Source organism: Mesorhizobium sp. P2_A12 (assembly GCF_056405075.1).
In genome coordinates, this window is sequence record NZ_JBFUCU010000026.1 from 1 (window position 1) to 55,868 (window position 55,868).

Genomic DNA, 55,868 nt, shown 5'->3' on the forward strand with positions numbered 1-55,868 from the left:
CCCGGCGCCTTGACGGCGGCGATCTTCAGGCCGCCACGCAGCTTGTTGACGACCAGCGTGGCCAGAGCCTCGCCTTCGACGTCTTCCGAGATGATGAGCAGCGGCTTCGAGGTCTGCACGACGGCTTCGAGAACCGGCAGCATGGCCTGAAGGTTGGAGAGCTTCTTCTCGTGCAGGAGGATGTAGACGTCCTCGAGCTCGGCAACCATCTTGTCGGCGTTGGTGACGAAGTAGGGGCTGAGGTAGCCGCGGTCGAACTGCATGCCTTCGACGACTTCGAGTTCGGTCTCGGCGGTCTTGGCTTCCTCGACCGTGATGACGCCCTCGTTGCCGACCTTCTGCATCGCTTCCGCGATCATCTTGCCGACCGACTCGTCGCCATTGGCCGAGATCGTGCCAACCTGAGCAACTTCCTCGGAGGTCTTGATCTTCTTGGCAGCCTTGCCGAGCGCCGCGACGACTTCGGTCACGGCCAGATCGATGCCGCGCTTCAGGTCCATCGGGTTCATGCCGGCGGCAACCGACTTGTGGCCTTCCTGGACGATCGACTGCGCCAGAACGGTCGCGGTCGTGGTGCCGTCGCCGGCAATGTCGTTGGTCTTCGAAGCAACTTCGCGGACCATCTGCGCGCCCATGTTTTCGAACTTGTCCTCGAGCTCGATTTCCTTTGCGACGGTGACGCCGTCCTTGGTGATGCGCGGGGCGCCGAACGACTTGTCGATGACGACGTTGCGGCCCTTGGGGCCGAGCGTGACCTTCACCGCGTCGGCGAGGATGTTGACGCCGCGCAGCATGCGCTCGCGGGCATCACGGGAGAATTTTACGTCTTTGGCAGCCATTTTTAACTCCTGGCAAGGGCTTGGATTGAGCCCTGGAATTCAGTTGACGGAAAGTGCTGATATCAGCCGATGATGCCCATGATGTCGGATTCCTTCATGATCAGAAGGTCTTCGCCATTGAGCTTGACTTCGGTGCCCGACCACTTGCCGAACAGGATGCGGTCGCCGGCCTTGACATCCAGCGGGACGAGCTTGCCGGCTTCGTCACGAGCGCCGGAGCCGACAGCGATGATCTCGCCTTCCTGCGGCTTTTCCTTTGCCGTATCGGGGATGATGATCCCGCCGGCGGTCTTGGATTCGGATTCGACCCGGCGAACGACCACGCGGTCATGAAGCGGGCGGAACTTCGACTTTGCCATTTTTTCTTCCTCGATGAGAACGGTGAGAACAGTTCCTCCATCCGGCGGCGCCGGACATACGGTTAGCACTCACCAATGGCGAGTGCTAACGTGGCGCTGAGATAGGCCGCCGGCCTGCCAGAGTCAAGGCGCTCGGAACTGCCCATGCGCGTGAAATTTTGTTTTCCGCAACCGCTCGTTTCCGGAATGTGCCGGTTGCCGTGGGCCAACGTGGAATTTGCCTATCGCGTCCGTGGGGACCGTCGCGCGGTCTCTTAGTCAACGCCCTAAGCGGGACCCAATTTCTTGTGTCTCAAGGTCAAACAGCAAACCATTCGCGCCAATACCGACGAGGACGATGCTCGGGTTTGCGGTCCTGCCTATGAACCGTCGGCGATTATGATTACGGCGAGTTGGGAGGCGCGCCCGTCGTCCTACTTGGCGAGACGAGCATGAAGCGCAGCTTTATCAATCTTGTCCTCCAAGCTCGAAATCAATGTGTATGAATCTGCATTTATCGTGTTTATCAAGGGGATCGATTTGTCGCGATAGAGAGCGTTGGCTTCGTCGATCTTGCCGTCCTCAAGCAGGTCATGCACGTCAATTGCCACGGCGCATAAAGTCTCGGCATTTTGGTAGATATCTGAAAACCGTTTCAGTTCGTCCTCAGACAGGCTTTTGTTTCGCTTTACTGCCGTCATTGCATGGACAATGTCTAGCTTTCGGTTCCCCACCATTTCATGTAGTTTAAGGTTTTCTATCCGCTTCGTCCCCAACGATGCTGCGGTGGCTGGGTCATAGCGCGACCAGCCGCCATAGGCTGCGAGCAGCGCAAGAGTCTCCAGATACATGACCCCCTCGCCGGCCCTTTCCAGTTTGTATGTTTCACTGATCACTTTCTGCTGCTGAGCAATGACCTGGATCGTGTCGTCGGACGTCGTGGTTTGTGAACTGACTGGGCGGGCAAATGTGAGAGCCAGCAGTAGGAGTGCGAGCGTTCGTGCAGTCCGCAGAGCGAATTGAGAGTATAAGCGCATTTGCCACCTCCCAACGTTCAAACCATCATCCGTCAGCATAATGCAATGACGGGTCATGAATAATAACCCTCCGATGTGGAGGAAAAGACAATATCAGATTTTCTGCTTGTTGTACGGCCCGCGAGCGGCCTGACCCACTACCATCACGTCACCAACCTTGCTGCCGCAGATTTGGACTAGATGCTCATTCCGCCCGACACCTCGATGCGCTGGGCGTTGAGTCCCGCCGCGTTCGACTAGAGAAAGAGCCGCAGTTGGGTGTGGATGATCGACCGGTAATCCTCGATGGTCTGGCGACTTTCCGCTTTGCCCTCGGCAAGCGCCAGGCGCACCACACCACCGGCTAGCTGGAAGATCAGCAGAACGATGCGTTCGAACTGCTCCCGCTTCTGGGGTTCGAGCAGGCCGATCACATGGTCGCAGAACATCTTGGCTTGATGCCGGGTTTCGGCGATGTCGAGATTCTTGAGCGCCTTGTCGGCCTGGATGGCGTTCTGCAGATCCTGGATGGCCGGATCGCCTGCGACACGGCTGTGATAGTCGTCAAGCAGCCGGTCGGCGGCCACGATCACGTCCTTGGCTTCGCGGATGTCGCCGATGATCGCTGTCAGCCGCGTGCGGCTGACCTCGGAAAACCGCTCGTAGAGCATCGCCAGGATCGCCGACTTGTTGGGGAAGTAATGATAGACGGTGGCGATCGGTCCGCCCGCCAGCATGCCGACTTCCTTCATGGTGACGGCGTCGATGCCCTTTTCGCCGATCAGCCGCATGGTCGTCGACAGGATCGCGTCGATGCGCTCTCGGCTACGCTCCTGCTTGGGTTTGCGCCTGGGCTCGGTGGCTGTTCGCGTCGCTTCCATCACGCACTGGTCTTTCGCACGAGTTTCCAAATTCTGATTGACAAAAAATATGATCAAGTATCAGTTTCTGAAATGCTGACAGATTGTCAGTTTTTTTGCCGCACGGCAAGGACGTTGGGAGGCGCCTTTGACTTCGACAGATACCGGGCACACGGGAAGCGGCGACTGGCTGGTCGGCAATCCGACCGGCAGGCAGCTTGCCTCGGCCTTGTGGATCGGTTCGGTCGGCCTGCTCATCCTCGGACTGCAACCGGTGCTGCTCGGCGCCCTTTTCACCGAGGGCCATGTCAGCGGCGATGAGCTGGCGCTGGTCGCCACCGCCGAGATGATCGCCATTGCCATCGGCTCAGCAATCGTGGCGATGCTGCTTTCGGCCCACAACATGCGCTGGAAAAGTGCGGCCCTTCTGCTCCTGCTGGCGATGGCGAATGTTTGGACGGCCTATGCCGCCGGCGCCAACATGCTGATTGCGGCTCGCGCCCTGGCAGGCCTGGCCGAAGGCGGCCTTGTGGCGGTCGCCACCGAACTCATTGCCCGCTCGCGGCGGGCCGAGCGCATCGGCGGTTATTTCGTCACCATGCAGACGCTGGCGCAATGCGCGCTTGCCCTGCTGTTGGCGCTCTATGTCATCCCGGCAGCCGGGTCGGCGGGCGGCTTCATCGTTCTCGCCGTCGTCTGCGTTGCCTCGGTGGCGATCGCCTTCACCGTTCCCAGTGACTATGCCGATCTGCCCAAGGAAGAGAACCTGGCCAATGTGCTGACGGTCCCTTCGATGACTGCGCTGCTGTCGGTCTTCTGCTACTTCATGTTCTTCGGCGCGGTGTGGGCCTTTCTGGAGCCGCTTGGCGCACAATACGGCATCGATGGCCGCACCGTCGGCCTGATCGTCTCGGCCAGCCTCGCGGTTCAGGTCCTGGGTGCGATGACAGCGACCGTGTTCGAGGCGCGCATCGATTACCGCCTTGCCATCGCCGCGATCGGCGCCGTCGCGTTTGTCAGTTCCCTGGTCCTCGCCAGCGGACCTGACCTCATCACATTCTGGGTTGCCGCCTTGGTCATGGGCTTCATCCTCTTGTTTATCGTGCCCTACCAGATACGGCTGGCGATTACCGCCGATGAGACGCGCACCGCCGTGCTGCTGGTGCCGGCGGCGCAGCTTTTTGGCCTGGCGATCGGGCCGGTCGCGGCGTCGCTGCTCATCGACGGCAAGGATTTTCGCCCCGTGCCGGAATTCGCCGCCACCAGCGCCATTGCCAGCGCGGCGCTGCTTGGCCTGTTCATCCTTGTGTCCCGGCGTCGCCGCGCCGTTGCCTGAGGAGGCAACATGTCGAACACTTGGAGCAACTGGTCCGGCTACATCAGCGCTGAACCGCAGCTGATTGCCACCCCAACTGACGCCGGCGAACTCGGTGATCTCGTTCGCACCGCACCCGGTCCGGTCCGCGTCGTCGGAGCCGGCCATTCCTTTACGCCGCTGGTGAAATCCGAGGGCACGATCCTGTCCTTGGAGAGACTGGAAGGGCTGGTCTCGCACGACGTCGAAAAACATCAGGCAAGCGTGCGGGCAGGGACCCGGCTCGGCCCGCTCATGCACATCCTGCAAGGCATCGGCCAGGGCCTGCCAAATATGGGCGACATCGACCGCCAGGCGATCGGTGGCGCGCTCGGCACCGCCACGCATGGCTCTGGACCGACGCTCGGTGCCTACCACACGCAGCTTGAAACGGTGCAGATCGTCGACGGGCTTGGCAAACTCCGCGACTTCAAGCGGGCAGGGGATCAGGAGATGATCCATGCGGTCGGCGTCGCACTTGGCGCCTTCGGCGTGATGACCGAGGTGACGCTGAACAACATCGCGACCTATCGGCTGCGCCGCCGCAAATGGGTGCTGCCGATCGCCGACATGCTGCGCGATTTCGAAACGATGATGGCCGCGCACCGTTCGGCCGAATTCTACTACATTCCGTTTTCCGGCTATGCGCAGTTCATCGCCAGCGACTTCAGCACCGCGGCGACCACCACGCGCCCGACCGAGGATGACGAGGGCGGGTTGAGGACGCTGCGCCGGCTGCGCACCGGGCTCGCCTGGCTGCCGTCGCTCCGCCGCCGGCTGATCCGCGGCGCCGTCGCAAAAGTGCCCGCCGAGGACTATGTGCAGGACTGGCTCAACGTCTATGCCAGCGACCGGCAGACCAAGTTCAACGAGATGGAATATCATCTGCCGTTCGAGGAGGGGCCGAAGGCGCTGGCCGAGATCATCGAACTGACGGAACAGCGCTTTCCCGAGGTCTATTTCCCGATGGAGGTGCGCTCCGTCGCACCGGACCAGTTCTGGCTTTCGCCATTCCACAACAGGCTGACTTGCTCGATCGCCATCCACCATGACGCGGCAAGCGATCCGTTGCCGTTCATGCGAGCGGCCGAGCCGATCTTCCGCAAATATGGCGGTAGGCCGCATTGGGGCAAGATGCACAGCCTGAAGGCGGCGGACCTGAAAAAGCTCTATCCGCGCTGGGACGAGGCGATGGCGGTGCGCCGCGACATTGATCCGGAAAACCGCTTCGTCTCGCCATACATGGCCGGCCTGTTCGGCATCGAGCGATGAGCGCCTATTTCGCCACTCTTTCGGATGCATTGAGCCAAGCCGGCGTCTTCCAGCCCTGCCTGCTGCTTGATCGCGATCGGCTGGACCGCAACATTGCCCTGGTGAAAGAGAGGCTTGACGCCGGCCTTGCCGTGCGGCTGGTCGACAAGTCGCTCGCTTGCCTGCCGCTGCTGTCGCACATCGGCAAGGCTCTAGGCACCAATCGCTTCATGACTTTCCATCCGCCAATCACGCAAGCCGTGCTGAAAGCATATCCCGCCGCCGACATACTGTACGGCAAGCCGATGCCGGTCCACGCGGCAAGGGCGGCACTGGTGAAAGGGGACACCGACTGGTCGCGCGTCTGCTGGCTGATCGATACGCAGGAGCGGTTGGCGGAATATGGCGCGCTCGCGGACGAACTCGGCGCCGAGCTTCGCATCGCCTTCGAGATCGATGTCGGGCTGCATCGCGGCGGGTTTGCCAGCCCGGCGGCCTTGTCAAAGGCATTGGGTATCTTGCCGAGCCACAAATGGCTGCGTTGCGAAGGCGTCATGGCCTACGAAGCGCATGCGCCGCTCATCCCCGGCCTGTTCGGCGGGCCGGCCAAGGCGTTGGCGAAAGCTTCGGAACGGGCCACCGCCTTCGTCGCGTGCCTCGGCGCCGACCAGCGCCGTATCCTGAACATCGGCGGCAGCAAGACCGCGCTGCTACACCATCGCAGCGCCGCCAACGAGGTGTCGATGGGCTCGGCCTTTGTGCTGCCGAGCGATTTCGATACGCCCGGCCTCGAAGGCTTCCAGCCGGCGGCCTTCGTCGCGACGCCGATCCTGAAAGCGGTAGAGCCGAAGCTGCCCGGCCCGCCGGCCGTCACCCGCCTGCTGCAGGCGCTCGGCCGCTTTCCACGCAAGGGCTGCTATCTCTATGGCGGCAAGTGGATGGCCGAGCCGGTCTTCCCCGAAGGGATGAAGACGAACGGCCTGCTCGGCCTCTCCTCGAACCAGCAATTCATGGGCCTGCCGGCTGATGCGACCGCGAAGCCCGGCGACTACGCGTTCCTGCGCCCGACGCAGAGCGAGGCCGTGCTGCAACAGTTCGGATCGATCGCGGTGTTCTCTGGTGGCAGGATCGCCGAGCGATGGCCCGCTCTGCCGATGGGATGAACGACTACGCCTTGACCGGTATCCAGATCTCCAGCCCGCCATTGCCGCTGCGCGGATCGAATTCGGGGCTGTAGCGCTCGAATTCGGGAGCATCCGCGATCTCGTGGCCGGAGGTCGGCAGCCACTTGTTCCAGATCGTGTTGACGGTCCGGCGGATGGTCGAGATGTGCTCGCGATGGGCAAAGACGGCATATTTCTGCGCCGGTACGCGTACCCGGCTGAGCTCCTTCGGCAGGTCGGAAAAATCCGACACTTCGACGCCGGCGATGTAGTCGAAATTGCCGGCATCGTCGCCGTTGACGCAGACGCCATAGGCGACGTTGCCGGTCTCGCCCGGAATGTTGCCGATATAGGGACCGAAGCGCTGCCACTGCATGGGAATGGCGGCGCTAGATTCGCAGCTGTAGCGTTTGCCGAGGCCGGCGATCAAGAACGGCCGGCTGGTTTCGAAGCGCGGCGGTTCGAGGTTGGCAAGGAAGGACTGGTCCATCAGGATCGGCTCCACGAGATCGAGGTTGTCGAGCGTGCCTTGCGCGCGCACCAGTTCCGGCGTGGTGCCGAACTGGTCACGGAAGGCGCGGGTGAACGCCTCATGCGAGTTGTAGCCGGCGTCGAGCGCGAGCGAGAGGATGTCGGGCGCCCCGCCGGCCAGCTTGCGCGCCGCTTCGGTCAGCCGGCGTGCGCGCATGTAGCCCATCACCGAGCGGCCGGTGGCGGCCCCGAAAGCCCGCGTCACATGAAAGCGCGACACGCCACTGCTTTGGGCGATATCGTCGAGCGAGACCGCTTCGGGCAGATGGCTCTCGACGAACCACAGCGCTTTTTCCGTCGGATTCATCGAGTTCCTTCCCGCGTTGGCCAAACCATCTTGCTGTCTCTCCAAGCGGCCAGTTTGATTGAAATTGCGCACTGGGCAATAATGCACCAAATCCCGTGCCGCGTTGATGTGGGTTCGACGCGGCGTGATGCGCAGTGTCCGGGGAGGGGTCCCAATGACGACGGCGACTGCCGATCAGCTTTTCCGGTTTGGAGGATTCACGCTCGACCTCGCCAAGGGAACGTTGCGTGGCGTCAACGAGCCGCTGTTCCTGCGCCCGAAGGCCTACGCGCTGCTTTCGCACCTTGCCCGCAACATGGGCCGGGTCGTTCCGAAATCGGAACTGATGGATGTCGTATGGCCGGGTGTCTACGTCACCGAGGATTCGCTGACCCAGTCGATCCGCGAAATCCGCAAGGTGCTCGGCGATGACATGGTGCGCACAGTATCCAAGCGCGGCTATATGCTCGCCGCCGAAGCCGAGACTGCGCCGGAGATCGGGGCGCAACCGGTCGTGGCCGTGATACGCTTTCGCAACGACAGCGGTGATCCGGCCGACGAGGCGGTGGTCGACGGCTTTGCCGAGGATATCATCAACGGCCTGGCGCGCTTTGGGACGGTCACGGTGCTCGCCCGCAATTCGAGTTTTTCGTTCGCCTCTTTCGGACGCGACGAGTGGTCTCAAATCCGCGCCCGCATCGGCGCAGACTATCTTGTCGAAGGATCGCTGCGCCGGCAAGGCGAGCAAGTCATAACGGCCGTGAACCTGATCGACATCGCGACCGCAAGCCAACTCTGGGGCGACCGCTACCAGTCGCAGGGCACAGGCCTGTTTGCGATCGAGCATGAGGTTGTCGAGCAGATCGTCGGCAGGCTGGTCACGCGGGTCACCAATGCAGGGCTGCAACAGGCATCGCGCAAGCCGGTCACCAGCTTGGCGGCTTATGAACTGGCGTTGCGTGGCTTTGCGCTGTTGCGCGATCCAGCCCAGACCGACCAGAAAGGTGCGGAGGCAATGTTCGAGGCGGCAATCGCCAAGGATCCGAACTATGGACTGGCCTACACCTATCTCGCTCTGACCAAGGCGCTGGATGGAGAATTCGGGCGCGCCAGTGACGCAGTGCTGGAAAATGCGCGCGATCTCGCCGACAAGGGCCTGGCATTGTCGCCGGACCAGCCGACCGGCCATCGTGTGCAGTCATTGATCAGGCTGTATATGCGCGACCATGAAGCGGCCGAGCATCACATGCGTATCGCGCTGCAGCTCAATCCCTACGATGCCGACTGCATCGAGCAGATGGGCATGCTGCTCACCATGCGCGGCCGGCCGCTGGATGCGCTGACGTGGCTGGCGCGCGGCATCCGCATCGATCCCTTGCACCCGCACTGGTACCAGTTTGACCGGTCTCTGGCGCTCTACATGATGGGGGAATACCGACAGGCGGCGGAAGCGCTGGAGCTAGCCACGCGTCCGGCACCCTGGATACGCACCAGGCTGGCAGCTTGCTATGCCCAGATAGGCGACATGGAACGGGCGCGGCGGCAGATCGCCCTCATCGAGCAGGGCGATCCGTTTTCGCCGATCGACTATGCTCTGCGCGGCGTGCCATTCGAGAACAAGGTCGACGCCGAGCATCTCGCAGAAGGCGTCAGGCTCGCCCTCGGCGAGACCACGTCCGAGGTCGGTCAATCGACGACCACCACGATATAGCGGCCCTGATAGGCACGCTAGTATGTGCCACCGCAACGCCAGACATCGAAGCCGTTGACCTTGGTGCGCACGCAGCCTGTCGGCAGTGTGGCGACCCAAGCCGTGGTGTGTTTCAGCACGCGCCATGCTGTGGTCCGCCGCGCAACGCCTGCGGCACTGCGGGGCGTCCAGGGCTGACCGATACGCGCTTCGGCCTGGCTGACGAGCGACAGCGCCGGCACGGTGCTGCCTATGATCTCTACGGCGAGGCCAATTGCCACAGCCGTGGCGATCAGGCGGATTTTCTTCCCGGATTTGATAGGCATTTTCTCTCTCCTGATTTGGTCATGATGAAACGTCTTTTCAGTACGCGCGAATGCGCACGCCGTTGGGTTGGCGCATTCAAGCCAGGCTGTGCATGGTGCCCGAGATGCGATAGGGCGCGCGCTCGGCGACCCGAGGCCTGATGGCGAGGCCTGCGATGTACCGCTGGAAGGAGGCTGCCTCCTGGACCGGCGAGGCCAGCGCGACATGGCCGTCCGGCCTCACCAGGTAGGCGCCGTCGCGCTGCAGACCAGCGGCCTTGGCCATGTCCGACCAGGCGAAGGCATGGATTGGGATGCCGGCGGGCGCAAGCATCGCCCGGAACTCGGCATTGAGTTCGCCATAGACATGCACCTGCCAATCCAGCGATCGCAGCGGCTCGAAATTGTCGTCCCTGGCGCCGGCGACATATGGCAGGCGGTCGCCACCCTCGATCCTACCGGCCTTGCCGCTGCTGATCGGACTTTCGCGGTAGCGGATGCGGGTCTGTGAAATCAGCCCGAAAAACGCGCGCGATCCCGCCGTCGTCCCGAGCGCTATGCGCAGGATCTTCGGCATCAGGTAGCGGCGGAACAGCCCGACCAGCCGCGAGCGGCTGGTGGCGACCCGAAACGCCTGGTCGGTGCTGTCGATCAGCTTGCGGGCGAAGGCGATGCGCTCCGGCTCGTAGCTGTCGAGCAGGCGCTGGTCGGCGCGCCCCTGAACCACGGCGGCCAGTTTCCAGGCGAGGTTAACCGCATCGCCCATGCCGGTATTCATGCCCTGGCCGCCGGCCGGGCTGTGGATGTGGCCGGCATCGCCGGCGAGGAACACCCGGCCGATGCGGAAATTCTCGGCGACTCGATGATGCACGCGGTAGGTCGAGAACCAGTTGACCTGATGAACCTTGACGCCGGTTTCACGCTCGACATCGGCGCGGATCGTCTCGAAGGTGATCGACTCGTCGGCCTCATGCGCTTTCGGCACGATGCCGATCAGGCGCAGGGAGCCCGATTGCCGGACCGGCATGACGATGGCGAAGCCATAGGCGCTGATGACAGTGTCCATGCCATTGCGTGTGACGTCGCCGCGACCGTCGACGTCGGCGACGTAGAAGGACTGTTCGTAGGTGCCGCCGGGAAAGCCGATGTTCAGCCCGTGGCGCACGGCGCTGCGAGCGCCGTCGCAACCGGCCAGGTAGGCGGCACTGACCGTTTCCGTGCGGCCGTCCCTATTCAAGGTAACGACGACAGCATCGCCCTTGTCCTCGAAGGCGACCAGCTCCGTGTCGCGCTCGACCTCGATGCCGGCACGTTCCAGGTGCGTGATCAGCACGCGCTCGTGGATGTCCTGCGGCAACGCGAAAGCGAACGGGTAGGGGCTGATGCCGCGGCCGAAGTCGGCCAGCGGCAGCCTGGCCGCAATGCCGGCCGGCGTGTGCACGGTGAGCTGTTCGATCCGCACGCCGGCGGCGAGCACGTCTTCGACGATGCCGATCTGGCGATGGAACTCTAGCGTACGTGCCTGGACGGCCAGCGCACGCGAGGTTTCGCCCGGAGCGGACGCCTTGTCGAAGATGCGGACCGGCACGCCGAGCCGCGTCAACCAGAGCGCGAGCGTCAGCCCGGTCGGCCCGGCGCCGGCAATGAGGACCTTGGTCTTTGACATGCTCATTTTTCTTCTCCTTGAACAGTGCGGATTTTTTCGCCAGCCGCATGGTCTTGCGATTTCGGGGCCGAAAAATCCCGATTCGTTTCTGAAAATTTTCCGATGTTTGGTTGAGTTGGTCGTCTGCTTGTGCAGGCATCGCCACCGCCTCGAGCTATCGGCGCGGCAAGGACCGCGGCACGGCGGGCCGGGAATGTTGCCTTGAGTGGACAAGCCTCGGCAGAGCGTCGCTTGACAGCGCCAAGGAATACCCCGGTCAGTTTCATCGAATGCGCATCGAGCAAAATCGAAACGAAGGTGATCGGCCGATCCTGCAAGACGCCCGTCTTTCGGGGGCGACGAGAATTGGCCGGAAAAGGCTATCGAAGCGATTGCGCAAACGTTTCGATGGTCCTATGGTTTCCCAAAATCCGCCAAGAACAATGAGAGCGGACTGGAACGCATCATCAGGGAGGAGCGCTTGCCAGCACTCCGTTTGAGTCATCATGCCGACAATGGCTGAGGTCGCGCGCCGCGCCGGCGTGTCGGTTTCGACCGTTTCGCATGTTATCAACCGCACCCGCTTTGTCTCGCCGCAGAAGGCGCAGCTGATCAATGATGCGATCGCCGCCATGGGTTATCAGCCCAACGAGCTAGCACGGTCGTTGAAAGTGGCCTCGACCAACAGTGTGGGCCTGGCGATCTCGGCGATTTCAAACCCCTATTTCACCGACATTATCTGCGCGGTGGAGGCCGAATGCGCACGCCTTGGCCTCATGGTCTTCCTCTCTGACACGCAGGAGGATCCCGACCGCGAGCTTTCGGTGGTGCGCGCCTTCCACCAGCGGCGGGTCGACGGCGTCATCCTGGCGCCGTCGGGCGCGCCGCAGCGGGCCATCGACTATCTGGCGGAGAAGAAGCTGCCCTGCGTGCTCATCGACCGCTTCGCCGACGACCGCTTCGACCAGATCGGCGTCGAGAACCAGTCGTCGATGCGCGCGCTGATCGATCACGTCGCCTCCTTCGGCCACAAACGCATCGGCTACATCGCCGGCCAGCCGGACCTGGCGACGACGCGCGAACGCATCGACGCTTTTCGCGGGTCGCTGGCGGCCAATGGACTTGAGTGCCTGCCGCACTATGTCTCGCCGGAGAACGTCGACACGGCGAGCGCAACGGCATCGACCCACGCCATCCTGTCATTGCCTTCGCCGCCTACGGCATTGGTCACCGGCAACAACATGACGACGATCGGAGCGGTGCGGGCGATCCGCGAGCGAGGCCTCTCGATACCGGCGGACCTTTCGCTCGCCGGATTCGACGATTTCGAATGGGCAGACTGCTTCGAGCCGCGCCTGACGCTTGTCGCGCAACCATGTACCGAGATCGGACGACAGGCGGCTGCCTTGCTCTGCGCCCGCATCGCATCCACCGATTTGGAGCCGCAGGCGGTGCGGCTGCAGGCCACGCTGCAGGTCCGTCAATCCTGCGCGAGGCCGGCATGAGTGCGCCGCTGCTGTCGGTCACCGGCGCGGTCAAGCGCTTTGGCGGCGTCCAGGCGCTGCGTGGCGTCGACTTCGACCTCAAGCCCGGCGAGATCCACGCGCTGCTCGGTGAAAACGGCGCTGGCAAGTCGACCCTCATGAACCTGTTGTCGGGTGTCTATGCGCCGGACGAGGGCACCATCCAGATCGACGGCAAGCCAGTGCGCTTCCACAACCCGCGTGAAGCGCAGGCGGCTGGCATCGCCACCATTTTCCAGGAACTCGACCTGGTGCCAACGCTCGACGTGGCGGCCAACCTCTTCCTCGGCCGCGAACTGATGCGGCCGGGCGGCTTCCTCGACGTGCCGGCGATGCGCAGCGAGGCCCGCAAGCGGCTCGAAGCCATAGAGCTTGCCATCGATCCCGCCAGCATGGTGGCGAACCTGTCGATCGGCCAGCGCCAGGTGGTGGCGATCGTCAAGGCACTGTCCTACGCCTCGCGCGTGCTGATCATGGACGAGCCGACGGCAGCACTGACGGTGAGCGAGGTCGAAAGGCTGTTCGACATCATGCGCAAGCTCGCCGCCAGCGGCGTCGGCATCGTCTATATCTCACATCGCCTGGAAGAGGTGCCGCAGATCGCCGACCGGGTTACGGTGATGCGCGACGGTCGCGTCGCCGGCGTCACCGAGCCGCACGCGCCGCAGGCCGAACTGGTGCGCCTTCTGGTCGGGCGGCCGCTGGATGAGCTTTATCCCGAACGCGCCACGGAGGCTGGCAAGACATTGCTCAGCCTGCGTAATGCGAGCTTCAGGCTCGCCCATGAAAGCGCTGGATGGCAGCCGCCGACAGGCATCTCACTCGACGTCAAGGCAGGTGAGATCGTCGGGCTGGCCGGCATCATGGGGGCAGGGCGTACCGAACTCTTGAGCGCGCTCTACGGCACCGGCCTTGCCGGCCGCTGGGAGGGTGATGTCGCGGTCGACGGCCGCCCGGTAAAGCTCGATTCCATCAAAGCCGCACGCGACGCCGGCATCGCCTTCGTCACCGACGATCGGCGCGGCAGCGGCCTGATGCTGAGGATGGCGGTGGGCCTCAACCTGGTCATGTCGGTGATCCGGCGCATCTCACCCTTCGGGCTGATGTCGGCGCGCCGGCAGGCGGACGCGGTGAAGCAGTCCTTCGGCCAGTTCGATATCAGGCCGAAGAATCCCGACATCGCCGTAGGCGCGCTTTCGGGCGGCAATCAGCAGAAGGTGGTGCTCGCCAAGGAGATCCTCGGCAATCCCCGGCTGCTGCTGCTCGACGAACCGACGCGCGGCGTCGATGTCGGCGCCAAGGGTGAGATCTACACGCGGCTGCGGCAACTGGCTGCACAGGGCCTCGGCATCCTGGTCGCTTCCAGCGAGATGCCGGAGCTGATCGGCCTGTGCGACCGTATCGTGGTGCTGCGCCAAGGGCGCAACGTGGCGGAATTCATCGGCGGCGTCGACGAGCACACGGTGCTTGACGCGGCAAATGGCAGGGAGGCCTGATGTCTGAGCAGAAGATTTCGGCGGCAAGCGGCCCGGTGGCCGCAGCACCGGTGCATCGCGATCCGCTAGCCTTGGTGGTGCGCTTCCAGAGCCTGATCGGCCTCGTCGTCGTGGCGATCGGCGGCGTCATCTTCTCGCCGCGCCGGCATGGCGAAATCCTGTTCCTCAACCCCGACAACATCGCCAACATCGTTCGCGCCGTGTCCGAGACCGGCATCATCGCCATCGGCATGACATTCGTCATCATCACTGCCGGCATCGACCTTTCTGTCGGCGCGGTGCTCGGGCTCTCCAGCGTCGTCACCGCATCGATGATGATTTCGGGCGGCTTCGGGCTCATCCCCACCATCCTGGCGGTGCTCGTCATGGGCATCGTCTTCGGCGTCATCCAGGGCACCATCTCCAGCCGCTTCCGGCTCGAGCCGTTCATCGTGACGCTCGCCGGCCTGCAGGCGGCGCGCGGACTGGCGCTGGTCGTGTCGGGCAATCAGTACATCAACATTTCCTATGGCGACGGGCCGGGGCTGGCGCCACCGGTGTTCGCGGTGCTGGGTGAGCGGCTGTTCGACAACACCGTGCCTGTGGCGACGATCGTGTTCATCGTCTTTGCCGCGATCGCCACCATCGTGCTCAACACCACACGTTTCGGCCGCTATGTCTTTGCCGTCGGCGGCAACGATCGCGCGGCGCGTATTTCCGGCGTGCCGGTGTCGATGGTCAAGATATCGGTCTACGCCATCACCGGCTTTGCCGCCGCACTTGCCGGCATCGTGCATGCTGGCCAGTTCAATTTTGGCAGTGCCAATGACGGCATGGGCTACGAGCTTACCGCGATTGCCGCCGTGGTCATCGGCGGCACCAGCCTGTTCGGCGGCGCCGGCTCGATGGTCGGCACCGTCGCCGGCACCATTATGCTCGGCGCGCTCGCCAACATCCTTCAGCTCAACAACATCACCCCCGCCATGCAGCTGCTCGCGACCGCCGCGATCATCGTGCTGGCGGCAGTGCTTCAATCCCTCGTTCGTCGCCGCGAGGGTTTGGGTCGTTAGGAGGTTGGCGGCAGGAAGTCGAAGTCAACCAAGGTCTGGCCCCGGCCCGACGAGGAGGAGAGTGAGTATGAAAACCACAAGACAAAGGCGTGCCCTCAAGACCGTGCTTCTGGCAGGCGCTGGCCTGTGCATCGCAGGAGCCGCCCAGGCTGCCGATCCGATGGTCAAGGCCTGCGCCAAGGACGGCCAGTTCATCATCGGCTTTTCGCAAGCCAACAATGCCGAACCCTATCGTCAGCACGTCAATGACGAGCTGACCGCGGCGGCCAAGGAAGTTCCGGGCTTCACGCTGCAGATCGCCGACGGCGCTGGCAACGTCAACACGCAGACCTCGCAGGTCGACAATTTCATCACCCAGAAAGTCGATCTTCTGCTGATCTCGCCCTTCGAGGCGGCACCGCTGACGCCGGCGGTCAAACGCGCCATGGATGCCGGCATCCCGGTCATCGAACTCGATCGCAAGACGGTCGGCGATCCCGGCAAGGACTACACCGCTTTCATCGGCGGCGACAATTACAAGATCGCGCTCGAGGCGGGTAAGTATACTGCCAAGACCTTGCTGCCCGATGGTGGCGAAGCAGCCGTGCTCGAAGGACTGCCAAGCTCTACGCCCGCGGTCGAACGGCTGAACGGTTTCAAGGATGGCGTCAAGGAGAATGCCAAGATCCAGGTCGTCGCCGAGCAGGCCGCCGACTGGGTGCCGGACAAAGCCCAGACCGCCTTCTCGGCCATGCTGCAGGCGCACCCCGACATCAAGGTGCTTTATGCCTCGAACGACATGATGGCGGCCGGCGCGCTGCTCGCTGCCAAGGGTGCTGGCAAGGACGTCAAGATCATCGGCACCGACGGCTTGCCGGGACCTGCCGGCGGCATCGAGGCGGTGGCGAAAGGCGACTGGGCCGCGACCTTCACCTATCCGACCGGTGCCAAGGAAGCGATCGAGATGTCGAAGAAGATCCTGCTCGACTGCGCCTCGTCAGTGGATTCGACCGTCACCGTCGACACGACCGCGATCACGCCCGAGAACGCCAAGCAGCTCGCCGGCAAGTAGGCTCTTCTTGTAGATTGTCCGAACCAGGGCGGGGTCCAGACCCCGCCCTGCGCGCGTTCGCAACCCTCACCGGCAAGTCGACCGGCTCTGATCGCCGTGGGTAAGAGTTCGCTGGATCACACGGGGCGCGTGACGTCACGGACGAAGATAGCGATATCGCTACGACGACTATCCGGAGGAAGGGTGTGTCACCCCTTCTGCCTCGTCAGCCGTTCCAGCGCATCCACAATCAAATCGCAGAATTTTTGATGGTCGAGCTTCATCGCAACGGTGTGGCGGAAGTCGACCTGCTCGCTCGCCGTGCCGCCGAAATGGTGCATACCACCCATCTTCTCGAAATTGCAGACCGTCATGCCCTTGGTCCACCGGCCGGCAAGCTCGACGCGGATGTCGGCCTTCTCGGTGGTGAAGACGGTCGGGTCGATCATCGCCGCGACGCAGCATGCGTCATGGACGGCGGGATACTCGATCTGCAGGAGGCCGCCATGCGTGGTCGCGATGAACTCCCAGATATCGAGGATGAACTTGGCCATCGGGCCGCCGACGGTGCGCACCCGGTCCTGAAGCTCTTTGGTGGCGAGCGCCTGATGCGTCAGGTCGAGACCCACCATGGTGACGTCCCAGTTGGCCCGGAACACCACATCGGCGGCTTCCGGGTCGGCATAGACGTTGAACTCAGCCGCGGGGGTGATGTTGCCCCTGGCATAGCTTCCCCCCATCGCGACGACGCGCTTCACCCGTTCGACGATGCGGGGGTCCTTGCGGACGGCAAGTGCAATGTTGGTGTAGGGACCGACCGGCACCAGGGTGATCGTCTTCGGCTCATGCGCCATGACCGTGTCGATGATGAAGTCGACGGCATGGCGCTTGTCGAGCTCGAACGAGGCTGGCGGCAGCACAGGGCCATCGAGCCCGGTTTCGCCGTGGATCTCGATGGCCAGCACCTGATCGATGAGGAGCGGGCCGGGAGAGCCCTTCGCCACCGGCACCTTGATGCCATAGGCGGTGCATACCGAAAGGGCATTGCGTGTGGTGTTTTCGACATTGTGGTTGCCCGACACGGTGGTGATGCCGAGGAGATTGATCTGTGGATTGCCTGCTGCCAGCAGGATGGCGATAGCGTCATCATGCCCCGGGTCGCAGTCCAGTATGATCTTTTCCATGTGGCACCTCTTTTGCCGGCCGAGCCTGTCGGGACAAGAGACTGCCGCACCTACGCCGTCAAGCATCTGGCGCTCAGCCGACCCAGCGTAGAGTTTCCAAACAGGCGCTCACACCGTCCAGAAATAGCGCACGATGTGAAAGAAGATCGGGGCAGCGAAGACCAGGCTGTCGGTCCGGTCCATCATGCCGCCATGGCCTTCGATCAGATGGCCCCAATCCTTGACGCCCTGGTCGCGCTTGATGGCCGAGGCGACCAGTCCACCCAGAAAACCCATCGAGCAGGCGACGAAGGCCACGGCTGCCGCCTGCAGCGGCGAGAAGGGCGTCACGAACGACAGCAGCGCGCCGAGCAGGCTCGCCGACACCAGTCCGCCGATCAGGCCTTCCCAGGTTTTCGACGGCGAGACGTTCGGCGAAAAACGGTGTTTTCCGAACAGCTTGCCGAAGATGTATTGCAGCACGTCGCTGCCTTGCACGACGATGATCAGGAAGGCGATCAGCAACAGGTTGCGGCCTTCGAAGCCTGGCACATTGAGGGTCAGCAGCGCCGGGACATGGCTGACGCAATAGACCGAGATCATCACCGCCCATTGCTGGGCGGCGATCCGCTCGAGAAACCGTTCGGTGTCGCCATGCAGCGCGGTGATGGCCGGCATCAGCAGGAAGCAATAGACCGGAATGAAGATGACGAAGAGCCCGTACCAGGCGGTCCACACCAGCCAGTATTGAAACGGTATGATGATGCCGAACATGCCGAGCAGCACCCAATGATCGCTGCGGCTTGTATGCGTCAACGTCACGAATTCGCGCAGCGCCGCAAACGAAATCAGCGCGAACAGGATGGTCATACCGTCGCGGCCGAAGAAGAAGGCGACCGTTATCAACACCACCATCACCCACCAGGCGTTGATGCGCTGGGTGAGGTTGACCAGCGTTGAACTGAGCGGCTTCGGCGCCCGCGCCGAAAGTATGGCGGCGACGATGCTGGCGGTGGTCAGCACCGCCAGCAGGCCGATGATCAGAATGGAGATTTCGTGGCGCATCAATCGTCTCGCTCGGGGCGCGGGTTGAGCGCCAGAAGCGTGGCGTGGGCGCGCTCGAGAAAGGCGCGGCGTTCTTCGCCTGGAGCCACAGCCACCGGCGCGCCGAAGACGACGCGGCACAGCAGCGGCACCGGCAGGAACTGGCCCTTGGGCAGCACGCGCGACATGTTCTCGATCCAGCAGGGGATCAGCTCGACCTCCGGCCGTGCCATCGAAAGATTGTAGAGCCCCGAGCGGAATGCCAGCAGCGGCTCTTCGGTCATGTTGCGCGTGCCCTCGGGAAACAGGATCAGCGAATGGCCCTGGTCGAGAACGGACAACATGATTTCGATTGGGTTTTCTTCAGGTCTCGTCCATTGCCGGTTGATGAGCACCGACGACAGCATGTCCTCGGCAATGAAGCGGCGCAGCCGCGACTTTCCCCAGTACTCGCCGGCGGCAACGGCGTGGGTGACCGCGCGCTCCTTCTCGCTCAGGCAGGCCGACAGCAGGATGAAGTCGCCGTGGCTGGTGTGATTGGCGAAATAGATGCGCTGCCGGTCGGACGGCAGGCTGCCGTTCCAGATCGGACGCACCCCGGTCACCACCCAGGCCAGCGCAGACAGGCCAACGGAGGTTACCGTCTGCAGCAAGGTGAAGGTCTTGAGCGAAAGCTTGCTCATCGCGGCGCCCAGAACCCCGCGGCCAGAAGCGCTGCGGCAAACAGGGCGAGCGCGGCGCGCTGCTTGAACAGCAGGCGGCGGGTGCCGGCCATGCGGTCATCGAGCGAACGTGTCGTGGACGGGGAGGGTTTCAGGCGCATGCGCGCCAGTATGTCATCCACCGCGGCACCACCGGAAGCCTCGTCATCGTGGCTGGCCATCAGCCGGAACAACAGCGCGTCGAACACCAGAAGCGCTGACAGCGCTAGCACGGCGACCGCGCTCGCGGCTGTGACAGACAGCGCGATGGCCGCGGGCAAGGTCTCGAAGGCGCCGCGTGCCGAAGCAGCCAAAGGCGCAAGGATATTTGCGGCCACCACAGTCGCAGCCGGCCATGCGGCTTGCTTTATCAGCATGCGGGCGAAGCGATCGGCGCGTTCCTGGTCGGCATTGCTCGTCATGCCGCCCGTTCCTTGGCCTCGGCAAGATGAACCGGCCGGCCGGTCGCCATCAGCATCTCGCGGGCAAGCCTCGGCGTCCTGGCCCTGCCGGTTGCCAACAGCCATTGGGCGACAACGCCGGCGCTGCGCTGGAAGCCGAGCGCGCAGCAGACCAGCACGGTGCCGTCGCGGCGCGCGTTCTCCAGCGCGCTGGCTGCCTGCTCAAGCATCGTCACGGGCGGCGGCAAGAGGTCTATCATCGGAAAGCTGATCCAGCGGCAATCTGCGGCCGCCGGCTTTTCAAGTTCGGCGGCGAGGTCGATCACGGTGCCGAAGCCGTTGGCTTCGCTTGCCGAGGGAAAGCGACCGAGAAAGACGCCGTCACTGACGGCCACGAACGGCGGGAGCTTACGCGTCCAAATCGCGGCATTCACCCCAGCGCCCAGCCGGTAGGGCCAAAGCAGGACGCGGCTTGCCAGGGACACATGACCTTCCGCGGTCTTCTGGAACACCTTTGCGCCGGCCCCGCCATAGGCGAAGGCGACGATGGCCAGTGCCAGTGCCGGCCAAAGCAAGATGAGTGCTGTAGCGAAAAAGAAGGCGCCGAGCGCGGCACCGGCCAGCGCAAGGATGGCGCCCAGCGTATAGAACAGCGCCAGCCGGCGCGCTTTGGCATCGCTGGTCAGCCGGGCGCCTGAAAACGGCAGCTCGCCAGTGCGCGGAAACAGCCACAGGGCGAAGAACCCGAGCAGCGCGCCGGTCGGGATGTCGATGAAATGATGTTGCCAGGTTGTCAGCACCGAAGCGCCGATCAGGACGCACCAGCCATGCCACAGCGGCAGGAGGAGGCCGCTGAGCCGGTGGCGCCAGTGGTCCCAGATGATCACCAGCAGGGCGATATGCAGCGAGGGCGCCTGGTTGAACGGCTTGTCGAAACCGCCAAGCACGGCGAACAGGAAACCCGGCAGGCCGCTCGTTGCAGGCCGCACGAACGTCAGTGTCAGCGGGAACAGGATGAAACAGGCAACGGCGACGATCTGCGCGGTGAGATAACGCCCGGCCAGGCGGTCGACCCCTTGCCTGCTGTCGTTGAGCAGCAGCGACAGGCCGTAGAACAGGTTGATCGACCAGTAGGGCACGATGGTCCAGGCGAGGAAGGGGATGCTGTGTTCCCAGGCGAACACGATGCTGCCGACGTCGTCGCGCCGCGACGCCAGCCAGTTGGCGAAGCCGTAGCTGAGGTAGAAGAACGGCGCCAGGAAGGCCAGCCAAAGCGCTGCCCTGACGACCACCCGGCCATAAGGTTCTGCGCGCACCGTGGATGCAAGCGATGATACCATCCTGTTCAGCGGCGCCGTGCGACCGAGACGGTGAAGATGCCCCATTGGTCGATGCGCTGCTCGAGCTTTTCGAAACCGGCGGCTTCGACGAGCTGGTCCATTTCGCCTTGCGTGCGCCGGCGCATCACCCAGGCCTGGCCGCCGCGATGCGAGGTCAGGCTGCGGGCGATCATCTCAAGCTGCGGATGCCAGGGCTGGTTGGTGTAGAGCAACAGGCTGCCCGGCTGCATGGCGTGAGCAAGCCCACCGAGCGAGCGGGCGATCATGGCGTTGTCCGAGAACAGTTCGTAGAGGCCGGAAACGATGGCTAGGTCGGGCGCCGGATCGATCGAGGCGAGCATGTCGGCATCGAAAGCGTCCGCGCGCTGGAACGACACGCTCGCCGGCAATTGCTGCTCGGCGATCAGCTTGCGGCCAAGCTGGACATTGAGGTCGGAGTAATCCTGCAGGCGCACGCTCGCCGGCTGGTCGGGGCTCTTCACGATGGCATCGAGAACATAGCGGCCGTGGCCGGCGGCGATGTCGAGAATGTGCGCTGGCCGCCCAGTGGCCTTGAGCGTCGCCAGGCAAGAGGAGATCAGCTCTTCGAGATGCAGCTTGCGCTGGCGGATGCCGCGCCAGCCAATGGCTTCCAGGAAGATGCGGTCGACGACACGGCCAAGCGGTGTGAGACCCCGCGCGTCGTTCTCGTAGACGTAATCCAGCGTCGAGCCGGAATCGAAGCCCGTGGTGACGCCTGCCTTCATGCCCGACGAGACCCAGGCGCCCATGCGGATGGAGGCACGGCTGAATGCCCAATAAAGGCCCTTCGGCGACAAGAGGTCGAGCGGTGACGCAAGCCTGTCGGCCTCATCGCGCGTGTACCCGGCGATATCAGCCTGCTTCAGGTCGACAGGCGCATCCGGCGAGGCGAACTGCTTTTCCAGGAACGGCCGGATCAGGTCGAGGGCCTGCGCCCGGTCGCGTTCGCCCAGCGTGTCGTGGAAGAATCCCGGCAACACATGGCGTTCCTTTGTGCGGCTGCCGAGATTGACGAAAAACGCGTGCTGCGGGCCGTGGCGCACCACCCAGTCGCTGCCGGAAAGCAGAAGCTGCGTCGGCACGGTGATGGCGCGGGCGTCCGCAACGATGCGTGCCGCGTGCTGGTAGAGTTCGACCAGGATGTTGGAGGCGATCGGCCGCGTGATCAGCGGATCGCTCTCGAAGGAGGCGATGCGCACGGGATCATGGGTCAGGAACTTCGCCTTGACGTAGGAATTGACGAAGAAGCGGCCCTTGATGTTCTGCCAGAACGCGATGCCTTCCTTGGCGAAGGGCACGTACAGCTTGACCGAAAAGGCTGGTGAAGCCAGCACCATGGCACGCAGCTTCGGTGCATAGTCGTGCACCCAGGCCGCAGTGAGCACGGCGCCGAAGGATTGCGCGATCAGTGCAATATCCTGCGTGGCGAAGCCATCCCGGGCGGCGATCTCGCGCATGAAACAGTCGATGTCGCGCACCAGCGCCGAGAAGGAAGGGGCATAGCCGCGCTCGCCGGACGAGCGGCCATTGCCGCGGGCATCCCAGGCATAGAAGGCGTGGTCCGGCATCTGCAATTCGTCGACGAGATGGGCCATGCGACCGCCATGCTCGTGGCCGCGGTGGAAGAGCACCACCGCGCCCTTGGCATTGGCGGAAGCTGCCGGCCAGAAGCGGTAGAAGATCTCCGTCCCGTCATGGCTGCGGAAGACACGCTCTTGCGCTTGCCGCTCAAGGCTTTCCGCGGCGATCGGTTCGTGCATCATGGTCTCTCCCTCGGGCGGCATGGCGAAGCCTCGATGCTTAGCTGGCGCTGCCAATAAGGCCAGCGCGTATCCGGTTTATGGCGGTCAACAGTGAAAGCGTTGCCATGGCCGGAAACACAAGCTGCGCGATGGAAGCCGGCCAGAGCCCGGCGGCGCACAGCAGGGCGACCACGCCAAGCGCCAACGCCCTGTCGCTCTTGCCGAACGGCCCGGCATAATTTCGCCCGATCCCGGCAGCGATGCCGAGCACGCCGGCGAATTCGGTCAGCACAGCGGTGAGGGCGAAGGCGACGACGCCCCATGGGCTGAACTGTGGAAAGGCGGCGAACGGCAGGATCAGCGCAAGGTCCGAAACGACGTCGCAAAACTCGTTCAGATACATGCCGAGCGTCGAGGCCTGTCCGTGTTCCCGCGCCAGCATGCCATCCACGGCATTCAGCGCCATGCGCACGAACATCACCACGGGAACGAGCAGCAGCGAGCGCCATTCATGCAAAATCGCGATGGCCGTCCCTGCTGCGATCGACATCAGGGCAGCCAGGATGGTTATGCTGTTTGCGGTGACCCCGATTGCCGCCAGCCGATTGACCAGCGGCCGCAGCCTTCCCTGGAAAGCTGGCTTGAGAGCGTAGAGCGTCGGCATTTTTGGTTGATCCCCCGATCCTGACCAGCGGCTGTACATCAATCTGTCGAACTCGACCAGCGGCACGAAGCGGCGCCTCTCTAGTGCGCACATCCTGATGTGGTAGATGCGGTCTTGCCGACTGCCATGGCCACCGACCCGACGTTCACCACCCGCTAACCATGATTGCGAAGCACGGCTGTCATGCACATTTGCCGGTTTCTGGTGCAACCCGGCATCTTGAATAATAAGCACGCTTATTATATATGCCGCTCATGGTTTCCGATGGCATAGACAGATTGGGCTTCTTGATCCACGACGTGCAGCGCCTGATGCGCAAGCGCTTCGAGGCAAGGGCCAGTGGCTTGGGGCTTTCCTCGGCGCAATGGCGGCTTCTGGTCCGCGTTGCCAAGGAAGATGGTGTCGCGCAGGCGCGGTTGGCCGAACTTCTCGAGATCGAGCCGATCAGCGTTTCGCGTCTGGTCGACCGCATGGAGGAGGGTGGCTGGATCGAGCGTCGTCCCGACGCAGCCGATCGCCGCGTCCGCATGATCTTCCTGACGCCCAAGGCGAGCGATGCCTACGCCGTGATCAAGAGCATTGCGGGAGAGGTCTATGAGGAATCGCTGGTCGGCGTGAAACCGGAAGCCCGTCGCGTCCTCATCGAGGGGCTTGAGGCGATGGTCCGCAACCTGACTGACGACGAGACGCCATCCGTTGAAAAAGTGAAGAGTACAGAAGGCGCAGCAGCATGAACGCGGTAGCCAAGATAGACGAGAAGGTGACCGAGCTGGAAATGGAAGCGCCGGCGCAGCCGGCAGCGGCCCCAGTGGCGGTTGCTCCTCCGATGCAGCCGGCCCCGACGCCGGTGAAGAAAAAGCGCCGGTTGGGCCGCTCCCTGCTGATGGCTGCGCTGCCTGCCGCGCTGGCTATCGGCGGCGGTTACGTCTGGATCACTGGCGGCCGCTACCAGGAGACGGAGAACGCCAATCTGCAGCAGGCGAAGGTGTCGATCGCTTCCGACACGGCCGGCCGCATCGTTCAGGTTGACATTTTCGACAACCAGCTGGTCAAGCAGGGCGATGTGCTGTTTGCCATCGACCCGGAGCCCTACCGGATCGCACTGGCCCAGGCCGACGCGGCGGTGGCGGGCGCGCGTCTCAATGTCGAGCAGCTGCGCGCGGCCTATGGCCAATCGATGGCACAGCAAAGGTCCGATGCCAGTGAGGTCGCCTTCGCCCAGTCGCAGTTCGACCGTGCCGCCGACCTTGCCCAGAAGGGCATCAACGCCAAGTCGTCGCTCGACCAGGCCAAGAACGATCTCGACAAGGCAAAGCAGCAGCTTGCCGTTGCCGAGCAAGGCATCATCAGCGCCAAGGCAGGCCTTGGCGGAAATCCCGACATCGAGACCGACAAGCATCCGACCGTGATGGCCGCGCTCGCCGCGCGCGACAAGGCCGCCTACGACCTGGCGCAGACCACGGTCAAGGCGCCGGCCGATGGCGTCGTTAGCCAGGCCTCCTCGTTCAAGGTCGGTCAGTATGTCGGCTCCGGCACACCGCTGTTTTCGCTGGTCGAGACCGGCGACACCTGGGTCGACGCCAATTTCAAGGAAACCCAGCTGACCCACATGAAGCCCGGCCAGAAGGCCGAGATCGTGGTCGACACCTATCCGGGTAAAACCTTCGAGGCGACGGTCAAGGCGATCGGCGCCGGCACGGGAGCCGAATTCTCCCTGCTGCCAGCGCAGAATGCCACAGGCAACTGGGTCAAGGTCACGCAGCGCATTCCGGTGCGCCTGGAACTGACCGATGCCGACGCCAAGATGGCGTTGCGCACCGGCATGAGCGCGACCGTTACCGTCGACACCGGCGTTGCCCGCGGGTTTCCCTCCATATTTGGCCACGCTACGGCGGGCTAAGCGGCGGAGTAAAATCGGCGCAAGCCCGTGGGGAACCAAGCGGGTGCAAGCCAATAGCGGGATTGGTCTGATGGGAGGAGTGGGAAGAATCAGCGTTTGGTTAGAGCCGCGTCGCGGATCGACCAGAATCTGAAATCTTCGACACGGACCCCTCGGTCCTCATGTTTCCGGGCGGCAGGCATCCGCTCATCAGAGACTTTCGGTCGATGTAACCCCCACATCGACCATCGCGTCCCACCGCGAATGAGGGTCTCTCAACGGAAGGCGATGCCGCCCGGAAACCTGTTCTACACGATTTTGTTACCTGCCGGAAGTTCCGCATCATGAGCACGCCCGAACCCTTCAAAGAAGTGCCGCATCGTGGCCTGATCACGGTCGCGCTCATGCTGGCGACGATCATGCAGGCGCTCGACACGACGATCGCCAACGTTGCGCTGCCGACCATGACCGGCGATCTCGGCGCCTCGCCGGACAATATCAACTGGGTGCTGACGTCCTACATCGTTGCCGCAGCCATCATGACGCCGGTCACCGGCTGGCTGGCCGACCGCTTCGGCCGCAAGGAACTGTTCCTGACGGCGGTGGTCGGCTTCACGGTGTTCTCGATGCTGTGCGGCATCGCCTGGAGCCTGGAGAGCATAGTGTTCTTCCGGCTGATGCAAGGCGTGTTCGGCGCCGCGATCGTGCCGTTGTCGCAGACCTTCCTGCTCGACATCAACCCAAGGGAACGCCATGGCCAGGCGATGGCGATCTGGGGCGCCGGCATCATGCTGGGGCCAATTCTGGGCCCGACGCTCGGTGGCTGGCTGACCGAGAATTTCAACTGGCGCTGGGTGTTCTTCATCAACCTGCCGGTCGGCATTGTCGCCTTCCTCGGTATGGCCGCCTATTTGCCGGCTGTTGCCCGGCGGGTGCGCGGTTTCGATTTCTTCGGCTTCGCCATGATATCGCTCGGCGTCGGCGCGCTTCAGCTGCTGCTCGATCGTGGCGGCGAGGTCGACTGGTTTTCCTCGAATGAGATCTGGATCGAGCTTGGTCTTTCGCTGACCGGCTTCTGGGTGTTCATCATCCACACGGTGACGGCGGAACATCCCTTCATCGATCCCAAGATATTCCTCGACCGCAATTTCGTGACCGGCCTGGCGTTCATCTTCGTAATGGGTGTGCTCATCCTGGCGAGCATGTCGTTGCTGCCGCCAATGCTGTCGACCATCTTCGGTTATCCGACCATCACCATTGGCGTTGTCCTTGGGCCACGTGGTATCGGCACGATGATTTCGATGCTCGTCGTCGGGCGGATCATGAGCAAGATCGACGCCAGGATCCTCGTCGTCATCGGCTTTCTGCTGACCGCGCAATCACTCTACACCATGTCCAGCTTCACGCCGCAGATGGACAACTGGCTGATCATCAGCTCCGGCGTCATCCAGGGCCTGGGAATGGGAATGGTGTTCGTGCCGCTGTCGACCGTGGCCTTCGCCACGCTTGACGTGCGCTTCCGCACCGATGCCACGGCCTTGTTCAGCCTGGTGCGCAATCTTGGCTCGTCCATCGGCGTTTCGGTCGTGACAGTTCTGATGGTGCGCAACACGCAGGTCAATCACACTGAGCTTTCGGCGTTCATCAATCCGTTCAACCCGAATCTGTGGGCGGTCTCGCCGGCGGCCGCAAGCGGCGATCCAATGGCGCTTTCGGAGGTGGATCGCATGGTCAATCTGCAGGCGATGATGATCTCCTACGTCAATGACTTCAAAATACTCATGGTGATGACGCTGATTTCCATTCCGTTTGTTTTCCTGCTGCGCAAGCCAAAACAGGCGCCGGCCGGTGGCGCACCAGCCGCTCACATGGACTAGATCGTCGCCCTCGAAATTCAAGGCGACGACCAGCTAGAGGAATCCCGCCTTACCTTCCGAGCACAAGGCTCCAGTAGCGCAGGGCGCCATCGCGGCCGTCGCGCACATAGGCGAGGCCAAAGCGGGTGAAGCGTGGGTCGAGCATGTTGCGGCGGTGGCCGGGCGAATGCGCCCATATGTCGAACAGCTTCTGCAGGTCGAAGCGGCCCTCGGCAATATTCTCTGCGGCGGCGCCGGCAATGCGATTGTCCTTGACGCGCGAGGCGAAACCCTTGCCCCAGCCAGTGGTGTGGCTCATGCGGCCACGCCGCGCCATGTAGCCGGCCTGCTGCAGGGCGGCCTGCTCGAGCTGTGGGTCGGGGACCAGCGGCGGAAGCCCGGTCGAGGCTCGGATGCTGGCCAGCGTGCCGGTGGCGGACGAGGAGACGCCGGCGCCTTCGCCGGTCGGCCGCGAAACGGTGCTGCAGGCGGCAAGCCCGGCCAGGGCTGCAAGGCCGATCAGGAGCATACGCCGGCTCGGTGCCTGGCGCGGTTCAGCAGGATGGGAATGAATGGCAAGGGTCATTCCTGCCTGAATAGTCGCGATCATGGCTTTTGACGGGCGGGCGGTGAAAATTGCGCGAAAGCCGAGTGCGTGCGTTGGTTTCGCGAAATGCATCGCCTAGTCTTGAAGCGCCCCTTCCGGCAACACCGTCAAGACGCCCATGCGACGCGAGAATCCGATGCCAAAGCCTGCCCGTGCCTTCCCGACACTCTCCACCGCGCGCCTGTTGCTGCGCGCTCCGGCATCCGAGGACGTCGCCGCCTTCCACGCCATCCTGTCGAATCCGGATGTCACCCGGTTCTCGAACTGGCGGGATGCGCCGGCCAAGGCGGTGGCTGAACGGGCGATGAGATGGATGTGCAGGGTCTATCCTTCCGGGAAGGGGTGCGCCTGGATGATCGAGGATCGCGATTCGAAGACCGTGGTCGGTGCGATTCGCTACAACTGGTTTGTCAACAAATCGAAGTGCGGCGAAATCGGCTACGAACTGCAGCCGGACTTTTGGGGCAGGGGCCTGATGACCGAAGCGGCGGCTGCCGTCGCCGTTTGCGGCCATCAGTTTTTCAAGCTCAATCGCATCGAGGCGTGGACGCTGCCGGGCAATCCCGGATCGGACCGTGTGCTGGAAAAAGCCGGGTTCCGCTACGAGGGGACTTTGCGGCAGAAAGCCTGGTTCAAAGGCAGCTACCATGACTTTCGAATGTTTGGTCGGCTGGCCGGCGATCAATTCCCCTGAGCCGACTGGACAGCCAAGACAAGGATCTTCGCAAAAATGCTCCACCACATCTCCTTCGGCGTTTCGAACATCGAGCGCTCGGCGGCTTTCTACGATGCGGTGCTGGCGCCGCTCGGATATGTCCGCGTCTGGGACGACCTCAATCCGGCAAATTCTGATCAGGCCGTCGGCTACGGGATTGCTGGCGGCGGCGACAAGCTGGCGATCAAACTTCGCCCGAAGGGGCAGCGCCCGCCTGGTCCCGGTTTTCATTTGGCCTTCGCCGCTCCGGATCGCCGGAGCATCGCACAATTCCATGCGGCCGCCATTGCCCATGGCGGCCGCGACAACGGCGCACCCGGCCTGCGACCCGACTACGGCCCGCATTATTATGCCGCCTTTGTCGTCGACCCGGACGGCCACCACATCGAGGCGGTTTTCAATTCACCGCAATAGGCCATCATTCGGGGACAACCCCTGGCAAATCGGCTATGGTGCTACATCTACTAGTGGCAGCTGCGGGCGGCCATCCGGGCGGTGACCGTCCCCGACACACGGGAGGAAGGTTATGGCCGGCTTTCATGTCATGGCGGACGCACACGGGGCGCACGTACAGCCCACGGTGCGAAGCATCACCACGGCGGATCTCAGGGATGCGCTGCGCCTCGGCGCCGAGGACTTCTGGGCAAAACCATCGCACTACGTGTTCCTGTGCCTGATCTACCCCGTTGTCGGCCTGATCCTGACGCGATGGACGTCCGGCGCCAATGCCATCCAGCTCATCTATCCCCTGATGTCGGGTTTCGCCCTGGTCGGCCCGTTTGCTGCCATCGGCCTTTATGAGATCAGCCGCCGCCGCGAACTCGGCATGAACACCTCCTGGCGGCATGCCCTCGATGTGCGTCACTCGCCGGCAATACCGTCGATCGCGGTGATCGGTATTATGCTGGTGGCGCTGTTCCTGTTGTGGCTCTACACCGCGCAGTCGATCTACACCGGCCTGTTCGGCGACCAGCCGCCGGCATCGATCGGTGACTTTGTCCGCGAGGTGCTGACGACCGGCAAGGGCTGGACCCTGATCCTCGCCGGCAATGCCGCCGGTTTTGTCTTCGCCGTTGTCGTGCTCGCCACCACTGTGGTTGCCTTCCCGCTGTTGCTCGACCGCGATGTCGGCGCTGTTTCGGCCATCGAGACCTCGGCGCGCGCGGTGATGGCAAACCCGCTGCAGATGGCGCTGTGGGGGTTGATGGTCGCCGTGCTGCTGGTGATCGGCTCGATCCCGCTGTTTGCCGGGCTCGCCGTGGTCATGCCGGTGCTCGGCCACGCCACCTGGCATCTCTACCGCAAGGTGGTCGAGCCGGAGCGGGCGCAGCAAATCCGGCGGCCGATGTGACGACGCCGGAACGCCAAACAAAGAGTGCCTGACAAAGCCTGATATGTTTGGCTTGTCGGCGCCCTCTGTGGCCAGGTGACGGAGACTGACCCATGGCGTGGAAACTGTCGGGAGTGCTCAAGAAGACTGTCTGGCTGATCTGCTTTGGCATTGCGGGCCATCCCGATATTGCGCTGGCAAGCGCCGACCTGCCGGTGCAACTCGAAAGCGCGGCTGTCACGCCGACGCCGTTTCAGCAACGCATTGCGAGAGAAAGCGGCAAAGTCCTGAATGATGTTCCCGGCACGCCACTGAACGGGTATCTGACGCGACCGCCGGGTGAGGGGCCGTTCCCGGCTATCGTCGTTCTCCACGGATGCACGGGTCTGTTCCCAAGTGTAAGGAAAGCCTGGTCCGAACGGTTGTCTTCCTGGGGTTACGTCGTCCTCTTTGTCGACAGCTTCAGCACGAGAGGCATAAAGGAGACCTGTGATGGCCTCCACTCTGTCGATCGCGTCTATGACGCCTACGGCGCTCTGGAATTCCTGTCGAAATACAGTTTTGTCGACCCGCAGCGCATTGCGTTGATGGGGTTCTCCGCTGGCGGGATCGCAACGCTCGAGGCCGTGCATCTGGTGGCGCGGAGAGGCTTATGGCGCACAAATTCAAGGCAGCGATCGCCTACTATCCGGATTGTTCGGCGACGAATGGCGACATGGCGGCGCCGACCTTGGTCCTCATCGGTGAGCTGGACGATTGGACGCCCGCCAAGAAATGCCAGGAGATGATGGCGCAGCGCAGCGGCAAGGGAAGCGCCGTGCAGCTTGACGTCTTCAAGGGCGCTCGTCACGCATTTGCCGCCCCAGGATACAAGACCGGCACCGAGGCCTATGGTCACCGGATGGAGTATGATGCGGCTGCCGCCGACCAATCCATCCGCGATTCTCAGGCTTTTCTGAAGGAAGTCTTCGGCGGCTGACGGCGGCGATCGCCGCTTGTACTTCCACTCTCAGCGCTGTGCGTCGGTCGCCATCTTCAGCGCGAGTGCCATCAGCACGGTGCCCATCATCCAGCGCTGGATGACCAGCCATAGCGGCCGGCCAGCGAGGAAGGTGGCTATCGAGCCCGCTGTCACCGCGATGATGGCATTGACGCTGAGGCTGATCGATATCTGCGTCGCGCCGAGCACCAGAAGCTGCGACAGGACATGGCCTTTGTCCAGGCTGATGAACTGCGGCAGCAGCGACAGATAGAGCACGGCCACCTTCGGATTGAGCAGATTGGTCATCAGGCCCATGGCGAACAGCTTGCGCGGCCGGTCCCGCGGCAGCTCGCGCACCTGGAATGGCGAGCGACCGCCCGGCTTCACCGCTTGCCAGGCCAGCCACAGGAGATAGAGCACGCCGGCAAAGCGCAGCGCATCATAGGCATAGGGCACGGCAAGCAGTAGCGCGGTGATACCGAATGCCGCCGCCAGCACATAGAAGACAAAGCCGAGCGCGACGCCGCCAAGTGAGATCAGCCCCGCCTTTGGCCCTTGCGACAGGGAACGCGAGATCAGGTAGATCATGTTGGGGCCCGGCGTCAGCACCATGCCGAGGCAGACCAGCGCGAAGGCGAGATGGTTGGCGGTTTCGGGCATCTATTCGTTCCCCTGCGCACCCCGGTGCGGAAGCGAGCGGCCAATATCTGCCCGCACCGGCAGGCGTCCGCAAGGGCATGGCGCCGCCAGCCGTTGCGCCAGATGGCTGCCAGTGCCTCCGGATCAGCTGACCACGCGCAGGTTCGACAATTCGTTGCCGATTTCCTTGAAATCGTTCGACAAGGTGGCGCCGGTGGCATTCCAGAACAGCTTGGCCGGCTTGCTCGGATCCGTCGGATCCTTGCGGAAGCGCGAGTTCGACGAGCAGGATTTCAGCGCCGCGATCGCCGCCTGGTCGCTGGTTTTGGTCGTGGACAGGTCGAGCGCCACAGTCATCACCATGATGTTGGCTGCCTTGGCGTTGTTGCAAAGCGTCGCCATCTGCTCGTTGAGCGCGCTCGTGTAATTGCCGTTCGAATAGTCGAACTGGCCAATGGCGCTCGATGTGCCCAGAAACATGCGGCCGACCGAGGTGCCGTTGTAGCCGGGGTTGAGATAGCCGTAGGACGCGTAGGTCGACTTCGAATCGGCGGGATCGGAATAGCCGAGCGACGCAGGCGTGTAGTAGGTGTTGGCACCGTCGGTCAGCACGATCACGACCTTGTCGTTGCCTCTTTCTGTTTCCGGGCGTCCTTGCGTGAATGGCTCGCCGCTCGAGACCACCCGCCAGCCCCAGGCCATGCCCTCGGGAACGCTGGTGCCGCCATTCGGCTGCATCAGGTCGATCGCGGCCTTGATCGAGGTCAGTCCGTCGGTGACGCTGACGTCGGTCAGCGGTGTGATCGGGTTGGTGGTGCAGCTGTAGTTCGGGCCGTTGCCGGCCGGCAGCGCCGGCGCATCGATCGGCCGCGGCTGGAAATATTTGGCCATGTTGCGCAGCCGGGATTGGCCAGTGCTGCTCGTCGGGTCGTCATTCCACCAGCTGTTCACGGCGCCATAGGTCGTCGGCATGGCCTCATCGGGATCCTGGGTGAGCTTCCAATGATTGCCGGGTTCGTCCGGGGCGAACATCGGCACGAACATCGTCGCCGGATCGCCGACGCCTATGCCGGTGTTCGCCGAGCCGCCGGACGGCGGCGCGTCGTTGACATTGTAGGGGTAGGGCCGGGCTTCGACGCAGCCTTGCCAACTGGCGAACGGGCCATAGGAATCGATGTAGTCGTACTCGTCGTGGCTTCGTTTGCAGGTGTTGTTCGAGTTGTACTCGTCGCACACCACGCGTTTGCTGTTGGTGACGCGCTCGTGGTTGGTGACGACCTTCATGTCGCGGTAGAGCGAAAACCGGGTCAGCATCTGGCCTTCATCGGCACCCCATCCGGAGCCGCGCTTGTACCATATGCCGTTGGTCTGCTGGGCGTATTTGTTGGCCGTGTTCAGCGTCGACCAGTCGAAGTTCTCGTTCGATACCGGCGACAGGCCTTCGGTGTCCATCCACGATGCGTTGCCGTTGCTGGCACCGACATTGACCGAGGCAGCAAACGGCACGAGGCCGAATTGCACCGGCCTGTCCACCTGCTTGATCATTGCCGCTTGCAGGGCCAGCGTGTCGACCAGCTGCTTGGCAGCAGTTTTGAGAAGATCGATGCGCCTTTGCCCCGAGCCGGTTCCGGTTGTGGTCATCGATCCGGAATTGTCGAGCACCAGTGCAACTTCCAGCGTGTTCTTCAGCCGCACTTCCGAGTTGACGTCGAAGCTGATGTTCTGGTTCGCGTCGGTTTGGGATTTGCCGATGAGCTGGCCGAAGGCAGGAAAGAAATAGGGCTTGTAGTCAAGACGCGCGCTCATCTTGAGCAAGCCGCCGCCGCTGGTGTTGCTCGGCAAGGTGACGTTGAGCGTCGTGTTGGTGGGATCGACGCTGTTGAGGTTGGCGTTGAAGAAGTCGAGCGCATAGGCTCTCAACTGGTCGTCGGTCGCACCTTCCGTCAGCCGTCGCGCCGTGGCGAAGTTGGCGGCATCGAGCGCATTCAACACCGTCTGCTTTTCACGGTTCATCTCGGTGTAGTCGACCGCCATCGCCAGGCCGCCCATCAGCGGAACCAGCGCAACGACCGTCATAAGAGCATAGTTGCCGCGTTTGTCGCGGCAGAACTGACGCCAGAGTTCATGCATGTCTTGCTGCGGCCCCCGCCGGCGGATTCTTGATCAGGCGCCAACTTTCCACAAAACGCTGAAGGACGGGTTTGGGAAACCGCTCGATTGCTTGGTCCGCGCTTCACCAACCGCTAACCAATCCGGCATCCGGGCGAAAGCTGGTGACAGGCCGGGGCGGTTCGGCTAATCGGAACCGGCTGCGGCGAACCGTCGGCCGCGGCGCTCGCAATGATCATGACTGAAGGAAACGGCATGGCGGATTCGCCTGAAATCATCGGCTCGCTCGAAGACGTGTCGAAGCCCTATTCGGCAATCCTGTGCGATGTCTGGGGTGTGGTGCACAATGGCGAGACGCACTTTCCTGTCGCGGCCTCGGCGCTGGCGAGGGCTCGCGAGGCAGAAATCCCCATCGTCCTGATCACGAATTCGCCGCGCAGAAGTGCTGATGTCGTGGCGCAGATGAACGCGATCGGCGTCCCACCATCAGCCTACGACCGTGTCGTCACATCAGGCGACGTGACCCGCGATCTGATCGCCGAGGGCCCCCGAAAGATCTTCCATATTGGCGCCGACCGCGATTTCACCCTCTATGACGGTCTCGACGTTGAGCTTGTCGAGGAATTCGAGGCGTCCGGCGTCGTCTGCACCGGCCTGTTCGATGACGAGGTCGAGAAGCCCGAGGATTACACGGAGCTTCTGCGGCGGTTGCGCGCCAGGAACCTGCCCTTCATCTGTGCAAATCCCGATATCGTGGTCGAACGCGGCGAACGCATCATCTGGTGTGCCGGTGCGCTGGCACGCGACTATGCCCAGCTCGGCGGCCGCACCTTGATCGCCGGTAAACCCTACGCGCCGATCTATGACCTCGCGATCAAGGAAGTTGCCGAGATTCTTGGCCGGCCGGTCGAGCGTTCGCAGGTGCTGGCCATCGGCGACGGCATGATGACCGACGTGAAGGGCGCGGTCGACAATGGTTTCGACGTTCTCTATGTGTCCGGCGGCATCCATGCGCGCGACTATGGCGATGCATTGCAACCGGATCCAGCAAGGCTGGCGACCTTCCTGGAGAAGCATGGGTATCATCCGGTGGCTGTCATTCCCAGACTGCGGTAGGTGACGATGGCGGCCTTCCAGCACATTTTGGCAACCGCGCCGCTGCCCGCCGAGTTGCGTGGCGGCGTGGTGGCGATCGGCAATTTCGACGGTGTCCACCGCGGTCATCAGACGGTGCTCGAGCGAGCCCTGGCCGAAGCCGGTCGGCGCCAGGTGCCGGCCCTGGTGCTGACATTCGAACCGCATCCGCGCAAGGTCTTCAAGCCCGACATGCCGTTGTTCGTACTGACGCCGCCGCCGATGAAGGCGAGGCTCCTGTCGTTGCTGGGTTTTGCCGCGCTTGTCGAGCAGCAGTTCACGCGCGACTTCGCCTCGCTGTCGGCGGAGGCATTCGTGACCGATGTGCTGGAAAGGAACCTTGGCATTACCCACGCCGTGACCGGGTTCGATTTCCATTTCGGCAAGGACCGTCAAGGCGGCCCGGCCTACCTGATGGCGGCCGGCGAGCGTCATGGCTTCGGCGTCACGCTCGTCGACGCCTTTCGTGACGAGGGCCACGAGGTGGTGTCGTCGAGCCGCATCCGCGTCTTGCTGGGCGAGGGCGCGGTGACCGAGGCCGCCGGACTGCTCGGCTATCGCTTCACCGTTGAAAGCGAGGTTGTGGGCGGCCAGCAGCTTGGCCGCACGCTTGGCTTTCCAACCGCGAACATGAGGCTTTCCACGGAAGCCGCGCTCAAGGAGGGCATCTATGCCGTCCGCTTTCGTCGCGCCGATGGCACGCTTCACGACGGTGTCGCCAGCTTCGGCCGCCGCCCGACCGTCGACGACAACGGCGCGCCGCTGCTGGAAACCTTCGTCTTTGATTTCTCAGGCGACCTCTACGGCGAGGTCTGCCAGGTTTCCTTCTTCGGTTTCCTTCGCCCGGAGGTGAAGTTCGAAGGGCTCGACGCGCTGGTCGCGCAGATGAAGCGCGATGAAGCCGAGGCGCGCGCGCTGCTTGCCGGCGTCAGGCCGCTCTCCGTGCTCGACGCGGCCATGGCCTTCTAGGCATGATCCCGAAAAGTGGGAACCGGTTTTCGGGCAAGATCATGCCCAGGCAAGAGGCATGATCCCGAAAAGTGGGAACCGGTTTTCGGGCAAGATCATGCCCAGGCAAAATTTACTTTTTCAGTGCCAGGCCGACGGCGATGAAGGTCCAGCCCTGGAAGATCAGGTCGATCGCCAGAAACAGCCCGAGCACCCACAGGCTGTTGACGGGCCAGCCCATGGCGATGATCAGGCCGGCAAGCGCGCTGATGATGCCGGCCGCGACGATCCAGCCCCAGCCGGGTTCCGGCCTGTGGCTGTAGCCGACCCAGGCCCGGAGCACCCCGGAAGCGATCAGCGCGATCGCCAGCAGGAACGTCAATACCGCTGAAGCGAGCAGCGGATTGTCGAAGGCGAAAAATCCGGCGATGGCATAGAGCAGTCCGCTGAGCAGCCAGTAGAAGAACCGGCTCCAGGTCTTGACGCCGAAGGCATGCACGATCTCGATCACGCCCGCCATCAGCATCAGCCAACCCACGACATAGACCGAAGCCACGGTGGCAATGAACAGATTGCCGAAGGCAATGCCGCCGAAGATGAGCAGCAGCACGCCAAGCGCGACGAACCACCCCCATTTTGTCCGTGTCTGTTCGATCGCGGTTCTCAAGGCGTCGCCATGCAGGGTCATTGTCGCGGTCTCCATCTGGGGCTGCGGGATACTGCCAGGCGGAGGTTAATCCCGGCGCTTGCCAACGTCCAGTCGATGGCCGATAGCTGCAGCGCCGCAATCCGTGGTTGGACGTCTCGGATTTAAATCAAATTTTACCAAACGGCCTTCAAAGCTGTCATCGGTAAACGGTGCGCGTTGTGTTAGTGGAGTGGCCATGAGTCCGGTCGGAAGAATCTCTGCGGTGTTGGCCGCTGCGCTGCTGGGTGGCGCGAGCACAGCCAATGCGGGCGAGGGCAGCTGGCTGTCCGGCGACTGGTATCTGACCGTTGGCGCAACCGGCATGATCGCGCCGAACTTCGAGGGCGGCAAGAAATACCTGCTCAGCGCCTCGCCGATCATCTCGCTGGGCAAGGCCGGACCGGCGGCCCGCTTCACGTCGCGCAACGACAACATCTCGCTGGCCTTGATCGACGATGGCGGCGTTCGCGCCGGCCTGACCGGCAAGTTCCTATTTTCCCGTGATGACGACAATGCCGATGAACTGAAGGGCCTCGATCCGGTGCGCTGGGGCGGCGAGGTCGGCGGCTTCTTCGAATTCTATCCGACCGACTGGCTGCGCGCACGCGCCGAGCTGCGCCACGGCATCCGCGCCCATGACGGCTTTGTCGCCGATATCGCCGCCGACGCTTTTTATGATGTCACGCCAACTGTCCGGATTTCTGGGGGACCGCGTGTGTCCTTCGCCTCGGAAAAATATTTCGATGCCTATTATGGCGTCGACGCACAGGAGGCCGTGGCCTCCGGGCTCAGCGAATATCATCCCGGCGGTGGCCTGAAGTCGACCGGCCTCGGTGGCGCGATAACCTGGAAGGTGACGGAGCCGATGACCGCCAGCCTGTTCGGTGAATATTCGCGCCTGATGGGACCGGCGGCCGATTCCAGCCTGGTCAGGGAACGCGGCGACCGCAATCAGTTCATGATCGGCGTGTCGACCAGCTACCGCTTCGATTTTACGATGTGACGGAATCGAGCGAGAGACACTTTATTCCTGCGCCTATCTCCGCTAAAAGCCCACCGATGACGAGCTTTTCGCGCCTTCACGCGCTGACCATACGAATTACCGGCCCGGTGTTCCGGGCGGCCTGAGGGGTCGCCGGAGCCGCCGGGAATTTTGCGCGCGGCCTCTCGCGCTTTTTCCAGATCATCAACGCATATCGCCCAAAAGTGGCTTCGGTTTTGGGAAAACGATATGCGTCAAAGCAACGACCTCACGCCCGAACCCTTCGCGGCCGGGTAATGTAGATGGCAGACCAATGACCGACAAAACGTCCAATAATTCAACAATCGACTATTCCAAGACGCTCTATTTGCCGCAGACGGATTTCCCGATGCGCGCCGGCTTGCCCGAAAAGGAGCCGCTGCTGGTCCAGCGCTGGCAGGACATGGACCTCTACCGCAAGCTGCGTGATAGCGCGGCCGGCCGGACCAAATACGTGCTGCACGACGGTCCGCCCTACGCCAACGGCAACATCCATATCGGCCACGCGCTGAACAAGATCCTCAAGGACGTCATCACCCGCTCGTTCCAGATGCGTGGCTATGACTCGAACTACGTGCCGGGCTGGGACTGCCATGGCCTGCCGATCGAATGGAAGATCGAGGAGCAGTATCGCGCCAAGGGCAAGAACAAGGACGAGGTTCCGGTCAACGAGTTCCGCCAGGAGTGCCGCGAGTTCGCCGCGCACTGGATCACGGTGCAGGGCGGCGAGTTCCAGCGGCTCGGCGTCATCGGCGACTTCAAGAACCCCTATACGACGATGGCCTTCCATGCCGAGTCACGCATCGCCGGCGAGCTGCTGAAGTTCGCCATGTCGGGCCAACTCTATCGCGGCTCCAAGCCGGTGATGTGGAGTGTGGTCGAACGCACGGCACTTGCAGAGGCCGAGGTCGAGTACCAGGATTACGAGTCCGACACGATCTGGGTTAAGTTCCCGGTCGTCAGCCTGGTCCAGCCCGTCGATGACGGCGTGACCAAACTGACGGAAGGGGCGCTGGATCTGTTGCAGGCCCACGTCGTCATCTGGACGACGACGCCATGGACGATCCCAGGCAATCGCGCCGTCAACTACTCGCCTCGCATCAGCTATGGCCTCTACGAGGTAACAGCGGCCGAGAATGCGTTCGGCCCCCAGCCGGGCGAAAAGCTGATCTTCGCCGACGCGCTGGCCGAAGAGTCCGCTGCCAAGGCCAAGGTCACCTTGAATCGGCTTCGCAGTGTTTTGCCGCAAGAGCTTGGAAGGCTTACGCTTTCTCATCCGTTCAAGGGTTTTGGCGGCGGCTATGAGTTTCCCGTGCCGATGCTCGCCGGCGACCATGTCACCGACGATGCCGGCACCGGCTTCGTCCACACCGCGCCCGGCCATGGCCGCGAGGACTTTGACGCCTGGATGGATGCTGCGGCGGATTTGCGCGCGCGCGGCATCGACAGCGCCATTCCGTTCACCGTCGACGATGGCGGCTTCTTCACCAAGGACGCGCCGGGTTTTGGCCCGGACCGCGAGGGCGGAGCCGCGCGCGTCATCGACGACAATGGCAAGAAGGGCAACGCCAACCAGGCAGTCATCGATGAGCTGATCAAGCGCAACGCGCTGTTCGCACGCGGCCGGCTGAAGCACTCCTATCCGCATTCCTGGCGGTCCAAAAAACCGATCATCTTCCGCAACACGCCGCAGTGGTTTGTCTATATGGACAAGGATCTCGGCGATGGCTCGACGTTGCGCAGCCGCGCGCTGAAGGCGATCGACGACACCCGTTTCGTGCCAGCCGCCGGCCAGAACCGCATCCGCGCCATGATCGAGGAGCGCCCTGACTGGGTGCTGTCGCGCCAGCGCGCCTGGGGCGTGCCGATTGCCGTCTTCGCCGATGCCGACGGCAATGTGCTGAAGGACGAGGCTGTCAACCAGCGCATCATGGACGCTTTCGAGCAGGAAGGCGCCGACGCCTGGTTCGCCGCCGGTGCCAAGGAGCGTTTCCTGGGCAACCACGATGCATCCAAGTGGAAGCAGGTGATGGACATCCTCGACGTCTGGTTCGATTCGGGCTCGACGCACGCTTTCACGCTGGAGGATCGCCCGGATTTGAAATGGCCGGCCGATGTCTATCTCGAAGGCTCCGACCAGCATCGCGGCTGGTTCCACTCGTCACTGCTGGAAAGCTGCGGCACCAGGGGCAGGGCGCCTTACGACACCGTCGTCACCCACGGCTTCACCATGGATGAAGACGGCCGCAAGATGTCGAAGTCGCTCGGCAACACCGTCGTGCCACAGGACGTCATCAAGCAGTCGGGCGCCGACATCCTGCGCCTGTGGGTGGTGACGACCGACTATTGGGAAGACCAGCGTCTCGGCAAGAATGTGCTGCAGACCAACATCGACGCGTATCGCAAGCTGCGCAACACCATCCGCTGGATGCTGGGCACGCTTGCCCATGACAATGGCGAGGAGGTGCCGCTCGACAAGATGCCGGAGCTGGAGCGGCTGATGCTGCATCGGCTGGCCGAGCTGGATGAGGTGGTGCGATCGGGCTACGACGCCTTCGAATTCAAGCGCATCACGCGCATGCTGCTTGATTTCATGGTGGTGGAACTGTCGGCCTTCTATTTCGACATCCGCAAGGACGCGCTGTACTGCGACGCGCCGTCGAGCGTTAGGCGCAAGGCCTCGGTGCAGGTGGTGCGTCATCTCTTCGATTGTCTGGTCAAATGGCTGGCGCCGATGCTGCCTTTCACCATGGAAGAAGCCTGGCTCGACCTTCATGCGGACGCCGTCTCGGTGCATCTCGACCAGTTTCCGCAAATCCCGGCGGACTGGAAGAACGAGGCGCTGGCGGAAAAGTGGCGCAAGGTGCGGCAGGTGCGACGCGTCGTCACCGGCGCACTGGAGATCGCGCGCGCACAGAAGGTGATCGGTTCGTCGCTGGAAGCGGTGCCGGTCGTCACCATCGACGATGCAGCGCTCGAAGCGGCGATATCCGAAGTCGACATGGCCGAGATGGCGATCACCAGCGATCTGGTTATCGCGCATGGCGAGGTGCCGGCTGGCGCCTTCACGCTCGACGACGTCAGGGGTGTCGCCGTCGTGGTCGAGAAGGCCGAGGACCGCGGCCTGGTGAAGTGCGCGCGTTCCTGGCGCTATACCGCCGATGTCGGGCAGGACGTTGCGTTTCCCGACGTTTCGGCCAGGGATGCGGCGGTGCTGCATGAGTTGAAAGCGCTTGGCCGGCTTTGACAGGCCGGCCGGTCAGAATGGCTCTATCGGTGCACAAATGCCACGCCGGGCGGGCGAAAACCGCCCGCGCGTTGCCCTTAACGAGTGGTTGAGGTAAACACGCGAAACTCCGGAAGACAAATTGTCGCCGGATTTCCGTCGCAAGTGCTTGGACGATGGGGACCGGACACAGGGCCGGTGGCAATCGAGAGGCTGTCTAGAGTGGGACTTTTTGGCATGACCGAGAGATATAACGTGCGCCTGGCGCTGCTGGCGCCGCTTGTCGCATCGGGCCTCGCTCTGTCCGGCTGCATGAGCTCACCGACCTATGGCACCGACAAGACCGCCGGTGAACAGCTGGCCGGCGATATTTCAAGCGCCTTTTCGATCGCGCCGAAGCAAAAGGAACGGATCGACTACAAGCCGCGCCCGACGCTGGTCAAGCCGGCACCAGGCCAGAAGGAAGTGCTGCCGGCGCCGCAGGACAGCATCGAGACGGCGAGCGCCGAATGGCCCGAATCGCCGGAGCAGCGTCGCGCCCGCCTGCGCGCCGACGCGACCGCCCATCAGAACGATCCGGCTTATCAGTCAGAGATCGTCGACGACGTGCAGTCCGATCCAGCATCGGTCAAGAAGGCAATGGCGGATTCAGGCTCGAGCCACCCGCCGGCGTGGAGCCCCGCGGATTCGGACAAGGGTCGTGCCGCCGAGATCCAGCGCCGCCTTGTCGAAAGCAAGCAGGGCGATCCGAACACCCGTAAATATCTGAGCGAGCCGCCGGTGCAATATCGCGTCGCCTCCGACACCGCGCCGCAGAACGAGCTTGGCGAAGACGAGTACAAGAAGGAACGCCGCCTGAAGAAAGAGGCGGAAGGCAAGAAGGGCAGCGGCTGGTTCGACTGGCTGCCGTCCCTGTAAGAACGGGCCACGCTTCGTTGCCTTTGCGGGGCGCCCGGTTCAGTCGCGCCGCTCCCGGAAAAATCCTTTGAGCAGCAGCGCCGCTTCGGTCTCGCCCATGCCCGGATAGATGTCGGGCGCGTGGTGGCAGGTCGTCGAGGCGAAGAAGCGCGCGCCATTGATCACCGCCCCCCCCTTGTCGTCGGCGGCGCCGAAATAGAGCCGGCGCAGCCGGGCGAAGGAAATGGCGCCGGCGCACATGGCGCAAGGCTCCAGCGTCACATAGAGATCATGGCCGGTGAGCCGCTCGCTCGAGAGCTTGCGGCAGGCCTCGCGGATGACCAGCATCTCGGCGTGCGCCGTCGGGTCGGCAAGCTCGCGGGTGCGGTTGCCGGCGCTGGCAATGACCGTGCCGCCGCTGGCGATAACGGCGCCAACCGGCACTTCGCCGCGAAAGGCGGCGGCTTCAGCCTCTTTCAGCGCCAGCGCCATGAAATCCGGCCGCTTCACGCGATCTCCATTCCGATTATCTCCTCGCCACTCGCTGGAGCAAGTCCGTTTCAGAATGAACCGCACTTGCTCCAGGCTTTTGATTTTCGTTTGTCTTTCGGAAAAACCGGTCTCCACTTTTCCCTGACAAACTCCGGTGATCCTGTTATTGAGCGCATAACCCCGAAAATCGGACTCGGTTTTCGGAAATGATCATGCGCCAAATCAAAAGTGCTACAGCGTTCGTTGCGCGCCCAAAAGGATGCGCCACGCTGTAGCAGCGCAAACGGACAAAGGCCACATGGACGACAACGACAAGAAATTCCGACCCAAAAAGGGTCCGGTCAGGAGCGGCTCGAAAGCTGCCGGACCACGCAGCCGTGATGGAGCCGCCGGCAAGGGCGGCAAGCCGTCCTTTGGCGCCAAGAAACCTTACGCCCCACGTGGCGATCGGCCGATGGCCGCTGAGGGCGAGCGGCCGAAGCGCGACTTCAAGGGCGGCGACAAGCCGTTCGGCAAGGGGGCGCGTCCCGAGGGCAAGCCCGTTGAGAAGCGCGAAGGACCGCGCAAGCCTTATGCGCCGCGTGGCGACCGTCCGATGGCGGCCGAAGGTGAGCGCAAGCCGTATGAAAAGCGCGAAGGTCCGCGCAAGCCTTATGCGCCGCGTGGCGACCGCCCGATGGCGGCCGAAGGCAAGCGCAAGCCGTATGAAAAGCGCGAAGGACCACGCAAGCCTTATGCGCCGCGTGGCGACCGCCCGATGGCGGCCGAAGGCGAGCGCAAGCCGTATGAAATGCGCGAGGGTCCGCGCAAGCCTTATGCACCACGCGGCGATCGTCCTGCGGCGGCGGAGGGCGGCGAAAGGCGCTTCGACCGTCCCAAGCGGGATTTCAGCGATCGCGTGCCGCGCGACGCCGGCGATCGTCCGAAGCGCGATTTCGCTGACCGCCCCAAGCGTGACTTCGCCGATCGCCCCAAGCGTGACTTCGGTGGCGACCGTCCCAAGCGCGACTTCAGTGATCGGCCGCAAGGGGCATCGGGTGCCGGCTTCAAGCCGCGTCCGCGTTCGGCGGAAGTGACGGAAGAGGCAGGCGAGCGCATCGCCAAGCGGCTGGCGCGCGCCGGCCTTGCTTCGCGCCGCGATGCCGAGGAGCTGATCGCCGCCGGCCGAGTCAAGGTCAATGGCCGGGCGCTGACCTCGCCGGCTTTCAACGTCATGCCCGACGACATCATCCATCTCGACGGCATGGAAATCCCGCCGATCGAGCGCACGCGCCTGTTCCTGTTCCACAAGCCCGCCGGCGTCGTCACCACGAACCGTGATCCCGAGGGCCGCAAGACCGTCTTTGACGTGCTGCCGGCCGAATTGCCGCGGCTGATGACCATCGGCCGCCTCGACATCAACACCGAAGGCCTGCTGCTGCTCACCAATGATGGCGGCCTGTCGCGCGTGCTCGAACTGCCAGCCACCGGCTGGCTGCGCCGCTACCGCGTGCGCGTCCACGGCAAGGTCGAGGAAAGTGCGCTCGCCGGCCTGCGTGAAGGCATTGCCGTCGATGGTGTCTTTTACGGCGCCATTGAAGCGACGCTCGACCGTGAGCAGGGCACCAATGCCTGGCTGACGATCGGCCTGCGCGAGGGCAAGAACCGCGAAGTCAGGAACATCCTCGGTTCGCTTGGCCTCGATGTGACGCGGCTGATCCGCATTTCCTACGGACCGTTCCAGCTCGATGACCTCGCCGAGGGCCACGTGCTGGAGATCAAGGGCCGGGTGCTGCGCGACCAGCTTGGCGAGCGTCTGGTCGAGGAATCCGGCGCCAATTTCGATGCCGAGATATCAAAGCCGTTTTCCAACAAGCCGGTACGGCGCACCGAAATCCGCGAGCCGGAGCCGGAACGGCCGAAGTTCACCAGAGATGGCGAGCGTCGGCCGATCGGCGAGGGCGGGCTGATCAAGAACCGCAAGCGCCGCGAAGGCAGCCGCGACGAGGCGCTGGGCAAGCTGTCGACAAGTCCCGACAGGGGCGCCGGGCCGGAAAAGAGCTATGGCGAGCGCGGCCCGCGACCCGAACGCAGCTTTGGCGACAAGCCCCGTGGCGGCTTTGGCGACAAGCCGCGCGGTGGTTTCGGCGGCAAGCCGGGCGGTGGCAAGAAATCCGAGCGCGACCAGCGGCCGATCGAGCCGCCCGGCCAGCGCAAGGCCAATGTCTGGATGGCGCCGGGCGCGCGGCCGATCGGCAAGGGCAGGGCTGAGGCTGACGCCGCCAAGGCGGCTGACGCCAAGGCGCGCAAGGCATCTTTCAAGCCGTCCTATGGCAAATCGGCCGGCGCCAAGCCGTTCGGCAAGCCGCGTGGCGAGCGTCCGGGCGGCGCCGGTGGCGGCGAACGGCCGCGCAGCGGCCCCAGGGGTCCTAGGACGAAATGAGGCCCGGATTGGAATGAGGCCCAGCGCAAGATGAGAATCGTCGGCGGTGAGTTTCGCGGGCGTCCCCTGGCGACGCCCCGCAGCAGCGCTATCCGCCCGACGACCGATCGCACCCGCGAGGCCGTCTTCAATGTACTGGCGCATCGTTTTGCGGAGCAATTGGACGGGGCGCGCGTGCTCGACCTGTTCGCCGGCACCGGCGCGCTCGGCCTTGAAGCGCTGTCGCGCGGTGCCTCCTACGGCGTCTTCATCGAGGATTCGGCGGAAGGCCGTGGCCTGATCCGCGACAATGTCGAGGCCTTCGGCCTGACGGGCCGCACCAAGATCTTTCGCCGCGATGCCACAGGCCTTGGCGAGGCCGGCACGCTTGCGCCGTTCGGCCTCGTCTTCGCCGACCCGCCCTATGGCAAGGGCCTCGGCGAGCGCGCCTTGCAGTCGGCCAGGGCCGGCGGCTGGCTTCGTCCCGGCGCGCTGTGCGTGGTCGAGGAGGCGGCAGTGGCGCCCTTCGAACCGGGCCCCGGCTTTTCCGTGCTGGACGAGCGCAATTACGGCGAGACGGTGATCCGGTTTATCGAGGTTGCGTGATACGCCTTGCATCAAGGCCGGCCTCTTTGCCGCCGCCTTTGCCGGCAACATGACGAACAATTCACTTTGCTTGTCGCCAGCACCTTGCCTATCGTCCTGCCTGGAAATCGGAGCCATTGATGACATCTAGGGTTGAGTGGCTGCGCGGAACGCTGCTGGCGACATCGCTGGCTTTCACCATGACCGGCCCGGTGCTGGCGGACAGCACCGTGTTGCCCAACACGACGCCGGATGAGTTCAAGGTCACGGATTTCCTGCTCGACAACGGCATGGAGGTCGTCGTTATCCCCGACCATCGCGCGCCCATCGTCACCCACATGGTGTGGTACAAGATCGGCAGCGCCGACGAGCCGCCCGGCAAATCCGGCATCGCCCATTTCTTCGAGCATCTGATGTTCAAGGCGACGACCCACCATGTGGCCGGCGAGTTCGACCGCGCCATCTCCGACATAGGCGGCTCCAACAACGCCTTCACCTCCTACGACTACACCGCCTTCCACGAGACGGTGGCGCCGTCGGCGCTCGAGCTGATGATGAGCTTCGAGGCAGACCGCATGCGCAACCTCATCCTTACCGACGATGTCATCAAGACCGAGCGCGACGTCATCCTCGAGGAGCGCCGCTCGCGCATCGACAACAATCCCGAGGCGGTGCTCGACGAGGAAGTCGACGCCACGCTGTGGCAGAACCAGCCTTACCGCATTCCGGTCATCGGCTGGATGCAGGAGATGGAGCAACTGAACCGCACCGATGCCACCGCCTTCTATGACAAATATTACCGGCCCAACAACGCCGTGCTGATCGTGGCTGGCGATGTCGAACCGGACACGGTGAGGGCACTGGCCGAGAAGACCTATGGCAAGGTGGCGCGCGGGCCCGATCTGCCGCCGCGCATCCGTCCGGTTGAACCCGAGCAGAACACCAAGCGTACGGTCACGCTCTCCGACGCCCGCGTCAGCGTGCCGAGTTTCTCCACGCAGTGGGTGGTGCCGTCCTATCATTCCGGCAAGCTGGGCGAGGCGGAAGCGCTCGATCTGCTGGCCGAGATCCTCGGTGGCGGCAACCGCAGCCGGCTCTACCAGGCACTCGTCGTCCAGCAAGGCATCGCGTCCAACGCCGGCGCCTATTTCCAGGGCACGATGCTGGACGACACCAATTTCACCGTCTATGGCGCCCCGCGCGGCGACGCCAAGCTCGCCGACGTCGAAGCGGCTGTCGATGCCGAGGTGGCGCGCATCGCCAGGGACGGCGTCACGCCGTCGGAGCTGGAAAAGGCCAAGGACCGCTATGTGCGCTCGATGATCTTTGCCCGGGACAAGCAGGAGTCCATGGCCAACATCTATGGCTCGACGCTGGCCACCGGCGGCAACGTGCAAGACGTCCAGCAATGGCCGGAGCGCATCCGCAAGGTCACAACAGACGAGATCAAGGCCGTCGCCGCGCGCTATCTGGTGCTCGACCGGTCGACGACCGGCTATTTGCTGCCGCAAGTCAAAGCGGAGAACTGATTGATGACGAACCAGCACCGCCGCTCTCTTTCTTTCCCCCTTGTGGGGTCCGAAGGACGGGGCGAGACCCGTGGCTCGCCCCAGGGCGGTGGCCGAGCGCATCTCGGTCGGATGAGGGGTGCTCCCGCTTGGCACCGTCCGTACTCCGTCCAACACCGCTCAACCGTCTCGGCGCTGCGCGCCGATCCACCTTCTCCGGCAAGGGGAGAAGGAAAAACCCGGCGCGCTGCCGCGGCGCTTGCGACCCTTTTCCTCTCCATCCTCTTCCTGATCCTGCCGGCACTCACGGCGCGCGCGATGGACATCCAGTCCGTTACCTCGCCAAAAGGCATCAGCGCCTGGTTGGTCGAGGATTATTCCGTGCCGGTCGTCGCGATCCGCTTCGTCTTCGGCGGCGGCTCGACGCAGGATCCGGTCGGCAAGGAGGGCCTGGCGAATCTAATGACCGGCCTGTTCGATGAAGGCGCCGGCCCGCTCGACAGCGAAGCCTTCCAGATCAGGCTCGACGATGCCGGCGCCGAGATGAGCTTCGACGAGAGCCGCGACGGCATCTATGGCTCGATGCGCATGCTGGCCGAGCAGCGCGACGAGGCGTTCGACCTGTTGCGACTGGCGGTCAATGAGCCGCGCTTCGACCAAGCGCCGATCGACCGCATCCGCGCCCAGATCCTGTCCGGCATCATCGCCGGCGAGAACGATCCCGATACGGTCGCGCAGGACAAATGGGCGCGCGCACTCTATGGCGATCATCCCTATTCCCGCTCAGACCAGGGCACCAGGCAGAGCATCGCCACCATCACGCCGGATGATTTGAAAGCCTTGCACAAGGCGGTGTTCGCGCGCGGCGGCCTGCATGTCGCTGTGGTCGGCGCCATCGACCCCGAGACGCTGAAGAAGAAACTCGACATGGTGTTCGGCGACCTGCCGCAGAACCAGGCGCTGAGGCCGGTGGCCGATATCGACCCGAAGCTGGCGCAGCACGTCGAGGTCGATTACGACTTGCCGCAGACCTCGCTGCAGCTCGCGTATCCCGGCGTGAAGCGCAAGGCGCCGGATTTCTTTGCTGCCGTGCTGATGAACGAGATCCTCGGCGGTGGCACCTTCACCTCGCGCCTGTTCCAGGAGGTGCGTGAAAAGCGCGGGCTGGCCTACAGCGTCAACTCCTCGCTGATCAACCAGGATCACGCCGACGCACTGGTCGTCAGCACCGGGACCCGGTCGGACCGGGCGGCCGAGACGCTGGGCATCGTCCGCGGCGTGGTCAAGCAGCTGGCCGAGGAAGGCCCGACCGAGGCTGAGCTGGCGGCGACCAAGAAATACATGATCGGCGCCTACGCCATTAACAATCTGGACTCTTCAAGTTCCATTGCCTCGACACTGGTCGAGTTGCAGCTCGACGATCTCGGCATCGACTACATGCAGCGCCGCGCTGGCTACATCAACGCGGTGACGCTCGATCAGGTTAAGGCGGCGGCGAAAAAGCTGCTGTCGGCCGAACCGACCATCATGGTCATCGGACCGAAACTGGCCGGGGCCGGCAAGGGATGAGCCCGACCTTCGGCATCGCCTTTGGCGGCGGCGGCGCGCGCGGGTTGGCGCATATCCACGTCATCGAGGCGCTGGACGAACTGGGCATCAGGCCGGTGGCCATTGCCGGCTCGTCGATCGGCGCCATCATGGGCGCCGGTATGGCCGCCGGCATGACCGGCAGGGACATCCACGACTACGCCCGCTCGATCCTCGGCCGCCGCGCTGAAGTGGCGAGCCGCATGTGGCGGGCGCGGCCGGGCACCATCGCCGAAGCCATGCAGAATGGCATCCGCGTCAGCCAGTTCAACGTCGAGCGCATCCTGAAGGCTTTTTTGCCCGAGGCCATCCCCGAAACCTTCGCTGAGCTCAAGATCCCGCTCAAGGTGACCGCGACCGACTATTTCGGCCACAAGCTCGCCGTGTTCCATGACGGCGACCTGCATTCGGCACTTGCCGCCTCGGCGGCGATACCCGCCGTGTTCCGCCCTGTGATGCGCGACGGAAGGCTGCTGATCGACGGCGGCATCTATAACCCCGTGCCGTTCGATCTGATCGAGAACGATGCCGACATCATCATCGGCGTCGACGTGGTCGGCGCGCCGGAAGAAGCCGACCGCAAGCACCCGACCTCCGTCGACCTGATGTTCGGCGCCACGCAATTGATGATGCAGTCGATCATCGCCAACAAGCTGAAGCAGTGCAGCCCCGACATCCTGGTCCGCCCGGCAGTATCAAAATACCGCGTACTCGATTTCCTGAAGATCGACGCTTTGATGAACGATACGGCCGACATAAAGGATCAGCTGAAGCGAGAGGTCGAGCGGGTGGTGGAGGCTAGGAATGGCGCTGCCGTCAAGGGGAGGCGGAGGAAGAAGGCTGGGTGAAGGCGCGCGACGTCGGCAATTGATCGTCTAATGCATGTCGCCCAAAAGTGGCCCCGGTTTTGGGACAACGACATGCATGAAAACAAGGACTTAAAGTCGAGCGCAGTCGTCATGCACGAAGCCAACTATAACTTTGCCGCCACCGGCACATATTCCAGCGCCATCACGCCGTTGCTGAACGGCGTCGCCGAAATCAGCTCGAGCGCCACTGGCTCGCCGACGGGGAACAGCGGCTTGCCCTGTCCGACGGCGCCGGGGTAGCTGAGCAGCCTGACGCGATCGACCAGGCCGTGGCGCAGCAGTTCCTGCGCTACGCTGAGGCTGCCATGCACATAGATGTTGCCGCCGCTGCCTTGCTTCAGCGCCCTGACCGCTTCCGGCAGGGCTCCCTTCAGCAATTCGGCCGGCTTCCAGTCGAGCGCCTTCAGGCTGGTCGACGCGACATATTTCGGCAACGCGTTGAAGCGGTCAGCAAAATCTCCGGTTTCATTTGGCCACGAGCCGGCAAAAATCTCATAGGTCGTGCGCCCCAAAAGCATGGCGCCGCTGTCGGCAAGCTCGTCCTCCTTGAACCTGTTCATCTCATCGTTCCAGGTCACGCCGGGCAGCTTCTCGACCTCGGCAATGCCATCGACGCTGACGAATTCGGTGAGGATAAGTTTTCGCATGGCGTTCTCCTTTTTCGCTCAAAGGACGAACCGCGCGGACCTTGTGCGACACGCTGCATGAAAAATCGGGGCGCTTTGTCAGAAGGGCTTTCAGCGCGAGCTTACGAAAGACCGATACCACGGCCAGCGCGCCCGACGCCGGTACCTGATCATCGATGATAGCCCAAAGGGTTTGTGAGCGAAGGCGCCGCCCTCAGTCCTTCGCGCGCTCGACATAAGCCCCATCGGCCGTCATCACCACCACGCGGGTGCCCGGCGCGATGTGCGGCGGCACCAGCGTGCGCACGCCGTTGGACAGCACGGCCGGCTTGTAGGACGACGAGGCCGTCTGTCCCTTGGTCGTCGGCTCGGTTTCCACCACTTCGAAGGTAGCGCGCTGCGGCAGCACCAGGGAAATGGCAATGCCGTTGAACTGTGACACCTGCACGGCCATGCCTTCCAGGAGGTAAGGCGCCATGTCGCCAACCACGGCCTCCGACACCGCCACCTGGTCGTAGCTTTCCGGGTTCATGAAATGAAAACCTTCGCCGTCGCGATAGAGGAAGGTGTGCTCGCGCTCTTCCACATAGGCGCGCTCCACCTGCTCGGTGGTGCGGTAGCGCTCCGAAACCTTCACCCCGTCGCCGATGCGGCGCATGTCAAGCTGCGTCACCGGCGTGCCCTTGCCTGGGTGGATGTTTTCGGCAAAGAGGATCACATAAAGCTTGCCGTCCTTGTCGACGACATTGCCTTTACGGAGCGAACTGGCGATGACTTTCACCACGGCTTACAATCCTGAAATGGTTGATTGGTACAAATCGGCTTCAGCAGCCGTCCGGTGCGAACTAGCGCATCTTGGCCGCAACCGCCAGCCCCATTCCATATGATCTGAGTCCCATGACTGACGACGCCTCGCCCTGGTGGACGCCGCATGTCCACGCCGACCGCCGCCCGCGGCTGATGCTGCGCAACGCCATCGCCGCCAGCCTGCGCGACTGGTTCGCCAGCCGCGACTTCGTCGAAGTGGAGACGGCGGCCCTGCAGGTCTCGCCCGGCAACGAGGCGCATCTGGCGGCTTTCGCGACGGAAGTGGTCGGGCCGGACGGTGCGCGGTCGCCGCTTTATCTCCACACCTCGCCGGAATTCGCCTGCAAGAAACTGCTCGCCGCCGGCGAACAGCGCATTTTCAGCCTCGGTCCGGTCTACCGCAACCGCGAACGCGGCCCCTTGCACCATCCCGAATTCACCATGCTCGAATGGTACCGGGTCGGCGAGCCCTATGAGAGCCTGATGCAGGATTGCGCGGCCCTTTTGGCGCTGGCCGCGACAAGGGCAGGGGCGAGGCGTTTTTCCTTCCGGGGTCGCGATTGCGATCCGTTCGCGGAGCCGGAACGGCTGACGGTGGCGGACGCTTTTACCCAGTATTCCGGCATCGATCTGCTGGCCACGGTCACCGCCGACGGCACCACCGACCGCGACGCGCTTCATGCCGCCTTGACCCGGGCCGGCCTGCGCACCGCGCCCGACGACAGCTGGGCCGATTTGTTCAGCCGGGTGATGGTGGAAAAGGTCGAACCGTTGCTCGGGCAAGGAAGGGCGACCATCCTGTGCGAATATCCGCTGGCCGAGGCGGCATTGGCGCGGCCGAGCCCCAGGGATGCACGCGTCGCCGAGCGCTTCGAGCTTTATTGCTGTGGCGTCGAGCTTGCCAACGGCTTTGGCGAACTGACCGATGCCGACGAGCAGCGCCGGCGTTTCATCCTCGAGATGGACGAGAAAGAGCGCATCTATGGCGAGCGCTATCCGCTGGACGAGGATTTTCTCGCCGCCCTTGCCATCATGCCGCAGGCCAGCGGCATCGCGCTCGGCTTCGACCGGCTGGCGATGCTGGCGACCGGCGCGCAGAAAATCGAGGATGTCATCTGGACGCCTGTTGCGGCCCCGGACCAGGCTTAAGCGTTCGCAACCGGCCGCCGCTGGCTGCGCCGCGACAGAAGATTGGCGACGACCAGCAGCACGATGGAAAGCCCCATCATCAGCGTCGCCGCGGCGGTGATCGCCGGGGACAGTTTTTCGCGCAGGCCGATGAACATTTCGAGCGGCATGGTGCGCTGGTTGGCGCTGGCCAGGAACTGCACCACCACCACTTCGTCGAACGAGGTGACGAAGGCAAATGCAGCACCCGAAAGCACGCCAGGCAGGATCAGCGGCAGCATCACCCGGAAGAACGAAGTCACAGGTTTCGCCCCGGAGATGGCGGCAGCGCGCATCAGATTGCGGTCGAAGCCGGTCAGGCTCGCGCCCACGGTGACGACAACGAACGGGCTGGCAAGTGCGGTGTGCGCCAGGATGATGCCGGCATAGGTGCTGGCCAGGCCGACGCGGGCGTAGAACAGATATGATCCGACAGCGGTGATCACCACCGGCACGATCAGCGGTGACAACAGCAGCGGCATGACGATGCGGCGTCCGGGGAATTTGTCGTCGGACAGCGCGATAGCGGTCAGTGTGCCCAGCACCGTTGCGATCAGCGTCGTGCCGAAGGCGACGATCAGGCTGTTGCCGATTGCCGCCTGCCAGCGCTGGGTGCCGAGCACGACCTCGTACCAGCGCGTCGAAATCCCCTCCAGCGGAAAGATGAAGAAGGTACCGCTGTTGAACGACAACGGCACGGGGATCAGGATCGGCACGATCAGGAACAGGATGACCAGGCAGCACCACAGCCACAACAGCCCGATGCGGATGCGTTCGCCGACAGTGGGGTAGGGGGACAACAACATGGCTACACCAGCTTGAGGCGGTCGAGGCCGAGGATACGGGCGAAGATGCCGAACAGCGCCAGCGTGAAGACGAGCAGGATGAAGCTGAGCGCCGCCGCCATCTCCCAGTTCAGCTCGACATTGACGTAGTTGGCGATGAAGTTGCTGATCAGCTGGTCGCTGGCGCCGCCGATCAGCGCCGGCGTGATGTAGTAGCCGAGGCAAAGGATGAAGGTGAGCAGACAGCCGGCCATGACGCCGGGAAAGACCTGAGGCAGGTAGACGCGCATGAAGGCGGTGAAAGGCTTAGCGCCGAGCGAATAGGCAGCCTTCATCTGCGACGGCTGGATGGTGCGCATGACGCTGTAGATCGGCAGCAGCGTGAACGGCAGCTGGATGTGGGTCATGGCGATGATCAGGCCGATGCGGCTGTACATCAGGTCGAGCCGGGCGTCAGCGACGCCGAGCCACAACAAAAGGTCGTTGACCAGGCCGAATTTCTGCAAGAGCACCGTCCAGGCGGCGGTGCGCACCAGGATCGATGTCCAGAATGGCAGCAACACCGCGACGATGAGGATGGCGGCAAGGCCTTTCGGCACGCTGGCGATGAGATAGGCCAGCGGAAAGCCGAGGATCAGCGTCGCCAGCGTCACCGCGGCGGCGACGAAGAACGTCCGCATGAACACCTGGAGGAAGATCGCCTGTTCGGGCGGCACACGCTCGATGCCGCCGTCATTGTTCCAGCGCAGGTCAAGCGCACTCATGAGATAGAACGAGGTGATGCTGTGCGTGCCATTGGCGATAGAAGGCCAGGTGCCGGGCTGCGACCAGAACGGCACGGATTTCATCACCTCGAGCGGCTGCTTGTCGCCGGCACCTTCCAATTGACGAACGGTTTTGAGCACCTGGCTGCGCGCGCCGGGCAGGCGTGCGTTCAGGCTCTTGGCAAGTTCATAGGCGGTGCCCTTGGCCTGGCTGCCCCTGAGGTCCGACGCCAGCGCTGCGAAGGCCGCGTCGTCGGGCAGGCCCTGGCCGTTCCAGCCGCTGAGCGCCTGCGTCGTCTGCGGCAAGGCATTGGCAATCGTCGGGTCGTAGACGGCACGCGACAGAAGCAGGACGATCGGAATGCCGAAGCTCAGCGCCAGGAGCACCAGCAGCGGCGCGGCCAGCGCCAGCGAGCGAAGCCGGTCGCCGAAATCGGCCCGGCGAAGCGCCCCCCCCAGGCGTTGAAGCGCTTGACCAGGTCCTCGCCATAGTCGCCCCAGAACTCGGTGTCGGCGACGAGGTAGGCGCCGGCCAGATGGTCGGGCGCGTTGGGCAATTTCGGCAAGGCATCGGCCGCGACGAAGGACGCCGCATCTGTGCGCACGGGCCCATAGGTGATGTAGCTGGCGAGCTTGGCGTTGTTTTCCGGCTGACTGATATAGGCCAGATATTTGTACGCCAGATCCGGGCTCTTGGCGCCCTTGGGAATGGCGATCATGTCGTATTCGAGGATCTGGTTGTTCCAGACGATCTTGAACGGCTTCTTGTCGGTGTCGATGGCGTTCTGGATGCGGCCGTTCCAGGCCGTCGTCATCACCACTTCCTGCGAGGCAAGAAGCTGTGCCGGCTGCGCGCCGGCATCCCACCAGACGATGTCCTTCTTGATCGTGTCGAGTTTCTTGAAGGCGCGGTCGACGCCTTCGGGCGTGCCCAGCACCTTGTAGACATCGGCCGGTGCGACGCCATCGGCCATCAGTGCCCATTCGAGGTTCTGCGCCGGGAATTTGCGCATCGCGCGCTTGCCCGGAAACTTCTTCGTGTCGAACAGGTCGAGCACCGAGGTCGGCGCCTCTTTCAGCACGGTCGGATCGTAAGCCAGGATGTCGCCATAGGCATCGAGGCCGACGCCGCAGTCGAGCGCCGACCCTTCGATGAACTTTTCGCGCGGCGCGATCTTGGAATAGTCGAGACGCTCGAGAATGCCGGCATCACAGCCCTGCAGCACGGTCGCGGTCTCCACCGTCACCAGGTCGATCGGCACGTTGCCGGTGTCGACCATGGCTTTGACCTTGCCGAGATCGCCGAGATATTCCTGCTCGACGATCTTGGTTCCGGTTTCCTTGCTGAACGGCTCGAACCACGCCTTGCGTTGCGCATCCTGCCAGGCGCCGCCGCTGGCCATGATCGACAGCTCGTCGGCGACGGCGGCATGTCCTATCGCCATCCAGGCGGTGGCCGCCGCGAGCGCGAGCAGCCGGGTCTTCGTGGTCTTCATCTGGTCTTACTCCCCTGTTGTTTTTGACTTCGATCCGCCCGTTCCGGCATCGGCCGGAAAGGCGCGGCAATCACCGAGCGTCCAGGAAACCATCACCGGCTCCCCATTCGCCATGGTCGCTTCCGGACCGACCTTGACGGTCAGCACTTGTCCATTTTCGAGCCTGGCCAGCAGCCTTTGGTGGTCGCCGAGATAGATGCGGCCATCGACCGTCGCCGCCAGCCTGTTTTCGGCGTGCCCGCCGGCTGCGAGGCTGAGCCGCTCGGGGCGGATGGCGACATGGCAGGCAGCACCATCCGCGACGCCGATGGCTTGCGCGGTGATTCCGCCGCCGCCATCCAGCGCGATGCGGCATTCCTTGCCGATCACCCTCTCGACCTTGCCCGCCAGCGTGTTGTTCTCGCCGATGAAGCTCGCCACGAACGAGCTCTGCGGCGTGTTGTAGAGATCGTCGGGTGAGCCGAGCTGGGCGATGCCGCCATTGTTGAAGACAGCGACGCGATCCGACATCGTCAGCGCCTCGCTCTGGTCGTGCGTGACATAGACGATGGTGACGCCGAGCATCGTGTGCAGCTGCTTGATCTCGAGCTGCATGTGTTCGCGCAGCTTCTTGTCGAGCGCGCCGAGCGGCTCGTCCATCAGCACCAGGCTCGGCTCGAACACCAGCGCGCGCGCCAGCGCCACGCGCTGCTGCTGGCCGCCGGAAAGCTGCGCCGGCCGCCGATCGCCGAACTGCTTGAGCCGCACCATGTCCAGCGCGCGGCTGACACGGGCACCAATGTCCGGTTTGTTGATCTTGCGCACGGAGAGCGGGAAGGCGACGTTTTCCTCCACGCTCATGTGCGGAAACAGCGCGTAGTTCTGGAACACCATGCCGATGTTGCGCTCATAGGGCGGCAGCCGGTCGACCGAGCGGCCTTCCAGCGTGATGACGCCGTTGGTCGGCCGCTCGAAACCGGCAAGCATGTTGAGCGTCGTCGTCTTGCCGGAGCCGGAGGGGCCGAGAAGGGTGAGGAACTCGCCGCGTGCGACACTGAGGTTCAGCCGCGTCACCGCGAAAGCGCGGCCATCATAGGATTTCTCGACGTCGACGAACTCGACGAATCCCCGGCGGCCGGCATCGGCGCTTGCTGCCTGACCGGCGCTTTCGATCAATCCGGGCGTCGCTTTGGCAATCACCGGCGGGAATCCACTACGCGGCCGGAAGACTCGCGAGTCGAAAGGAGCTGTTGCTTGTCGTGCATGTCGGGTCTCGCATGACGCTGGCCGAACAAGGGCGGCTATCCAAACTTGTATGC

Annotated in this window: 53 protein-coding genes; 27 read left to right on the forward strand and 26 right to left on the reverse strand. The window is 63.5% G+C overall.

What is annotated here, in order from left to right:
* The 4 genes from groEL to AC1DZU_RS31575 form a co-directional block, all read right to left on the reverse strand.
* The coding region (gene groEL / locus AC1DZU_RS31560) for a chaperonin GroEL (protein ID WP_477290823.1) at positions 1 to 839 on the reverse strand (839 nt) is incomplete at its 3' end.
* A 62-nt stretch (positions 840 to 901) separates the two neighbouring features.
* Positions 902 to 1,198: a co-chaperone GroES gene (gene groES, locus AC1DZU_RS31565; protein WP_006203049.1), complete on the reverse strand. Its 297-nt coding sequence runs from the start codon at positions 1,196 to 1,198 to the stop codon at positions 902 to 904.
* A 413-nt stretch (positions 1,199 to 1,611) separates the two neighbouring features.
* Positions 1,612 to 2,271, reverse strand: a complete 660-nt coding sequence (locus AC1DZU_RS31570) for a hypothetical protein (protein ID WP_477290825.1) — start codon at positions 2,269 to 2,271, stop codon at positions 1,612 to 1,614.
* A 179-nt stretch (positions 2,272 to 2,450) separates the two neighbouring features.
* A complete protein-coding gene (locus tag AC1DZU_RS31575; protein ID WP_477290827.1) occupies positions 2,451 to 3,077 on the reverse strand; it encodes a TetR/AcrR family transcriptional regulator in 627 nt (208 codons plus the stop codon).
* Between the two features lie 124 nt (positions 3,078 to 3,201).
* On the opposite strand from AC1DZU_RS31575, the gene AC1DZU_RS31580 reads away from it, so the two are divergent.
* Genes AC1DZU_RS31580 through AC1DZU_RS31590 form a run of 3 tightly spaced genes read left to right on the forward strand, consistent with a single transcriptional unit; the run spans position 3,202 to position 6,821 of the window.
* Complete coding sequence (locus AC1DZU_RS31580; protein WP_477290829.1) at positions 3,202 to 4,389, forward strand: MFS transporter; 1,188 nt, start codon at positions 3,202 to 3,204, stop codon at positions 4,387 to 4,389.
* Between the two features lie 9 nt (positions 4,390 to 4,398).
* A complete protein-coding gene (locus tag AC1DZU_RS31585) occupies positions 4,399 to 5,679 on the forward strand; it encodes a D-arabinono-1,4-lactone oxidase (protein ID WP_477290831.1) in 1,281 nt (426 codons plus the stop codon).
* Complete coding sequence (locus AC1DZU_RS31590; protein WP_477290833.1) at positions 5,676 to 6,821, forward strand: alanine racemase; 1,146 nt, start codon at positions 5,676 to 5,678, stop codon at positions 6,819 to 6,821. The genes AC1DZU_RS31585 and AC1DZU_RS31590 overlap by 4 nt, the downstream gene beginning before the upstream one ends.
* Positions 6,822 to 6,825: 4 nt before the next feature.
* Here the strand turns inward: AC1DZU_RS31590 and AC1DZU_RS31595 are convergent, their stop codons facing one another.
* A complete protein-coding gene (locus AC1DZU_RS31595; RefSeq protein WP_477290835.1) occupies positions 6,826 to 7,659 on the reverse strand; it encodes a GyrI-like domain-containing protein in 834 nt (277 codons plus the stop codon).
* A 154-nt stretch (positions 7,660 to 7,813) separates the two neighbouring features.
* Here AC1DZU_RS31595 and AC1DZU_RS31600 point away from each other — a divergent pair, with 154 nt between their 5' ends.
* Positions 7,814 to 9,349, forward strand: coding sequence for a winged helix-turn-helix domain-containing tetratricopeptide repeat protein (locus AC1DZU_RS31600; protein ID WP_477290837.1), 1,536 nt, complete (start codon positions 7,814 to 7,816; stop codon positions 9,347 to 9,349).
* 17 nt (positions 9,350 to 9,366) lie between these two features.
* On the opposite strand, the gene AC1DZU_RS31605 is transcribed toward AC1DZU_RS31600, so the two are convergent.
* The 3 genes from AC1DZU_RS31605 to AC1DZU_RS31615 form a co-directional block, all read right to left on the reverse strand.
* On the reverse strand, positions 9,367 to 9,654 hold the full coding sequence (locus AC1DZU_RS31605; RefSeq protein ID WP_477290839.1) for a hypothetical protein: 288 nt from the start codon (positions 9,652 to 9,654) through the stop codon (positions 9,367 to 9,369).
* A 76-nt stretch (positions 9,655 to 9,730) separates the two neighbouring features.
* Positions 9,731 to 11,305, reverse strand: coding sequence for an FAD-dependent monooxygenase (locus AC1DZU_RS31610; RefSeq protein WP_477290841.1), 1,575 nt, complete (start codon positions 11,303 to 11,305; stop codon positions 9,731 to 9,733).
* Entirely contained in the window at positions 11,302 to 11,616 is a 315-nt protein-coding gene (locus AC1DZU_RS31615) for a hypothetical protein (protein ID WP_477290843.1), read from the reverse strand. Before AC1DZU_RS31615 ends, AC1DZU_RS31610 begins: the two co-directional genes overlap by 4 nt.
* 168 nt (positions 11,617 to 11,784) lie before the next feature.
* On the opposite strand from AC1DZU_RS31615, the gene AC1DZU_RS31620 reads away from it, so the two are divergent.
* From AC1DZU_RS31620 to AC1DZU_RS31635, 4 genes are all read left to right on the forward strand, one after another.
* Complete coding sequence (locus AC1DZU_RS31620) at positions 11,785 to 12,783, forward strand: LacI family DNA-binding transcriptional regulator (protein WP_477290845.1); 999 nt, start codon at positions 11,785 to 11,787, stop codon at positions 12,781 to 12,783.
* Positions 12,780 to 14,297: a sugar ABC transporter ATP-binding protein gene (locus AC1DZU_RS31625; protein WP_477290847.1), complete on the forward strand. Its 1,518-nt coding sequence runs from the start codon at positions 12,780 to 12,782 to the stop codon at positions 14,295 to 14,297. Before AC1DZU_RS31620 ends, AC1DZU_RS31625 begins: the two co-directional genes overlap by 4 nt.
* Positions 14,297 to 15,346, forward strand: coding sequence for an ABC transporter permease (locus AC1DZU_RS31630; protein ID WP_477290849.1), 1,050 nt, complete (start codon positions 14,297 to 14,299; stop codon positions 15,344 to 15,346). Before AC1DZU_RS31625 ends, AC1DZU_RS31630 begins: the two co-directional genes overlap by 1 nt.
* Positions 15,347 to 15,413: 67 nt before the next feature.
* Positions 15,414 to 16,397: a substrate-binding domain-containing protein gene (locus AC1DZU_RS31635; RefSeq protein ID WP_477290851.1), complete on the forward strand. Its 984-nt coding sequence runs from the start codon at positions 15,414 to 15,416 to the stop codon at positions 16,395 to 16,397.
* A 188-nt stretch (positions 16,398 to 16,585) separates the two neighbouring features.
* On the opposite strand, the gene AC1DZU_RS31640 is transcribed toward AC1DZU_RS31635, so the two are convergent.
* The 7 genes from AC1DZU_RS31640 to AC1DZU_RS31670 all read right to left on the reverse strand — a co-directional run bounded on the left by AC1DZU_RS31640 (position 16,586) and on the right by AC1DZU_RS31670 (position 23,452).
* The gene (locus AC1DZU_RS31640; RefSeq protein ID WP_477290853.1) at positions 16,586 to 17,560 is read right to left on the reverse strand and encodes a nucleoside hydrolase; all 975 of its coding nucleotides are present in this window, start codon (positions 17,558 to 17,560) and stop codon (positions 16,586 to 16,588) included.
* Positions 17,561 to 17,668: 108 nt separating this feature from the next.
* Positions 17,669 to 18,604 (reverse strand): phosphatidate cytidylyltransferase, encoded by a 936-nt coding sequence (locus AC1DZU_RS31645; protein ID WP_477290855.1) that lies wholly within the window; start codon positions 18,602 to 18,604, stop codon positions 17,669 to 17,671.
* Complete coding sequence (locus AC1DZU_RS31650; protein WP_477290857.1) at positions 18,604 to 19,266, reverse strand: lysophospholipid acyltransferase family protein; 663 nt, start codon at positions 19,264 to 19,266, stop codon at positions 18,604 to 18,606. The genes AC1DZU_RS31645 and AC1DZU_RS31650 overlap by 1 nt, the downstream gene beginning before the upstream one ends.
* Positions 19,263 to 19,706 carry a hypothetical protein gene (locus AC1DZU_RS31655; RefSeq protein WP_477290859.1) on the reverse strand — a complete coding sequence of 148 codons (444 nt, stop codon included), beginning with the start codon at positions 19,704 to 19,706 and terminating at the stop codon, positions 19,263 to 19,265. Before AC1DZU_RS31655 ends, AC1DZU_RS31650 begins: the two co-directional genes overlap by 4 nt.
* Positions 19,703 to 21,025 (reverse strand): phosphatase PAP2/dual specificity phosphatase family protein, encoded by a 1,323-nt coding sequence (locus AC1DZU_RS31660; RefSeq protein ID WP_477290861.1) that lies wholly within the window; start codon positions 21,023 to 21,025, stop codon positions 19,703 to 19,705. Before AC1DZU_RS31660 ends, AC1DZU_RS31655 begins: the two co-directional genes overlap by 4 nt.
* Positions 21,026 to 21,030: 5 nt before the next feature.
* Entirely contained in the window at positions 21,031 to 22,809 is a 1,779-nt protein-coding gene (locus AC1DZU_RS31665) for a bifunctional alpha/beta hydrolase/class I SAM-dependent methyltransferase (RefSeq protein ID WP_477290863.1), read from the reverse strand.
* A 37-nt stretch (positions 22,810 to 22,846) separates the two neighbouring features.
* Positions 22,847 to 23,452: a CDP-alcohol phosphatidyltransferase family protein gene (locus tag AC1DZU_RS31670; RefSeq protein WP_477290865.1), complete on the reverse strand. Its 606-nt coding sequence runs from the start codon at positions 23,450 to 23,452 to the stop codon at positions 22,847 to 22,849.
* A gap of 254 nt (positions 23,453 to 23,706) precedes the next feature.
* Here AC1DZU_RS31670 and AC1DZU_RS31675 point away from each other — a divergent pair, with 254 nt between their 5' ends.
* The 3 genes from AC1DZU_RS31675 (at position 23,707) to AC1DZU_RS31685 (ending at position 27,208) form a co-directional block, all read left to right on the forward strand.
* Complete coding sequence (locus AC1DZU_RS31675; protein ID WP_095086704.1) at positions 23,707 to 24,186, forward strand: MarR family winged helix-turn-helix transcriptional regulator; 480 nt, start codon at positions 23,707 to 23,709, stop codon at positions 24,184 to 24,186.
* Entirely contained in the window at positions 24,183 to 25,352 is a 1,170-nt protein-coding gene (locus tag AC1DZU_RS31680) for an HlyD family secretion protein (RefSeq protein WP_477290867.1), read from the forward strand. The genes AC1DZU_RS31675 and AC1DZU_RS31680 overlap by 4 nt, the downstream gene beginning before the upstream one ends.
* Positions 25,353 to 25,675: 323 nt before the next feature.
* Positions 25,676 to 27,208: a DHA2 family efflux MFS transporter permease subunit gene (locus tag AC1DZU_RS31685; RefSeq protein WP_457151775.1), complete on the forward strand. Its 1,533-nt coding sequence runs from the start codon at positions 25,676 to 25,678 to the stop codon at positions 27,206 to 27,208.
* A 49-nt stretch (positions 27,209 to 27,257) separates the two neighbouring features.
* On the opposite strand, the gene AC1DZU_RS31690 is transcribed toward AC1DZU_RS31685, so the two are convergent.
* Positions 27,258 to 27,716 carry a CAP domain-containing protein gene (locus AC1DZU_RS31690; RefSeq protein WP_477290869.1) on the reverse strand — a complete coding sequence of 153 codons (459 nt, stop codon included), beginning with the start codon at positions 27,714 to 27,716 and terminating at the stop codon, positions 27,258 to 27,260.
* Between the two features lie 214 nt (positions 27,717 to 27,930).
* On the opposite strand from AC1DZU_RS31690, the gene AC1DZU_RS31695 reads away from it, so the two are divergent.
* The 5 genes from AC1DZU_RS31695 to AC1DZU_RS31715 all read left to right on the forward strand — a co-directional run bounded on the left by AC1DZU_RS31695 (position 27,931) and on the right by AC1DZU_RS31715 (position 30,818).
* Positions 27,931 to 28,488 carry a GNAT family N-acetyltransferase gene (locus tag AC1DZU_RS31695; RefSeq protein WP_477290871.1) on the forward strand — a complete coding sequence of 186 codons (558 nt, stop codon included), beginning with the start codon at positions 27,931 to 27,933 and terminating at the stop codon, positions 28,486 to 28,488.
* Between the two features lie 36 nt (positions 28,489 to 28,524).
* Positions 28,525 to 28,923, forward strand: a complete 399-nt coding sequence (locus tag AC1DZU_RS31700; protein ID WP_477290873.1) for a VOC family protein — start codon at positions 28,525 to 28,527, stop codon at positions 28,921 to 28,923.
* Positions 28,924 to 29,035: 112 nt separating this feature from the next.
* Positions 29,036 to 29,860 carry a DUF2189 domain-containing protein gene (locus AC1DZU_RS31705; protein WP_477290875.1) on the forward strand — a complete coding sequence of 275 codons (825 nt, stop codon included), beginning with the start codon at positions 29,036 to 29,038 and terminating at the stop codon, positions 29,858 to 29,860.
* A gap of 92 nt (positions 29,861 to 29,952) precedes the next feature.
* Positions 29,953 to 30,627, forward strand: coding sequence for a dienelactone hydrolase family protein (locus AC1DZU_RS31710; RefSeq protein ID WP_477290877.1), 675 nt, complete (start codon positions 29,953 to 29,955; stop codon positions 30,625 to 30,627).
* Positions 30,555 to 30,818 (forward strand): dienelactone hydrolase family protein, encoded by a 264-nt coding sequence (locus tag AC1DZU_RS31715; protein ID WP_477290879.1) that lies wholly within the window; start codon positions 30,555 to 30,557, stop codon positions 30,816 to 30,818. Before AC1DZU_RS31710 ends, AC1DZU_RS31715 begins: the two co-directional genes overlap by 73 nt.
* Positions 30,819 to 30,848: 30 nt before the next feature.
* On the opposite strand, the gene AC1DZU_RS31720 is transcribed toward AC1DZU_RS31715, so the two are convergent.
* Both AC1DZU_RS31720 and AC1DZU_RS31725 read right to left on the reverse strand, forming a co-directional pair.
* Positions 30,849 to 31,481: a LysE family translocator gene (locus AC1DZU_RS31720; protein WP_095086701.1), complete on the reverse strand. Its 633-nt coding sequence runs from the start codon at positions 31,479 to 31,481 to the stop codon at positions 30,849 to 30,851.
* A gap of 123 nt (positions 31,482 to 31,604) precedes the next feature.
* A complete protein-coding gene (locus tag AC1DZU_RS31725; RefSeq protein WP_477290881.1) occupies positions 31,605 to 33,590 on the reverse strand; it encodes a TadE/TadG family type IV pilus assembly protein in 1,986 nt (661 codons plus the stop codon).
* 234 nt (positions 33,591 to 33,824) lie between these two features.
* On the opposite strand from AC1DZU_RS31725, the gene AC1DZU_RS31730 reads away from it, so the two are divergent.
* Positions 33,825 to 34,685, forward strand: coding sequence for a TIGR01459 family HAD-type hydrolase (locus tag AC1DZU_RS31730; protein WP_477290883.1), 861 nt, complete (start codon positions 33,825 to 33,827; stop codon positions 34,683 to 34,685).
* A 6-nt stretch (positions 34,686 to 34,691) separates the two neighbouring features.
* Positions 34,692 to 35,672: a bifunctional riboflavin kinase/FAD synthetase gene (locus AC1DZU_RS31735; RefSeq protein ID WP_477290885.1), complete on the forward strand. Its 981-nt coding sequence runs from the start codon at positions 34,692 to 34,694 to the stop codon at positions 35,670 to 35,672.
* A 112-nt stretch (positions 35,673 to 35,784) separates the two neighbouring features.
* On the opposite strand, the gene AC1DZU_RS31740 is transcribed toward AC1DZU_RS31735, so the two are convergent.
* Positions 35,785 to 36,339, reverse strand: a complete 555-nt coding sequence (locus tag AC1DZU_RS31740; RefSeq protein ID WP_477290887.1) for an HdeD family acid-resistance protein — start codon at positions 36,337 to 36,339, stop codon at positions 35,785 to 35,787.
* Positions 36,340 to 36,535: 196 nt separating this feature from the next.
* Between AC1DZU_RS31740 and AC1DZU_RS31745 the strand changes: the two genes are divergently transcribed.
* From AC1DZU_RS31745 to AC1DZU_RS31755, 3 genes are all read left to right on the forward strand, one after another.
* Positions 36,536 to 37,342 (forward strand): MipA/OmpV family protein, encoded by an 807-nt coding sequence (locus tag AC1DZU_RS31745; RefSeq protein WP_477290889.1) that lies wholly within the window; start codon positions 36,536 to 36,538, stop codon positions 37,340 to 37,342.
* A 292-nt stretch (positions 37,343 to 37,634) separates the two neighbouring features.
* Entirely contained in the window at positions 37,635 to 40,607 is a 2,973-nt protein-coding gene (gene ileS, locus AC1DZU_RS31750) for an isoleucine--tRNA ligase (protein WP_477290891.1), read from the forward strand.
* A 216-nt stretch (positions 40,608 to 40,823) separates the two neighbouring features.
* A complete protein-coding gene (locus AC1DZU_RS31755; protein WP_477290893.1) occupies positions 40,824 to 41,504 on the forward strand; it encodes a hypothetical protein in 681 nt (226 codons plus the stop codon).
* 39 nt (positions 41,505 to 41,543) lie between these two features.
* Here AC1DZU_RS31755 and AC1DZU_RS31760 read toward each other — a convergent pair whose 3' ends face one another.
* A complete protein-coding gene (locus tag AC1DZU_RS31760) occupies positions 41,544 to 41,993 on the reverse strand; it encodes a nucleoside deaminase (RefSeq protein WP_477290895.1) in 450 nt (149 codons plus the stop codon).
* A 280-nt stretch (positions 41,994 to 42,273) separates the two neighbouring features.
* Between AC1DZU_RS31760 and AC1DZU_RS31765 the strand changes: the two genes are divergently transcribed.
* From AC1DZU_RS31765 to AC1DZU_RS31785, 5 genes are all read left to right on the forward strand, one after another.
* Positions 42,274 to 44,397: a pseudouridine synthase gene (locus AC1DZU_RS31765; RefSeq protein ID WP_477290897.1), complete on the forward strand. Its 2,124-nt coding sequence runs from the start codon at positions 42,274 to 42,276 to the stop codon at positions 44,395 to 44,397.
* 30 nt (positions 44,398 to 44,427) lie between these two features.
* The gene (gene rsmD, locus AC1DZU_RS31770; protein WP_477290899.1) at positions 44,428 to 44,982 is read left to right on the forward strand and encodes a 16S rRNA (guanine(966)-N(2))-methyltransferase RsmD; all 555 of its coding nucleotides are present in this window, start codon (positions 44,428 to 44,430) and stop codon (positions 44,980 to 44,982) included.
* A 119-nt stretch (positions 44,983 to 45,101) separates the two neighbouring features.
* Entirely contained in the window at positions 45,102 to 46,490 is a 1,389-nt protein-coding gene (locus tag AC1DZU_RS31775) for a M16 family metallopeptidase (protein ID WP_477290901.1), read from the forward strand.
* Positions 46,491 to 46,787: 297 nt separating this feature from the next.
* Positions 46,788 to 48,038: a M16 family metallopeptidase gene (locus tag AC1DZU_RS31780; RefSeq protein ID WP_477290903.1), complete on the forward strand. Its 1,251-nt coding sequence runs from the start codon at positions 46,788 to 46,790 to the stop codon at positions 48,036 to 48,038.
* Positions 48,035 to 48,904: a patatin-like phospholipase family protein gene (locus AC1DZU_RS31785; protein ID WP_477290905.1), complete on the forward strand. Its 870-nt coding sequence runs from the start codon at positions 48,035 to 48,037 to the stop codon at positions 48,902 to 48,904. The genes AC1DZU_RS31780 and AC1DZU_RS31785 overlap by 4 nt, the downstream gene beginning before the upstream one ends.
* Before the next feature lie 125 nt (positions 48,905 to 49,029).
* Here AC1DZU_RS31785 and AC1DZU_RS31790 read toward each other — a convergent pair whose 3' ends face one another.
* Together AC1DZU_RS31790 and efp are read right to left on the reverse strand one after the other, a co-directional pair.
* A complete protein-coding gene (locus tag AC1DZU_RS31790; protein ID WP_477290907.1) occupies positions 49,030 to 49,572 on the reverse strand; it encodes a dihydrofolate reductase family protein in 543 nt (180 codons plus the stop codon).
* Between the two features lie 193 nt (positions 49,573 to 49,765).
* Positions 49,766 to 50,335, reverse strand: a complete 570-nt coding sequence (gene efp / locus AC1DZU_RS31795; protein ID WP_027038615.1) for an elongation factor P — start codon at positions 50,333 to 50,335, stop codon at positions 49,766 to 49,768.
* Positions 50,336 to 50,448: 113 nt separating this feature from the next.
* Between efp and epmA the strand changes: the two genes are divergently transcribed.
* On the forward strand, positions 50,449 to 51,507 hold the full coding sequence (epmA, locus tag AC1DZU_RS31800; RefSeq protein ID WP_477290909.1) for an EF-P lysine aminoacylase EpmA: 1,059 nt from the start codon (positions 50,449 to 50,451) through the stop codon (positions 51,505 to 51,507).
* On the opposite strand, the gene AC1DZU_RS31805 is transcribed toward epmA, so the two are convergent.
* Genes AC1DZU_RS31805 through AC1DZU_RS31820 form a run of 4 tightly spaced genes read right to left on the reverse strand, consistent with a single transcriptional unit; the run spans position 51,504 to position 55,749 of the window.
* Positions 51,504 to 52,331, reverse strand: a complete 828-nt coding sequence (locus AC1DZU_RS31805) for an ABC transporter permease (RefSeq protein ID WP_477290911.1) — start codon at positions 52,329 to 52,331, stop codon at positions 51,504 to 51,506. The two genes, epmA and AC1DZU_RS31805, sit on opposite strands and share 4 nt — an antisense overlap.
* 2 nt (positions 52,332 to 52,333) lie before the next feature.
* Positions 52,334 to 53,533, reverse strand: coding sequence for an ABC transporter permease (locus tag AC1DZU_RS31810; RefSeq protein ID WP_477290950.1), 1,200 nt, complete (start codon positions 53,531 to 53,533; stop codon positions 52,334 to 52,336).
* Positions 53,446 to 54,570, reverse strand: coding sequence for an ABC transporter substrate-binding protein (locus AC1DZU_RS31815; RefSeq protein ID WP_477290913.1), 1,125 nt, complete (start codon positions 54,568 to 54,570; stop codon positions 53,446 to 53,448). Before AC1DZU_RS31815 ends, AC1DZU_RS31810 begins: the two co-directional genes overlap by 88 nt.
* A gap of 6 nt (positions 54,571 to 54,576) precedes the next feature.
* Complete coding sequence (locus tag AC1DZU_RS31820) at positions 54,577 to 55,749, reverse strand: ABC transporter ATP-binding protein (RefSeq protein ID WP_477290915.1); 1,173 nt, start codon at positions 55,747 to 55,749, stop codon at positions 54,577 to 54,579.
* Between the last annotated feature and the right edge of the window lie 119 nt (positions 55,750 to 55,868).

Bases quoted from the DNA above. Each gene is read 5' to 3' on its own strand.
- groES (WP_006203049.1), bottom strand. From the start codon at position 1,198: ATGGCAAAGTCGAAGTTCCGCCCGCTTCATGACCGCGTGGTCGTTCGC.
- AC1DZU_RS31570 (WP_477290825.1), bottom strand. From the start codon at position 2,271: ATGACCCGTCATTGCATTATGCTGACGGATGATGGTTTGAACGTTGGG.
- AC1DZU_RS31585 (WP_477290831.1), top strand. From the start codon at position 4,399: ATGTCGAACACTTGGAGCAACTGGTCCGGCTACATCAGCGCTGAACCG.
- AC1DZU_RS31590 (WP_477290833.1), top strand. From the start codon at position 5,676: ATGAGCGCCTATTTCGCCACTCTTTCGGATGCATTGAGCCAAGCCGGC.
- AC1DZU_RS31595 (WP_477290835.1), bottom strand. From the start codon at position 7,659: ATGAATCCGACGGAAAAAGCGCTGTGGTTCGTCGAGAGCCATCTGCCC.
- AC1DZU_RS31600 (WP_477290837.1), top strand. From the start codon at position 7,814: ATGACGACGGCGACTGCCGATCAGCTTTTCCGGTTTGGAGGATTCACG.
- AC1DZU_RS31605 (WP_477290839.1), bottom strand. From the start codon at position 9,654: ATGCCTATCAAATCCGGGAAGAAAATCCGCCTGATCGCCACGGCTGTG.
- AC1DZU_RS31610 (WP_477290841.1), bottom strand. From the start codon at position 11,305: ATGAGCATGTCAAAGACCAAGGTCCTCATTGCCGGCGCCGGGCCGACC.
- AC1DZU_RS31620 (WP_477290845.1), top strand. From the start codon at position 11,785: ATGCCGACAATGGCTGAGGTCGCGCGCCGCGCCGGCGTGTCGGTTTCG.
- AC1DZU_RS31625 (WP_477290847.1), top strand. From the start codon at position 12,780: ATGAGTGCGCCGCTGCTGTCGGTCACCGGCGCGGTCAAGCGCTTTGGC.
- AC1DZU_RS31630 (WP_477290849.1), top strand. From the start codon at position 14,297: ATGTCTGAGCAGAAGATTTCGGCGGCAAGCGGCCCGGTGGCCGCAGCA.
- AC1DZU_RS31635 (WP_477290851.1), top strand. From the start codon at position 15,414: ATGAAAACCACAAGACAAAGGCGTGCCCTCAAGACCGTGCTTCTGGCA.
- AC1DZU_RS31640 (WP_477290853.1), bottom strand. From the start codon at position 17,560: ATGGAAAAGATCATACTGGACTGCGACCCGGGGCATGATGACGCTATC.
- AC1DZU_RS31645 (WP_477290855.1), bottom strand. From the start codon at position 18,604: ATGCGCCACGAAATCTCCATTCTGATCATCGGCCTGCTGGCGGTGCTG.
- AC1DZU_RS31650 (WP_477290857.1), bottom strand. From the start codon at position 19,266: ATGAGCAAGCTTTCGCTCAAGACCTTCACCTTGCTGCAGACGGTAACC.
- AC1DZU_RS31655 (WP_477290859.1), bottom strand. From the start codon at position 19,706: ATGACGAGCAATGCCGACCAGGAACGCGCCGATCGCTTCGCCCGCATG.
- AC1DZU_RS31660 (WP_477290861.1), bottom strand. From the start codon at position 21,025: ATGGTATCATCGCTTGCATCCACGGTGCGCGCAGAACCTTATGGCCGG.
- AC1DZU_RS31665 (WP_477290863.1), bottom strand. From the start codon at position 22,809: ATGATGCACGAACCGATCGCCGCGGAAAGCCTTGAGCGGCAAGCGCAA.
- AC1DZU_RS31670 (WP_477290865.1), bottom strand. From the start codon at position 23,452: ATGCCGACGCTCTACGCTCTCAAGCCAGCTTTCCAGGGAAGGCTGCGG.
- AC1DZU_RS31675 (WP_095086704.1), top strand. From the start codon at position 23,707: ATGGTTTCCGATGGCATAGACAGATTGGGCTTCTTGATCCACGACGTG.
- AC1DZU_RS31680 (WP_477290867.1), top strand. From the start codon at position 24,183: ATGAACGCGGTAGCCAAGATAGACGAGAAGGTGACCGAGCTGGAAATG.
- AC1DZU_RS31685 (WP_457151775.1), top strand. From the start codon at position 25,676: ATGAGCACGCCCGAACCCTTCAAAGAAGTGCCGCATCGTGGCCTGATC.
- AC1DZU_RS31690 (WP_477290869.1), bottom strand. From the start codon at position 27,716: ATGCTCCTGATCGGCCTTGCAGCCCTGGCCGGGCTTGCCGCCTGCAGC.
- AC1DZU_RS31695 (WP_477290871.1), top strand. From the start codon at position 27,931: ATGCCAAAGCCTGCCCGTGCCTTCCCGACACTCTCCACCGCGCGCCTG.
- AC1DZU_RS31700 (WP_477290873.1), top strand. From the start codon at position 28,525: ATGCTCCACCACATCTCCTTCGGCGTTTCGAACATCGAGCGCTCGGCG.
- AC1DZU_RS31705 (WP_477290875.1), top strand. From the start codon at position 29,036: ATGGCCGGCTTTCATGTCATGGCGGACGCACACGGGGCGCACGTACAG.
- AC1DZU_RS31710 (WP_477290877.1), top strand. From the start codon at position 29,953: ATGGCGTGGAAACTGTCGGGAGTGCTCAAGAAGACTGTCTGGCTGATC.
- AC1DZU_RS31715 (WP_477290879.1), top strand. From the start codon at position 30,555: ATGGCGGCGCCGACCTTGGTCCTCATCGGTGAGCTGGACGATTGGACG.
- AC1DZU_RS31720 (WP_095086701.1), bottom strand. From the start codon at position 31,481: ATGCCCGAAACCGCCAACCATCTCGCCTTCGCGCTGGTCTGCCTCGGC.
- AC1DZU_RS31725 (WP_477290881.1), bottom strand. From the start codon at position 33,590: ATGCATGAACTCTGGCGTCAGTTCTGCCGCGACAAACGCGGCAACTAT.
- AC1DZU_RS31730 (WP_477290883.1), top strand. From the start codon at position 33,825: ATGGCGGATTCGCCTGAAATCATCGGCTCGCTCGAAGACGTGTCGAAG.
- AC1DZU_RS31735 (WP_477290885.1), top strand. From the start codon at position 34,692: ATGGCGGCCTTCCAGCACATTTTGGCAACCGCGCCGCTGCCCGCCGAG.
- AC1DZU_RS31740 (WP_477290887.1), bottom strand. From the start codon at position 36,339: ATGACCCTGCATGGCGACGCCTTGAGAACCGCGATCGAACAGACACGG.
- AC1DZU_RS31745 (WP_477290889.1), top strand. From the start codon at position 36,536: ATGAGTCCGGTCGGAAGAATCTCTGCGGTGTTGGCCGCTGCGCTGCTG.
- ileS (WP_477290891.1), top strand. From the start codon at position 37,635: ATGACCGACAAAACGTCCAATAATTCAACAATCGACTATTCCAAGACG.
- AC1DZU_RS31755 (WP_477290893.1), top strand. From the start codon at position 40,824: ATGACCGAGAGATATAACGTGCGCCTGGCGCTGCTGGCGCCGCTTGTC.
- AC1DZU_RS31765 (WP_477290897.1), top strand. From the start codon at position 42,274: ATGGACGACAACGACAAGAAATTCCGACCCAAAAAGGGTCCGGTCAGG.
- rsmD (WP_477290899.1), top strand. From the start codon at position 44,428: ATGAGAATCGTCGGCGGTGAGTTTCGCGGGCGTCCCCTGGCGACGCCC.
- AC1DZU_RS31775 (WP_477290901.1), top strand. From the start codon at position 45,102: ATGACATCTAGGGTTGAGTGGCTGCGCGGAACGCTGCTGGCGACATCG.
- AC1DZU_RS31780 (WP_477290903.1), top strand. From the start codon at position 46,788: ATGGACATCCAGTCCGTTACCTCGCCAAAAGGCATCAGCGCCTGGTTG.
- AC1DZU_RS31785 (WP_477290905.1), top strand. From the start codon at position 48,035: ATGAGCCCGACCTTCGGCATCGCCTTTGGCGGCGGCGGCGCGCGCGGG.
- AC1DZU_RS31790 (WP_477290907.1), bottom strand. From the start codon at position 49,572: ATGCGAAAACTTATCCTCACCGAATTCGTCAGCGTCGATGGCATTGCC.
- epmA (WP_477290909.1), top strand. From the start codon at position 50,449: ATGACTGACGACGCCTCGCCCTGGTGGACGCCGCATGTCCACGCCGAC.
- AC1DZU_RS31805 (WP_477290911.1), bottom strand. From the start codon at position 52,331: ATGTTGTTGTCCCCCTACCCCACTGTCGGCGAACGCATCCGCATCGGG.
- AC1DZU_RS31815 (WP_477290913.1), bottom strand. From the start codon at position 54,570: ATGAAGACCACGAAGACCCGGCTGCTCGCGCTCGCGGCGGCCACCGCC.